This window comes from Rothia sp. HMSC072B04 (genome assembly GCF_001813725.1).
Lineage (GTDB): Bacteria > Actinomycetota > Actinomycetes > Actinomycetales > Micrococcaceae > Rothia > Rothia mucilaginosa.
This window is the reverse complement of record NZ_KV813802.1, coordinates 148,233-205,903: the sequence shown is the minus strand read 5'-3', so window position 1 is coordinate 205,903 and position 57,671 is coordinate 148,233. Positions and strand designations below refer to the sequence as shown.

Annotated in this window: 40 protein-coding genes (1 of these 40 only partly in view); 22 read left to right on the top strand and 18 right to left on the bottom strand. The window is 58.1% G+C overall.

Annotation, left to right across the window (positions count from 1 at the left end):
• Positions 1-1,692: the 3' portion of a restriction endonuclease gene (locus tag HMPREF2928_RS04440; protein ID WP_070687469.1), read on the top strand. It extends 720 nt beyond the left edge of the window; the window shows 1,692 of its 2,412 coding nt (coding positions 721-2,412); its start codon lies off the left edge, out of view; the stop codon is at positions 1,690-1,692.
• A 1-nt stretch (position 1,693) separates the two neighbouring features.
• Here HMPREF2928_RS04440 and HMPREF2928_RS09070 read toward each other — a convergent pair whose 3' ends face one another.
• Entirely contained in the window at positions 1,694-1,903 is a 210-nt protein-coding gene (locus tag HMPREF2928_RS09070; RefSeq protein ID WP_141752087.1) for a hypothetical protein, read from the bottom strand.
• Between the two features lie 22 nt (positions 1,904-1,925).
• On the opposite strand from HMPREF2928_RS09070, the gene HMPREF2928_RS04435 reads away from it, so the two are divergent.
• On the top strand, positions 1,926-3,683 hold the full coding sequence (locus HMPREF2928_RS04435) for a DUF885 domain-containing protein (RefSeq protein ID WP_070687468.1): 1,758 nt from the start codon (positions 1,926-1,928) through the stop codon (positions 3,681-3,683).
• Positions 3,684-3,838: 155 nt separating this feature from the next.
• On the opposite strand, the gene HMPREF2928_RS04430 is transcribed toward HMPREF2928_RS04435, so the two are convergent.
• Together HMPREF2928_RS04430 and HMPREF2928_RS04425 are read right to left on the bottom strand one after the other, a co-directional pair.
• On the bottom strand, positions 3,839-5,131 hold the full coding sequence (locus HMPREF2928_RS04430; protein WP_070616781.1) for a glutathionylspermidine synthase family protein: 1,293 nt from the start codon (positions 5,129-5,131) through the stop codon (positions 3,839-3,841).
• 134 nt (positions 5,132-5,265) lie between these two features.
• A complete protein-coding gene (locus HMPREF2928_RS04425; protein WP_070616779.1) occupies positions 5,266-6,210 on the bottom strand; it encodes a hypothetical protein in 945 nt (314 codons plus the stop codon).
• A 434-nt stretch (positions 6,211-6,644) separates the two neighbouring features.
• Between HMPREF2928_RS04425 and HMPREF2928_RS04420 the strand changes: the two genes are divergently transcribed.
• The 4 genes from HMPREF2928_RS04420 to HMPREF2928_RS04405 all read left to right on the top strand — a co-directional run bounded on the left by HMPREF2928_RS04420 (position 6,645) and on the right by HMPREF2928_RS04405 (position 12,837).
• Positions 6,645-8,063 carry a dicarboxylate/amino acid:cation symporter gene (locus HMPREF2928_RS04420; protein ID WP_070687467.1) on the top strand — a complete coding sequence of 473 codons (1,419 nt, stop codon included), beginning with the start codon at positions 6,645-6,647 and terminating at the stop codon, positions 8,061-8,063.
• A 309-nt stretch (positions 8,064-8,372) separates the two neighbouring features.
• On the top strand, positions 8,373-9,080 hold the full coding sequence (locus HMPREF2928_RS04415) for a Maf family protein (protein WP_070687466.1): 708 nt from the start codon (positions 8,373-8,375) through the stop codon (positions 9,078-9,080).
• Between the two features lie 151 nt (positions 9,081-9,231).
• Positions 9,232-11,055, top strand: coding sequence for an acetyl/propionyl/methylcrotonyl-CoA carboxylase subunit alpha (locus HMPREF2928_RS04410; RefSeq protein WP_070687465.1), 1,824 nt, complete (start codon positions 9,232-9,234; stop codon positions 11,053-11,055).
• A 381-nt stretch (positions 11,056-11,436) separates the two neighbouring features.
• Complete coding sequence (locus HMPREF2928_RS04405) at positions 11,437-12,837, top strand: MFS transporter (RefSeq protein ID WP_005508870.1); 1,401 nt, start codon at positions 11,437-11,439, stop codon at positions 12,835-12,837.
• Positions 12,838-12,980: 143 nt separating this feature from the next.
• Here HMPREF2928_RS04405 and HMPREF2928_RS04400 read toward each other — a convergent pair whose 3' ends face one another.
• Together HMPREF2928_RS04400 and mfd are read right to left on the bottom strand one after the other, a co-directional pair.
• A complete protein-coding gene (locus HMPREF2928_RS04400) occupies positions 12,981-14,399 on the bottom strand; it encodes an NAD(P)H-quinone dehydrogenase (RefSeq protein ID WP_044142785.1) in 1,419 nt (472 codons plus the stop codon).
• Between the two features lie 141 nt (positions 14,400-14,540).
• On the bottom strand, positions 14,541-18,290 hold the full coding sequence (mfd, locus tag HMPREF2928_RS04395; protein ID WP_070687464.1) for a transcription-repair coupling factor: 3,750 nt from the start codon (positions 18,288-18,290) through the stop codon (positions 14,541-14,543).
• Between the two features lie 557 nt (positions 18,291-18,847).
• Here mfd and HMPREF2928_RS04390 point away from each other — a divergent pair.
• The 12 genes from HMPREF2928_RS04390 (at position 18,848) to HMPREF2928_RS04335 (ending at position 38,300) form a co-directional block, all read left to right on the top strand.
• The gene (locus HMPREF2928_RS04390) at positions 18,848-21,214 is read left to right on the top strand and encodes a fibrinogen-like YCDxxxxGGGW domain-containing protein (protein WP_070687463.1); all 2,367 of its coding nucleotides are present in this window, start codon (positions 18,848-18,850) and stop codon (positions 21,212-21,214) included.
• A gap of 528 nt (positions 21,215-21,742) precedes the next feature.
• On the top strand, positions 21,743-24,211 hold the full coding sequence (locus HMPREF2928_RS04385) for a fibrinogen-like YCDxxxxGGGW domain-containing protein (RefSeq protein WP_070687462.1): 2,469 nt from the start codon (positions 21,743-21,745) through the stop codon (positions 24,209-24,211).
• A gap of 344 nt (positions 24,212-24,555) precedes the next feature.
• Positions 24,556-25,416 (top strand): hypothetical protein, encoded by an 861-nt coding sequence (locus HMPREF2928_RS04380; protein ID WP_070687461.1) that lies wholly within the window; start codon positions 24,556-24,558, stop codon positions 25,414-25,416.
• A 189-nt stretch (positions 25,417-25,605) separates the two neighbouring features.
• Positions 25,606-29,013 carry a fibrinogen-like YCDxxxxGGGW domain-containing protein gene (locus HMPREF2928_RS04375; protein WP_246823556.1) on the top strand — a complete coding sequence of 1,136 codons (3,408 nt, stop codon included), beginning with the start codon at positions 25,606-25,608 and terminating at the stop codon, positions 29,011-29,013.
• A 476-nt stretch (positions 29,014-29,489) separates the two neighbouring features.
• Positions 29,490-30,278 (top strand): CDP-alcohol phosphatidyltransferase family protein, encoded by a 789-nt coding sequence (locus HMPREF2928_RS04370; protein ID WP_070616762.1) that lies wholly within the window; start codon positions 29,490-29,492, stop codon positions 30,276-30,278.
• Positions 30,279-30,289: 11 nt separating this feature from the next.
• Positions 30,290-31,240, top strand: coding sequence for a glycosyltransferase family 2 protein (locus HMPREF2928_RS04365; protein ID WP_005506972.1), 951 nt, complete (start codon positions 30,290-30,292; stop codon positions 31,238-31,240).
• A 17-nt stretch (positions 31,241-31,257) separates the two neighbouring features.
• Positions 31,258-32,613 carry an O-antigen ligase family protein gene (locus tag HMPREF2928_RS04360; protein WP_070687459.1) on the top strand — a complete coding sequence of 452 codons (1,356 nt, stop codon included), beginning with the start codon at positions 31,258-31,260 and terminating at the stop codon, positions 32,611-32,613.
• The gene (locus HMPREF2928_RS09250) at positions 32,610-34,577 is read left to right on the top strand and encodes a lipopolysaccharide biosynthesis protein (RefSeq protein WP_070687458.1); all 1,968 of its coding nucleotides are present in this window, start codon (positions 32,610-32,612) and stop codon (positions 34,575-34,577) included. The genes HMPREF2928_RS04360 and HMPREF2928_RS09250 overlap by 4 nt, the downstream gene beginning before the upstream one ends.
• Before the next feature lie 66 nt (positions 34,578-34,643).
• Positions 34,644-35,876, top strand: a complete 1,233-nt coding sequence (locus HMPREF2928_RS09245; RefSeq protein WP_070687457.1) for a Wzz/FepE/Etk N-terminal domain-containing protein — start codon at positions 34,644-34,646, stop codon at positions 35,874-35,876.
• Positions 35,877-36,082: 206 nt separating this feature from the next.
• Positions 36,083-36,565: a UDP-N-acetylglucosamine--LPS N-acetylglucosamine transferase gene (locus HMPREF2928_RS04345; RefSeq protein ID WP_005508881.1), complete on the top strand. Its 483-nt coding sequence runs from the start codon at positions 36,083-36,085 to the stop codon at positions 36,563-36,565.
• 278 nt (positions 36,566-36,843) lie between these two features.
• Positions 36,844-37,554 carry a glycosyltransferase gene (locus HMPREF2928_RS04340; protein WP_070616757.1) on the top strand — a complete coding sequence of 237 codons (711 nt, stop codon included), beginning with the start codon at positions 36,844-36,846 and terminating at the stop codon, positions 37,552-37,554.
• 248 nt (positions 37,555-37,802) lie between these two features.
• A complete protein-coding gene (locus tag HMPREF2928_RS04335; RefSeq protein WP_005508885.1) occupies positions 37,803-38,300 on the top strand; it encodes a DUF2505 domain-containing protein in 498 nt (165 codons plus the stop codon).
• 169 nt (positions 38,301-38,469) lie between these two features.
• Here HMPREF2928_RS04335 and HMPREF2928_RS04330 read toward each other — a convergent pair whose 3' ends face one another.
• From HMPREF2928_RS04330 to rfbB, 7 genes are all read right to left on the bottom strand, one after another.
• A complete protein-coding gene (locus HMPREF2928_RS04330; protein ID WP_005508886.1) occupies positions 38,470-38,967 on the bottom strand; it encodes an FAD synthase family protein in 498 nt (165 codons plus the stop codon).
• A 530-nt stretch (positions 38,968-39,497) separates the two neighbouring features.
• Positions 39,498-39,968 carry a Fe-S cluster assembly sulfur transfer protein SufU gene (sufU, locus tag HMPREF2928_RS04325; RefSeq protein WP_070616754.1) on the bottom strand — a complete coding sequence of 157 codons (471 nt, stop codon included), beginning with the start codon at positions 39,966-39,968 and terminating at the stop codon, positions 39,498-39,500.
• Positions 39,969-40,033: 65 nt separating this feature from the next.
• Positions 40,034-41,332, bottom strand: a complete 1,299-nt coding sequence (locus tag HMPREF2928_RS04320) for a cysteine desulfurase (protein WP_070616752.1) — start codon at positions 41,330-41,332, stop codon at positions 40,034-40,036.
• A gap of 186 nt (positions 41,333-41,518) precedes the next feature.
• Positions 41,519-42,106, bottom strand: a complete 588-nt coding sequence (gene pth, locus HMPREF2928_RS04315) for an aminoacyl-tRNA hydrolase (protein ID WP_070687456.1) — start codon at positions 42,104-42,106, stop codon at positions 41,519-41,521.
• 147 nt (positions 42,107-42,253) lie between these two features.
• Positions 42,254-42,913 (bottom strand): 50S ribosomal protein L25/general stress protein Ctc, encoded by a 660-nt coding sequence (locus tag HMPREF2928_RS04310; RefSeq protein WP_012904012.1) that lies wholly within the window; start codon positions 42,911-42,913, stop codon positions 42,254-42,256.
• Between the two features lie 244 nt (positions 42,914-43,157).
• Positions 43,158-44,582 (bottom strand): dTDP-4-dehydrorhamnose reductase, encoded by a 1,425-nt coding sequence (rfbD, locus tag HMPREF2928_RS04305; RefSeq protein ID WP_070687455.1) that lies wholly within the window; start codon positions 44,580-44,582, stop codon positions 43,158-43,160.
• Positions 44,582-45,580 (bottom strand): dTDP-glucose 4,6-dehydratase, encoded by a 999-nt coding sequence (gene rfbB / locus HMPREF2928_RS04300; protein ID WP_044142793.1) that lies wholly within the window; start codon positions 45,578-45,580, stop codon positions 44,582-44,584. The genes rfbD and rfbB overlap by 1 nt, the downstream gene beginning before the upstream one ends.
• Positions 45,581-45,654: 74 nt before the next feature.
• Between rfbB and rfbA the strand changes: the two genes are divergently transcribed.
• From rfbA to HMPREF2928_RS04280, 4 genes are all read left to right on the top strand, one after another.
• The gene (rfbA, locus tag HMPREF2928_RS04295) at positions 45,655-46,515 is read left to right on the top strand and encodes a glucose-1-phosphate thymidylyltransferase RfbA (RefSeq protein WP_070687454.1); all 861 of its coding nucleotides are present in this window, start codon (positions 45,655-45,657) and stop codon (positions 46,513-46,515) included.
• Between the two features lie 96 nt (positions 46,516-46,611).
• A complete protein-coding gene (locus tag HMPREF2928_RS04290; protein ID WP_070687453.1) occupies positions 46,612-48,084 on the top strand; it encodes a tyrosine-protein kinase domain-containing protein in 1,473 nt (490 codons plus the stop codon).
• 112 nt (positions 48,085-48,196) lie between these two features.
• Positions 48,197-49,054 carry a nucleotidyltransferase family protein gene (locus tag HMPREF2928_RS04285; protein ID WP_049352238.1) on the top strand — a complete coding sequence of 286 codons (858 nt, stop codon included), beginning with the start codon at positions 48,197-48,199 and terminating at the stop codon, positions 49,052-49,054.
• Entirely contained in the window at positions 49,051-49,359 is a 309-nt protein-coding gene (locus HMPREF2928_RS04280) for a PqqD family protein (protein WP_012904017.1), read from the top strand. The genes HMPREF2928_RS04285 and HMPREF2928_RS04280 overlap by 4 nt, the downstream gene beginning before the upstream one ends.
• An 87-nt stretch (positions 49,360-49,446) precedes the next feature.
• Here the strand turns inward: HMPREF2928_RS04280 and HMPREF2928_RS04275 are convergent, their stop codons facing one another.
• The 6 genes from HMPREF2928_RS04275 to HMPREF2928_RS04250 form a co-directional block, all read right to left on the bottom strand.
• On the bottom strand, positions 49,447-50,694 hold the full coding sequence (locus HMPREF2928_RS04275; RefSeq protein WP_049352037.1) for a glycosyltransferase: 1,248 nt from the start codon (positions 50,692-50,694) through the stop codon (positions 49,447-49,449).
• A gap of 12 nt (positions 50,695-50,706) precedes the next feature.
• A complete protein-coding gene (locus HMPREF2928_RS04270) occupies positions 50,707-51,654 on the bottom strand; it encodes a glycosyltransferase family 2 protein (RefSeq protein ID WP_049352040.1) in 948 nt (315 codons plus the stop codon).
• A gap of 65 nt (positions 51,655-51,719) precedes the next feature.
• The gene (locus HMPREF2928_RS04265; protein ID WP_070616737.1) at positions 51,720-52,769 is read right to left on the bottom strand and encodes a glycosyltransferase family 4 protein; all 1,050 of its coding nucleotides are present in this window, start codon (positions 52,767-52,769) and stop codon (positions 51,720-51,722) included.
• Positions 52,770-52,937: 168 nt separating this feature from the next.
• Positions 52,938-54,266, bottom strand: a complete 1,329-nt coding sequence (locus HMPREF2928_RS04260; protein ID WP_246822786.1) for a hypothetical protein — start codon at positions 54,264-54,266, stop codon at positions 52,938-52,940.
• Positions 54,266-55,390: a glycosyltransferase gene (locus HMPREF2928_RS04255; protein ID WP_070687452.1), complete on the bottom strand. Its 1,125-nt coding sequence runs from the start codon at positions 55,388-55,390 to the stop codon at positions 54,266-54,268. Before HMPREF2928_RS04255 ends, HMPREF2928_RS04260 begins: the two co-directional genes overlap by 1 nt.
• 17 nt (positions 55,391-55,407) lie before the next feature.
• Positions 55,408-57,651, bottom strand: a complete 2,244-nt coding sequence (locus HMPREF2928_RS04250) for an N-acetylneuraminate synthase family protein (RefSeq protein WP_005508905.1) — start codon at positions 57,649-57,651, stop codon at positions 55,408-55,410.
• Positions 57,652-57,671 lie beyond the last annotated feature (20 nt).

Below are 57,671 nucleotides of genomic sequence, written 5' to 3'. Positions count from 1 at the left end.
GATTCTCCGCTGACACTGTACTCGCTGTCGCCTTCGGCGAAGGAACTGGTGACCCGCCACGAGGAGACCGGCGTGCCGGCGAGCGAGCTGAGCTCCGTGCTGACGTTGGTGAAGGATGAGGGCACCTCGATTACCGCCGAGGATATTTCCGCAACCGATGCTTTGCTGACCCACATGGGTGTTCTTCTGCTCAATACTCTCAACGACCATGGCGCCGATGTGGAGCTGAGCCTTCCGAGCCTGGAGCAGGTCTTTGACCGCGACGAGCGCATTCAGCAGGCGTCCTCAAACCCCTATTTTGCGCAGATTGACGCGCAGGATTACATCTACGATGTGCTGATTGCCCACCATTACCTGTCCGAGCGTGAGACCGTCTACTCGTTGGGTTCCGCGCTTGCGCCTGCCCTGGCGCAGATGGCTGAGCCGAGCATTCAGAAGCTGGTGGCTTCGGCGCTGCTGGATCCTGCCGCTGTGGACGCTCTGCCGTACCCGCATCAGCTGCTTCACCCGATTCTGAAGCTTGTGGAGGAGAGCCCGCGCATCTCCTACTACGACATTTACGATGAGCTGAAGCTCGCCCTGGACATCCCCTATCTGCAGGGTGAGGTCGCTCCGCACCGTTACAAGCTGACCCCGCGTCTGCGCAACCGCTACTCGGTGGCGATGCACGTGCTGAAGGGCGAGCGCTACCTGAACGCTCTGCGTGAGGGTACCGGTCGTACTTCCCGTAAGAACCCGGAGCGTTATGAGCTGAGCGAGGCAGGTAAGGAACTGCTGAAGCGCTTCCCGGAGGGTGCTCCGGAGGCTGTGACTGCCCGCATGGCGCCGCTGCCGCCGCAGTCGCTCAAGCACAAGCTGCCTCAGGATATTGCGGCTGAGCTGCAGGCTCGTGAGGAGGCTCTTCAGGCAGCAAAGGAGGCGCGTGCGGCGGAGCGTCAGGCTCGCCTGGCGGCTCGTGAGGGTGCTTCGCGTGAGCCGTTGGCTCCGGTGCCGGGTGCTTCTCCGGCGTTGCTGGCGCGTCCGGCTGGTTCGCCGGTGGCGGCCTCCGCGCAGGTGCCGGTTGAGGTTCCGGTTGCACCGGTCGCTGCTGCACCGATCGCTACTGCCCCCGCCCAGCCGGTTGTTTCCGCTCCGGCTGTTTCGACTGCTGAGCCGTCGGCCGCTCTGCAGGTGGCTGCCGCTCAGGTGCGTGAGGCGCTGAAGCGTTACCGTCAGATCTTCCGCCGCGAGGCGCTGGCTCCGGCACTGGCTCAGGTGTCCGAGGAGCGTTTCCGTAGCATTGGTTTCGATCTGTTCCTGATGCGCGGCTACACGGTAGAGGCTCTGGAAGCTCAGGGCGTGGACGGCGTGGCAATCCCCGCTACCGGCGAAAAAGAGCGAGCATTCCATGTTCGTACTCTGCGCCCGGTAGCTGGCGGTGTTCTGTCCGCAAGCGTTCAGCCGCAGGATATTACCGCGTTCTTCCTGGCGATTCACGCCCGCGGCGGTCAGCTCGGCACCTTCATCACGAACGCACCGTTCAGCGATGAGGCGTACGACGAGTTCATCCGCTGCTCGACCAAGTACCCGAACATTCTGGTGGATTTGGTGTCCGGCGATGAGCTGCAGGACCGCCTCATTGCGCACCGCCTCGGCGTGGTCGAGGGCGCGAACGGTCTGCTGGAACTCAACGGCGAATACTTCGCCGGCTAGCCTACCCCGCTAGTAGCTTGTAGCCCATCTTGGGCACGCCCCGGTCTTCCCTCTCCTGCACGTTCAGGAAGGGGAAAGCCGGGGCGTTTTCGCGCATCCGCCCCAGTGAGTTGTCCACAGGTGAGCTGTTTTCCTCGCGTTCGATACCGCTCAGCCCGTAATATTGCCGGTTTAAGCGACCCATATCACCGAAAATCGTGGTTGAAGGCATACCCCTGAGTTAGGATATGAACATGAGCACTTACCAGGAACTTCCCAGCATCTACCGATTGAAGCGCTCGCTGACCGACGTCGATCAGATTGCTAACGAATATTTTGAAAAGGTCCTCGACCTGAACCCCGTCCATGCAACCGAGCTTGGTCGCAAAGGCGTAGAGACCCTGTACCCCGACTACTCGCCCGCCGGCGAGAAGGCTTTTGCGCGCCTTGCGAAGAAGACCTTGAAGAAGGTCGATAACGTCCTGCCTATTGATGACGTTGACCTGGTCACCCTGGATGCTCTGCAGGAGCGCCTGAGCCTGTACCGCAAGCAGTACAAGGCTGGCTTTGGTGGCTGGCAGATGAATAATATTGCCTCCGTCCCGCAGGAGGTGCGCTCGGTTTTCGACCTGATGAAGCGCAACACCCAGCAGGACTGGGAGCACATCATCGGTCGTATGCACCGCGTGACCGAGGCGCTGGAGGGCTACATCCAGACCCTTGAAGCGGCTCGTGAAGAGGGCAAGGTCGCCCCGCGCCGCCAGGTGGATATTGTCATTGAGCAGACCGCCGCGTACTACGCTCCCGGTGGTTTCTTTGACGAGCTTGCCGCTGAGGTCGCCGAGGCTGTCCCCTCACTGAAGGAAGAGGCTGCCGCAGGTGCCGAGGCTGCAAAGGAAGGCTACCGCCGCCTCAACAGCTACCTGGTGGAGAAGCTGCAGCCGGTCGCTCCCTCCCGCGACGCTGTGGGTCGTAAGGCGTACAGCCTGCACTCCCGTTCGTTCCTGGGTACCACCATTGACCTGGACGAAACCTACGCCTGGGGCGTGAAGGAGCTGGAGAGCATTATCGCTCGTCAGCGTGAGGTTGCCGAGGAGATTGAGCCGGGCGCAAGCATTGAGCGTGCGAAGCAGCTGCTCGATGAAGATCCGGCACGTCAGCTGCACGGCACCGATGAGCTGAAGGCGTGGATGCAGAAGCTCGCCGACGCCGCGGTGGAGAACCTGGCGGGTAGCCACTTTGAAATTGGCGGCCCCATGCGCCGCATTGAGTGCTGCATTGCGCCCACGAACGAGGGCGGTATTTACTACACCGGTCCCTCCCCCGATTTCTCGCGTCCTGGCCGCATGTGGTGGTCGGTTCCCGAGGGTGAGGATACGTTCACTACCTGGCGTGAGACCTCCACCGTGTACCACGAGGGCGTTCCGGGCCACCACCTGCAGATTGCTATCGCTACGGCCCTGAAGGGCACCATGAACTCCTGGCGCACGAACATGCTGTGGGTTTCCGGTCACGGTGTGGGCTGGGCGCTGTACGCCGAGCGCCTCATGGAGGAACTGGGCTACCTGAAGGATCCGGGTGACCGCATGGGCATGCTGAATGCTCAGCGTATGCGCGCCGCCCGCGTGGTCTTCGATATTGGTGTTCACTGCGAGATGCCGATTCCCGCGGAGTGGGCTGAGCAGCTGGGCGTTGAGCCGGGCACCATCTGGACCTCTGAGCTGGGTTATGAGTTCTTGAAGCTGAACCTGGACGAGTCCGAGGGCCACCTGCGCTTCGAGTTCCTGCGTTACCTGGGTTGGCCGGGTCAGGCGCCGAGCTACAAGATTGGCGAGCGCCTCTGGCTGGAACTGCGCGATCAGGCTGTGCGCCGCGGCGATGACATTCGCGCGTTCCACACGCGTGCGCTTCTGCTCGGTTCGGTGGGTCTGGATACTCTGCGCCGCGCCCTGACCGATGAGATGATGCTCCCTCTGGACACTGAGGATGACGACGATGAGGACGACGAGTAGCCTCTAGTCTGCTCGCGCCTCGTTGAGTGGTTTTCTAGAGTCTTCTGAACTGGAGTCTCTGGATAGGAGCCTCTGAACAGGATCTCTATTGACGAAGCCCCCGCTTCAGCTTTGGCTGAGGCGGGGGCTTCGTTGTCGAGTTTTAGCTCTCGGGGCTATCCGAAGTTTGCGGCGCCGGGGTCGGTGGTGCCGAATCCCATGCCGGTGGAATCGTTCAGGTCCACCAGGTGCGGGGCGAAGCGGCACCAGTAGTCGGTGAGCGCGCCGTTCGATTCACGGATGCCCACGCCTACGGTGCGTCCGTCGACCACCCACACGCCAAGGATGGGGTGGCTGACCGGGTTAATAATGCCCTCATAGCGCGGTGCCGGGATGTACTCCTGGTAGATGAATTCGCTTTCGGGGGCGTTAGCGAAGAAATCGTCGTCTTCGGGCTTGATGAAGACGTCGTAGTCGGGGGCGTAGATTTCTACGCCGTCGCCTTCGCGTCCGAAGAGGGGCTTGCGAACCCAGTTGCGCATACCGCCGCGGTGACCCGCGTAGGTGGGTACGAGGTTCGGGTGGCCGGGGTACTTATCCCAGAGCGCGGCGAGCAGCAGCTTATTGGAGAGGAACATCTTCCACGCAGGCTCGATCCAGCGGTCCATGGCGCCGTGGTAGGCGAAGAGGAGCTTGTCGTAGCCTGCTTCGCTGTCGGTGACGAGGTCTTCCCAGGGGTAGAGCTTGAAGAGGTTGGTGATGCGCCGTCCCTGTGCGTCTTCCCAGCTCTTGGTGTCTTCGTTGAAGATGACTTCGTCGATGGGAATCATGTGGGTTTTGATGCCCGCCTGCTGTGCCGAGTAGGCGATGAGCCAGAGGTTGTTGTAGTCCTCGTTGGTCTCGTCAATCTCGGGGGACACGTGCGCCAGGTGCAGTACGGGCTGCACGCCCGCGGTGATTTCGGGGGCGAAGATGTGGCGCCAACGGTTGGTGAATGCTTCACCGATTTCACCCCAGTGGGCGTAGCCGCGGGTGTCGAGGCGCTGGTCTTTCGCCCAAGTTTTCTGGCTGACTGCCGCCTCCACGATGCCGGTGGGGGTGTCTGCGTTGTATTCGAGCAGCTTCATCGGGTCGCCGGGCACACCGGAGTAGCTAAAGTCGAAGCGTCCGTAGAAGTCGGCGTCGCGGCGGTTCCAGGATTCTACGGCAAGGTTGAACGCCGCCTGGGGCAGGCCGAGGGTGCCGAACGCGCCGGAGGCAATGTACTCGACGGTTTCCAAGCACATGCGGTGCATTTCTTCCGCCTGGGCGCGCACAGAGTCCATTTCTTGCGGGCTGAAAATGTAGGCGGCGTATTCGTTCCAATAGTGGTCGGTGTCGTGGGGGCCGTCCACGCTGTAGGTGAGGCCTTCCTCAATGATGACGTTCTCCCAGTCGGGTCGGCCGACGGGAAATTCTTCGCGGCGCATGAGGGGCTAGGCTCCTTCGAAGTAGTGAATGGAAAGCGGTGTTGTTACGTCACCGCGGGTGTGGTTGTTCTGGTGAGGAAAATGCGGGCGGGACCGTTCAGTCCCTGCCCGCATTCAGTGTCATGGCTTATGGCTTAGCCGCCGGAGCGGCCGCCACCGGACTTGGAGCCGCCACCGAAACCGCCCTTGCTGCCGGACTTCGAGGAAGAGCCAGACTTGGACGAAGAGCCAGACTTGGACGAAGAACCGGACTTCGAGGAGGACTTGGAGGTGTTCGACTTGCTGTAGGAGCCGGTGCTACCGCTATTGCTGGTGCCCTGCTTACCGCTGGAGACCGAGCCGGTGGTCTTATTACGCACCGAGGAGGTCTTACCGGAGTTGTTGGTGCTGGTCACTTTGCCGGAGGAAACGGTGGAGGACTTCTTCGCGGTGCGGTAGGAGTCCTCGAAGCCGCCGCCCTTGGAGGACACGCCGCTGTAGACGGTGCCGTTGCTGGGGCGGGTGGTGCTGCCTCCGGAAAGCTTAGAGCCCACGGGAGGAATGTAGTGGGATCCGGAAGAATTGGATGCGCTCTGGCGACCCAGGTAGTACCAGAGGAACGCATTCGAATTATTGTGGGTGGTGGTCGAACCAGAAGTGCCCGAAGACCCAGAAGAGCCCGAGGAGCTGGAGGAACCGGAAGAACCAGAAGAGCTTGAGGACTCCGTGGAAGAGGCCGAGGGCGAGTCGGTCGGCTCCTGAACGCCTGCCTTCTCACATTCGCTATCTTCCACGCGCAGGCCAGTCTTCGCGTCCTGGCAGACGCGGGCGTACTCTTCGCCCTGCGACAGGAACGCGTTCTCTTCCTGGTGCATGGAGTTGTAGGCGAAGATGCCACCGCCAACCAGTAGCACGCCAGCACCCGCTACGGCAATCATCTTGGCGATGCCGGGGCGGGTCGCACCCAGGTTCAGGGTCTGCTGGGCTGAGGTCTGTGCGGCGCGGGTAGCAAAATCTGCAACCGCTTCCATGCGATTGCGGGGCTTCTTCGGGCCGTTAGGGGTGGTGGTTCCGCCGGGGTATTGGGGAGCAGAACTCATGCATCTCTCCTTGAAAGGTGGTGCGTGGCGTAACGCTCAACGCGTACATGAAGCTGAGTGGGTACAGCATCATCCGGCGACTTTCGCCGGACTATCGGTGTGATTCCAGCATATCAAGCCCTAGCTTTCGGATTATTAGCTGACGGCAAAATCTCAGCAAGCTTCCCCGCATGTTGCGCAGTTGTTTCCTTTCTGTTTGCTTTTGCGGCAATTCCTAATTAACTATCAGCCGATTTAACCGCCTATTAGGAGCAGCGGCGGCGTTGGTTGGGCAGCTGGGTTGGGCTGCGTTGCTGGTTAGACTGCGGGATGTACAGCCGAAAGGTGCCACCGGAAGGTCACGGTTCGTCACACATCCCTCACACTGCACCGGATTGAAACACTTCTTCACACAAACTCGCGCCGGAGCGCGTAAAAGTTTTAGAGTATGCCACATGTCTACACCGCATGCATCATCTCGTTCACGTCTGCCCAAGTGGGCTACTTCTTTCGGCAACCAAATCATTGCCTCACTCATTCTGGGTATTGTTCTCGGCGCGCTCGCCCTCGCACTGGGTGGGGACGCGAAGAGCAGCCCCAACTGGCTCATGGTGACCTTAGATACCATCGGCTCCTCCTACGTCACCCTGCTGAAGGCGGCCGTTGTTCCGCTGATTTTCACCGCCGTGGTCGCCTCCATCTCTAACCTGTCGCAGGTGACGAACGCGGCACGCCTGGCGGTTAACACGCTCATCTGGTTTGCGGTTACCGCGTTCTTCGCGGTGCTCATCGGTATTGCGATGGGCCTGGTCGTTCAGCCGGGCGTGGGTGCACAGGTGCAGGGCAAGGCGTACACCGGCTCGACCGGTTCGTGGACTGCTTTCCTGACCGGTCTGATTCCGGTGAACTTCCTGGGTCTGGGTGTCAGCGCTAAGTCTGGTGATTCCGGCATCACCGCGTCGGCGTCCTTTAACGTACTGCAGATTCTGGTTATTTCCGGTGCGGTCGGCATTGCCGCGCTGAAGGTCGGTGAGGCAGCCAAGCCGTTCATTGATGTGGTCAAGAGCGCTCTGGCGATTATTCAGAAGATTCTGTGGTGGATTATTCGCCTGGCACCGCTGGGTACCGTGGGTCTGATTGCTAAGGCAGTGTTCGCGTACGGTTGGGCGTCGATGGGTTCGCTGGTCGCGTTCGTCATCGCCCTCTACATTGGCCTGCTGCTGGTCTTCCTCGTGGTCTACCCGATTATTGTTCGCGCGAATGGTCTGTCGGTCCGCCAGTACTTCTCTGGCGTGTGGCCGGCGCTCCAGCTGGGCTTCGTGTCCCGCTCTTCGATGGGTTCGATGCCGATGACCCAGACTGTTGCCGAACGCAACCTGGGTGTTCCCCGCGCCTACGCCTCCTTCGCGGTTCCGCTGGGTGCAACCACCAAGATGGACGGCTGCGCTTCGGTTTACCCGGCTCTTGCCGCAATCTTCGTGGCTCAGTTCTACGGTATTCAGCTGGACTTCACCCAGTACCTGCTGATTGTGATGGTGTCCGTGCTCGGTTCGGCTGCGACCGCCGGTACGACCGGCGCTATCGTGATGCTGACCCTGACCCTGTCCACTCTGGGTCTGCCGCTGGACGGCGTGGGTCTGCTCCTGGCGATTGACCCGATCGTTGACATGGGTCGTACCGCCCTGAACGTTGCCGGTCAAGCTCTGGTTCCCGCGATTGTGGCTCGCCGCGAGGGCATCCTGGATGAGGAGCTCTACAACGCTCCCCGCTCGGAGGGCGGCTTCGTGGCTCAGGAATTCTACGATGAGCGTATCGCCGGTGAGGCGCAGCGTCTGCACGAGGTGGAGGACAACACCGTCGCGGCACGCCGCTAACCTGGCGACTCTTGAAGCTACACGGCGCTAGGCTGTACTGCCTAGCGCCGTGTAGCTTTCTTAATCTCGTGCCTCAGCATGGGCGAAATACATTTGTCAAGCGTCATAAAAGTGTCACTATTGATTCTTCTTTTCTTTAACGTTTGAGAAGAGTTATGATTTTGAACGGCGTGTTCCATCTCCTACGTGGTTGAGGGGGATGGGACACGCTCTTTTCATATCCCCTCACCTCCCCTTCCCCAGCTTCTCAGTGCCCTTCAATCTGCACCCGAGGGTAAACCTCACCCGCGAGGCACTAAAATAGAACCTATGAGTACCACACCGATTCGCCTGATTCTCGCCTCCGCGTCCCCCGCGCGGCGCAAGCTCCTGGAGGATTCCCGCATTGCTTTTACGGTGCGCGTCTCCTCCGTCGATGAGGACGCTGCGCTCGCCGCCGCCAACGAGCAGGCGCGAGGGCAGGGACGTGCGGGACTCACCCCGGCTGAAACCGCCTCCCTGCTGGCGCAGTTGAAGGCGCAAGCGGTTGCCGCGGAACTTGCCGCCGAGGGTGTGCACGATGCGCTGGTTCTGGGTTGCGATTCGGTCTTCGAGTTTGAGGGTGTTGCCTACGGCAAGCCTCACACCGCTCAGGCGGCACGCGAGCGCATCAGCGCAATGAGCGGCAACTACGGTGTGCTGCACACCGGTCACGCGCTCGTGGATCTGCGCGGTCTTGAGCCAGGTGCCGAGCTGTCCGCTACTTCTGAGTTGCCCACCGTTTCTGAACTACGTAGCGCCACCGTCCACTTTGATACGCTCAGCCCCGAAGAAATTGAGGCGTACATTGCTACCGGTGAGCCGCTCTGGGTAGCCGGTTCCTTCACCCTGGACGGTTACGGTTCGGCGTTTATTCGCGGTATTGAGGGTGAGTTCCACACGGTGGTGGGCCTGTCCATTCACGCGCTACGCGATATGTTGCGCCGCCGCGAGGTCGCGGTGACCGAGTTGTGGTTAGCGCCCCAGGATGAGGATTAGATCCAGCGCAATCGTATAAATCTGTCTCAAAGCGCGCCCTGAAATACACATTATTGAACACCAATCGATAAGATAGAACAGTATGATGCGCGTTATATTCGCCAATCCTGCCGATGTATCCTTGGAGCAGGAGATTAAAGGAGAGCTTTAAGTGACTCAGCACCAGGCAGAAGCCGCCAAGAAATTTACTGCAGTCCCCGGCCGTCACACCGGCCCGGTCAGCAAGATTCTGATCGCTAACCGCGGCGAAATTGCTGTCCGCGTGATTCGTGCAGCCCGCGATGAGGGCCTGCAGACCGTCGCCGTCTACGCTGACCCCGACCGCGACGCCCAGCACGTAAAGCTCGCCGATGAAGCCTACGCTCTCGGCGGTGCCACCGCGGCACAGTCCTACCTGGTGATGGACAAGCTCATTGAGATTGCCATCCGCTCCGGTGCTGACGCCGTGCACCCCGGCTACGGTTTCCTGTCTGAGAACGCGCAGTTCGCGCAGAAGTGCATTGACGCTGGCCTGACCTGGATTGGCCCCTCCCCCGAGTCCATTACCCAGCTGGGCGATAAGGTGGCGGCACGCCACATCGCACAGAAGGTGGGCGCTCCCCTGGTGCCCGGCACCAAGGACCCGGTCAAGTCCGCCGATGAGGTTATTGCTTTCGCTGATGAGCACGGTCTGCCCATTGCGGTGAAGGCCGCATTTGGTGGCGGTGGCCGCGGCATTAAGGTGGCGCGCGACCGCGAGAGCATTGTTGAGATGTACGAGTCCGCCGTGCGCGAGGCAACCGCGGCGTTCGGTCGCGGTGAGTGCTTCATCGAGCGTTTCCTGGATTCGCCCCGCCACGTTGAGACCCAGTGCCTGGCGGATGCACACGGCAACGTTGTGGTGGTTTCCACCCGTGACTGCTCCCTGCAGCGTCGTAACCAGAAGCTCGTTGAGGAGGCGCCCGCACCCTACCTGAGCGATGAGCAGAACGAGCGCCTGTATGAGGCGTCCCGCGCGATTCTGCGTGAGGCTGGCTACCAGGGTGCCGGCACCTGTGAGTTCCTGGTCGGCACCGACGGCACCATCTCCTTCCTTGAGGTGAACACCCGTCTGCAGGTGGAGCACCCTGTCTCCGAGGAGATTTCCGGTCTGGATCTGGTTCGTGAGCAGTTCCGTATTGCCCGCGGCGAGAAGATTGAGGAGAAGGACCCGGTTCTGCGCGGTCACTCCTTCGAGTTCCGTATTAACGGTGAGGATGCGGGCCGTTCCTTTATGCCCGCCCCCGGTACGATCGAGAAGATGACCGTGCCCACCGGCCCCGGTGTTCGCTGGGATTCTGGCTTCGTGGCTGGCGACGTTATCGGCGGTAACTTCGACTCTATGCTGGCTAAGCTCATTGTCACCGGCGCGGACCGTGAGCAGGCTCTGCAGCGTGCTCGCCGCGCCCTGGCTGAGCTGACCATTGAGGGTATGCCCACCGTCATTCCGTTCCACCGCGTCGTGCTGGATGATCCCGCCTTCGCGCCGGCTGAGGGCGGCGAGTTCAAGGTGCACACCCGTTGGATTGAGACCGAATTCAATAACACCATCCCCATGTACTCCGGTGCACCCGGTAACGTGAACTCTGACGAGGACGAGCGCACCACCATGGTGGTCGAGGTCAACGGTAAGCGTTTGGAGGTGTCCCTGCCCGATTTGAGCGGTGGCGCCAAGCACACCGCAAAGCCTGCAGCGTCCAAGACCCGTAAGTCCCGTTCGGCACGCGGCGCGGCAAAGGGTGGCGGCGATGAGCTGACCAGCCCCATGCAGGGCACCATCGTGAAGGTTGCCGCATCCGACGGCGACACCGTCGCTGAGGGCGACCTGATTCTGGTGCTGGAGGCGATGAAGATGGAGCAGCCCATTACCGCGCACAAGGCGGGTAAGGTTTCGGGTCTGTCGGCCAAGGCCGGAGATACCGTCACCTCCGGTGCGGTGCTGGCGACCATCAAGTAACGCTTCGCTCGGTACTGAGGTCTCGCGACTGCGAGCGCCATAGGCTATACGAATCCCCCGGAAGGGTATGAGGTAATACCTCGTATCTTTCCGGGGGATTTTCTATGTCCGCTCTTGCCTGTTTAGGTGGGATTTACGCCGCTAACCCCTGTGTTCGCGTCCAGATAGTGGCTGTATTTGTTTGGGTTTTTCTGAACAGAGTTATAATGTTGCACTTTAGAGGAGTCTTTCAGAATCCGACGCCTGCCGCACCCCACCCGGTGCGGTCACGGCACCCAGTACGCGCCTACGGCATACCCGCCTCCCGCGCTGACCGGCAACGGAACACCTACCTCAGGCTCCTTGCGTACACACAAATTCACCATCTCGGGAGTTTTCCTCATGAGCGCTTCTGCATCCGACACGAAAGCGTCTGCTGCACCGGTGAAGAATACGACTCCTCGCAGTCGAGTTATTCTCGCCTCGCTCGTTGGTACCACCATCGAGTTCTACGATTTCTACATTTACGCCACTGCAGCAGTGGCTGTGTTCCCCGTACTGTTCTTCCCCTCGAAGGACGCAACCACCGAGCTTCTGGCTTCCTTCGCTACCTTCGGCGTCGCATTCATCGCGCGCCCCCTCGGTTCCGTGATCTTCGGCCACTTCGGCGACAAGATCGGTCGTAAGGCTACCCTCGTCGGTGCACTGCTCACCATGGGTCTGGCAACCTTCATCATCGGTCTGCTGCCCACCTATCACCAGATTGGTCTGTGGGCACCGACCATGCTGACCATTATGCGTTTCTGCCAGGGCTTGGGCCTGGGCGGCGAATGGTCCGGTGCGGCGCTGCTCGCGAGCGAATACGCTGAGGATGGCAAGCGCGCCCGCGCCGCGATGTGGCCTCAGCTGGGTGCACCCATCGGCTTCGTGCTTGCGAACGGCTTCATGCTGTTGCTGACCAGCTGGATTACCTTCAACTCCGCAACCGACGCGAAGAACCTCGAGCACCCCTTCCTCATTTGGGGTTGGCGTATTCCGTTCCTGCTGTCCATCGTGATGGTCGCCGTTGGTCTGTACGTGCGTTTCAAGCTGGAGGAGACCCCCGTCTTCGCCAAGGCTGCCGCTAACAACGAGAAGGTGAAGACCCCGCTCGTTGAGGCGTTCAAGGTCGCTTGGTGGCCCATGATTCAGGGCACCTTCATCATGGTGGCATGCTATGTGCTGTTCTACCTGATGACCGCTTGGGTCCTCTCCTACGGTATCGGCAAGGCGGATAAGGGCGGCCTGGCTATCCCCTACCGCGAGTTCCTGATCATTCAGCTGATCTCCATCATCGGCTTCGCAATCTTCATCCCGATCTCGGGTTGGCTGGCTGACAAGTACGGCCGCCGCACCCAGCAGCTGTGGACCACCATCGCGATGGCGGTCTTCGGTCTGTCCTTCGGTCTGTTCATCTCTCCCTCCGTTGTTGGTACCGGCGCGAACGCAAACGCCGCTGTGGTTACCCTCTTCATCTTTATCGGTATGTGCCTGATGGGTCTGTCCTTCGGTTCCATGTCCGCATACCTGCCGGAGCTGTACCCCACTAACGTGCGTTACACCGCCAGCGGTATCGCCTACAACGTGGCGTCCATCCTCGGTGCGGCACTGACCCCGTTCGTGGCTGTTTGGCTGAACACTTCCTACGGTGTGGCTGCAGTGGGCGGCTACCTGGCATTCGCCTCGATCCTGAGTGTTGTCTTCATCCTGCTCACTCACGAAACCCGTGACGTGGACATGAACGCCGTCAGCACCACGAAGTAAAACTTCGCAGGGGCTAAAGCGTCTCTACAGCAAAGCGGTGGGGGTCGCCTCCTGAATTCCTTAGATTCAGGAGGCGACCCCCACCGCTTTTGTGCGCTTCAGAGATACCGGCTCTCTACAAGCCCAGGGTATCTATGTGCGGGCTACAGGCCGCGAGTGTGCAGCTTACGTGCCGCCTCAGCAATAGAGCCAGAGAGCGAGGGGTAGACCGTGAAAGTATCCGCCAGATCATCCACCGCAAGCTTCTTCTCCACCGCCAGGGCAATGGGGTAAATCAGCTCAGAAGCACGCTGACCAACCACCACGCCACCAATGACGGTGCCGGAGTGGCGGCGAGCAAAAATCTTCACGAAGCCATCGCGCATCGCCATCATCTTCGCGCGCGGGTTCGTGCCCAGCTGCAGGGTCACCGCGTCACCGCGGTAGGCGCCTTCGGCAAGGTCCTTCTCACTCACGCCTACAGTCGCAATCTCCGGGGAGGTGAAGATGTTCGCGGCAACCTTATCGGTACGCAACGGGCGCACCGCATCACCGAGGATATGTGCCATAGCGATACGGCCCTGCATCGCAGCCACGGAAGCCAGCGGGTACACGCCCGTGCAGTCGCCGGCAGCGTAAATGCTGTTCACGCTCGTACGGGACACACCATCCACCTTAATATGGCCGCTCGGGGTCTGCTCAACACCGACGTCTTCCAGGCCCAAATCTTCAGTGTTCGGAATCGAACCAATAGCGACCAGGCAGTGAGTGCCAGAAACCTTACGACCATCCGACAGAGTCACAATAACGCCGGAGCCGTCCTCAGTACGCTCAACAGCAGCCGCACGGGAACGCGGCATCACTCGCACGCCGCGACGTTCAAAGACGTCCTCCAGCACGCGGGCTGCATCCTCGTCCTCACCCGGAAGCACACGGTCACGCGAAGACACCAGGGTCACCTTAGAACCCAGACCGTTATACGCCGAAGCGAACTCCGCACCGGTCACACCCGAACCAATCACAATCAGCTCCTCGGGAACCTCGGAGAGGTTGTACAGCTGAGTCCAGGTCAGGATGCGTTCGCCGTCAGGCATACCGGTCGCCATTTCACGCGGATGCGTACCCACCGACAACAGCACAAAGTCCGCGTGCAGGGGGTAGACCAGACCCGCCTCATCAGTCACCTGCACGGTGTGGCGGTCAAGGAGCTTACCGGTACCGTGAATAATCTTCACTCCTGCAGAGGCCAGGGCACGCTTAATGTCGGCAGACTGCTGCTGGGCCAGGTCGCGGACTCGGCGGTTCACGCGGTCCATATCAACACGAAGCTGCGGCGCCTTACCCTTCGTGTTTTCAATGCCCAGGCTACCCGCCTCGGAGAAGCGGGTCATCATATCCGCCGTAGCGATCAGGGTTTTAGAGGGCACAACGTCGGTCAGAACGGCGGAGCCACCAATGGCGTTGCGTTCGATCAGGGTCACGTCCGCGTTGGATGCGGCAGCCACCATCGCTGCCTCATAGCCGCCGGGGCCGCCACCAATAATTACAATTCGCTGAGATGCATAGTTCACCGTTGAAGTCATGCCTTAATTGTGAGCTATGCCGCCCCTACGGGGCAAACGCACTCGCCGTGCAGATGTGCCATATTGTGGCAATCTGCACGGCGAGCATCTTCATGGTTCGGCAGCCCGATATGACTGGGCGGCGCCTACCCCTGTAGGTCTCTACTCCTCGAGAGCCTGCGGCTTCTCGGCATAAATCGAGTTGATGAACTTCTCAGCCCACTGCAGCATCGCGCCGTCCACCAGGTCCTTACCGCCCACCGGCATGGTCTTCGGGCGCGGAACCAGCGTCAGCCAGGTGTCCATACCCTTCGGCTGGGCGTGCGTGGAGCCAGGGTACACGCGCTTCAGACGCATCTGGCGGGACTCCGGCAGCGGCGTAGCGGTCACCACGCGAACCTTCGGCCCCAACACCACCAGCTCGTGAATACCGGCGGCACGGGCGTGCATGCGCACCGTCGCCACGGCAAGCAGGTTCTCTACCGCCTCCGGCAGCTCGCCGTAACGGTCGACAAGCTCCTCGCGAGCCTCCGCAATCTTCTCTTCGGTATCGGCGGCAGCAATCTGACGGTATGCCTGCAAGCGCAGACGCTCAGAATCAATGTAGGTGTGCGGAATATGCGCGTTGACGGGCAGGTCAATCTTCGTCTCGACCTCGCGCTCTTCCTTCTCGCCGCGGTAGTTTGCGACCGCCTCGCCGACCAGGCGCAGGTACAGGTCAAAACCGACCCCGGCAATATGACCGGACTGTTCGCCGCCGAGCAGGTTGCCGGCACCGCGAATCTCCAGGTCCTTCATCGCAAGCTGCAGGCCAGCGCCCAGCTCATTATGGGTCGCCACAGCCTTCAGACGCTCGTGCGCAATCTCACCGAGGGTCTTATCCACCGGGTACAGGAAGTAGGCGTAGGCGCGCTCGCGGCCACGACCCACACGGCCACGCAGCTGGTGTAGCTGGCTCAGACCGTAGTTCTGGGCGTGGTCGACAATGAGGGTGTTCGCGTTCGAAATATCCAGGCCGGTCTCCACGATGGTGGTGCACACCAGCACGTCAAAGCGGCGCTCCCAGAAGTCCACAATAATCTGTTCCAGGCGCGATTCACTCATGCGGCCGTGGGCGGTGGCGATGCGCGCCTCCGGCACAAGCTTGCCGATTTCGGCGGCAACATCGTCGATGTCAGCCACGCGGTTGTGCACGAAAAACACCTGTCCTTCACGCATGAGCTCGCGACGGATTGCGGCGGTAATCTGGCTGTCGGTGCGCGGACCAACGAAGGTCAGCACGGGGTGGCGTTCCTCCGGCGCGGTGGCAAGGGTGGAGGTCTCGCGAATACCGGTTAGCGACATTTCCAAGGTGCGCGGAATCGGGGTTGCACTCATGGCGAGCACGTCCACGTTGGTGCGCATCTGCTTGAGCTTTTCCTTGTGCTCCACGCCAAAGCGCTGTTCCTCGTCAATGATGACCAGGCCCAGGTCCTTGAATACCACGCTATCCGAGAGGATGCGGTGGGTACCGATCACCACGTCCACCGCGCCGGATGCGATTTCTTCGGTAATCTGGCGGGTTTCCTTCGCCTTCTGGAAGCGGGATAGCACACGAATCTTCACGGGGAATCCCGAGAAGCGCTCGCTGAACGTCTCGTAGTGCTGCTGCGCGAGCAGGGTCGTGGGTACGAGCACGGCAACCTGTTTGCCGTCCTGCACCGCCTTGAATGCGGCACGTACGGCGACCTCGGTTTTGCCGAAGCCCACATCGCCGGAAATGAGGCGGTCCATGGGGATTTCTTTCTCCATGTCCTCCTTTACCTCGTGGATGGCGGTGAGCTGGTCGGGAGTCTCGTTGTAGGGGAAGGACTCCTCCAGCTCTCGCTGCCAGGGGGTGTCTGCGGCGAAGGCGTGACCGCGCGAGGCCTGGCGTGCCGAGTAGAGTTTCACCAGGTCGGCGGCGATTTCCTTGACTGCCTTGCGGGCGCGGGACTTGGTCTTCGCCCAGTCGCTGCCGCCCATCTTGGACAGGCTCGGGTTCTCGCCACCCACGTAGTTGGAGATCAGGTCCAGCTGATCCGAGGGCACAAAGAGACGGTCGGGAGCGCCACCGCGCTTGGCGGGGGCGTACTCGATGACCAGGTATTCCTTCATGGGCTGCACGCCGTTGACCGGGGAGGCGCCCGCCACCGGGCGAGAAGTCATCTCGACGAAGCGACCGATGCCGTGGCGTTCGTGTACCACGTAGTCGCCGGGGTTCAGCGCGAGAGGATCAACCGCGTTGCGGCGGCGGCGCGTCTTGAATTTCTGTCCGGCGGCGCCTCGGGGTGCGTAGGTGCCGCGGCGTCCGAGCAGTTCGGCTTCGGTGAAGACGGCGAGCTTCGCCTCCTCGATGAGGAAGCCTGCGGAGGCGGGCGCCTCGCAGACCTCAACGATGCCGTGTTCGAGGTCCCCGGCGGGGTCGGCTTCGAGGCTGGTTCGGCGGGCTGCGGGTACGGCGGGTGCCCCTTCGCCGGAGTGGAAGAGGTCGATGAGGCGGTCGGTGGAGCCGCGGCCGTTGGTGAGGGCGAGGACAGTCCACTGTTGCTGGATGAGGTCGCCGACCTGGCTGAGCATGCGTTCGACGGATCCGTTGAATGCGGTTGCGGGGGTGGCGTTGACAGTGTAGGTGTCGATGCCATCTTCGATGGCGTCAGCGATGTTCTGGTTTTCGAGTGCGCCTGCGGCGGCGTCTTCGAGCAGGTCTGCGTCGGTGACGAGTTCGGTGATTTCCCACCAGCTGAGTTTGGCTTCGAGTGCCTGTGTGGTGGTTTGGTCGATGGTGCGGAATCCGCTGTCGCTCATACGCAACTGGCCCAGGTCGATGGGCGAGACGGCGTCTGCTTCCGCGGCAGTGTCCCAGGCGGCGGCGAGGAATTCTTCGTTGGTGGCGACGAGGTCTTCGGCGCGGGCACGCACGCGTTCGGGTTCGACGTTGATAATCATGGACCCAGCCGGCAGTAGCTCGGTGAGGGTGTTCATGGATTCGATGAGTAGCGGGGTGAGTGATTCCATGCCTTCGACGTAGATTCCGCCGGCAATCTTCTCAAGCATGGTTGCGGCTGCCGGGTAGTCGGCTTTCAGGCGTGCGGCGCGGCTCATGACCTCGGGGGTAATGAGCAGTTCGCGGCAGGGCAGCAGGGTGAGTTCGGTGAGCTCCTCTCCCCCGCTGAGGGTGCGCTGGTCAGCGACAGAGAAGTGGCGCATTTCGTCGAGTTCGTCACCAAAGAATTCGAGGCGCACGGGGGTAGTTGCGGTGGGCGGGAAGACGTCGATAATGCCGCCTCGTACGGCGTATTCGCCGCGCTTGGCGACCAGGTCTACGCGGGAGTATGCGGCGTCGTTGAGGCCGCGCACCACATCTTTGAAGGGGTATTCTTTGCCGCGGACCAGGTGCACGGGTTCGAGCTTTTCGATGCCGGTGACGATGGGCTGGATGACGGCGCGTACGGGTGCGATAACGACCTGGGGGCGTTTATCTGCGTCCCCGGTCATGGCGCGCAGTACCTGCAGGCGGCGGCCTACGGTGTCGGAGCGCGGTGAGAGGCGTTCGTGGGGCAGGGTTTCCCAGGCGGGGAAGAGCGCGATGTCTGCGGCGGGCAGGTAGGAGCGCAGGGCTGCGGCGAGGTCTTCTGCTTGGCGGTCGGTGGGGGCGATAATGAGGCTGAGCGCTTCAGCGGTGGTATCGCGTACTGCGGTGGAGATGTCTGCAATGAGCGCAGCGTGGGTTCCGGCGACGGCGCCGATGAGGGAGCGTGCGCTGCGTTCAGTGGGCTTCGCGGAGGCGGCGGTACGGATCGCGGCCCAGCTGCTGAGTTGGTTGAGGGTGTTCAGGAGGGGGTGCAGGGGTGCCTCGAGGGGCTGTGCGGTAGCTTTTCGGGTGGTGCTCACGGGTTCTCCTGAATCTGGGGTCTTCGCCTGCAGCGGTTGAGCTGGTGGAGGGCTGCTATGGATGGTCGGTATTGGGCGGTGCCGGTTGGGGGTGTCCGAGTGAATTTGCCTTTATTTCACGGTGCTTTATATGTGTTTTGGGTGTGTTTTATGCAGCTTTTCCATTGTAGGGCTAGTCTGCTTTTTCTGGCATTTTTCTCTGGTGTTCTTCTGCGATGGAATATATTCCTTTTTGCACTTGATTGTCGCTTTCGTGGGTGATACTTGAGTATGGTTTTCTTCCGTGTCTGTTCCTGTGCCACAACGTTCATCGCATGGGGCGTAAATCACACACTCACGGGCATCTTTGCACTTTGTGCACCATTATTTTCACAGCTTCATCCTGTACCCTAATCATTAACGCTTACAGAAAAACCAGACAGTATATCCCCTTCCGGATTCTGTTTACCTCTTCCAACCAACCTCAGGTTTTCAGTATTTACTGCGGTTTTTCTAGTGCGCTAAATTCACCGTATCTTTCGATGTTTCTTCCGGAACGTCGCATCAGAAAGACGCATATGACAACCACATACACGAACAAACCCGCTGAAAAGCGCCATGCCCGTTCATGGTCTGCTAAAAAGTGGGCCGCTTTCGCACTCGCTTTTGGTACCGCTTTCACTGCGGCACCTCTTACTCCTACTACTCCCGCCTCGGCTGCGACCGGAACCCATGACGGTTCCAGCAGCGATAAAGCAGCTGCTTCCTGTTACGAGGTCAAGCAGGTTAATCCTTCTGCCTCCTCTGGCACTTACTGGCTGTACACCCCGCAGATGAGCGGCCCGGCGCAGTTCTACTGCGATCAGGAAACTGATGGCGGCGGCTGGGTCATGATTGGTCGCGGTCGTGAGGGTTGGACCGAGTCTTACAACGGCACCGGCGACCCGAATCAACTGCACCAGAACCCCACCGGTCCTGCCGCTTTTACTCCGGTCCAGCTTCCCGCAAACACTGTCGATGCGCTGCTGAACGGCGTTAAGCCTCAGGACCTTCCCGACGGCATGCGCCTGCGCCGTGCTCACAATGCGAGGGGAACCCAGTGGCAGAACGTTTATGTTCAGCGTCCTCAGACTGAGCAGTGGACCTGGGCGATGAGCTACGGTCAGCGTTGGGGCACCGTGAAGTTCACCGGCGCCGGCATTAACCGCACCGCTCATATGGGCGGTTCCGCTTCGGAGATGGCTCCGGGCATTACCACCAGCTCTGTTCGTTTCTTCGCGAACCCGAACCAGGGCTACCAGATTGGTTTTGCGTACGGTGCACTGGTGAACTTCGGTAATGAGAATTCTGATTCGTATATTTACCACAAGCGCGGTTCCTTCGGTTACTCTATCCCCTTCACTCAGGTGTTCCTGCGCCCGAAGCTGACTCAGCGTGACTTGAACTTCTCGCAAATTGGTTCTGGCTCTGCCGCTAGCAACCGTCGTGCTCTGCCGAATAGCTACACGATGCCCGTTCGTTGGCGCACCAGTGAGCAGACTGGCACCGGCAAGAAGAACGAGATGAACACCTACGTTCAGGCTATTACTCAGGTGGGCGACACCGTCTTCACCGGTGGCGACTTCAAGTATGTGGAGTCGGCTGGCGGCGAGCGCGTTGATCAGTCGTACCTGGCTGGTTACAACGTGGATTCGGGTGAGCTGGTTCGTTCCTTCCGCCCGACTTTCAACGGCCAGATTAAGGCTCTTGAGGCTCTGCCGAATAACCGCCTGGCAGTTGGCGGCGAATTTACCGAGGTGAATGGCGAGAAGGTTAACCACTTCGTCATTCTGGACGCGACCACCGGTCAGATTGACCGCACCTGGGACCTTCAGATTCAGCGTCGCAATGGCGATGCCGCACAGGTGAAGACTCTGCTGGTTCAGGACGGTTACCTGTATATTGGCGGTAACTTCACCCACGTGAAGGGCAATACTTCTAAGGCGTACGCTTACTCGCGTGGTGCCGCTCGTATTAAGCTCTCGAACGGTGCGGTGGATTGGAACTGGCGCCCGAACTTTAACGGTACGGTCAACGGTATTACCGCTGCGTCCGATAACTCGACTGTTCACGCTGCGGGTTACTTCACTGAGCTGAATAACCAGCGTGCGTTCCGCCTGGCTGCTCTGAATGGCTCGGATGCTTCGAACATTAAGTGGGAGTGGGAGCCGTCGCTGAAGCTGAACATTACTGACCGCATTGTGTACGCGTTCCAGTTCGATGTTCAGGATGCTGGCTCGACCGTGTGGACTGGCGGCGCTGACCACCTGATTGCTAACTACTCGAAGAACGGTTACGGCCGTATTTCTTCGTCTATCTCTAAGTACGGTGGTGACTGGCAGGATCTGCATCTGAGCGGTAATACCATTTACGGTGCGTGCCACTGCGGTGACGTACTCTTTGAGGGCTCTACCGGTTACCACACCTACTGGAAGGAGTCGAAGGCAGTTCACCGTATGCGCCTGGTCGCAGCGTTCGATAAGGACAGCGGCGAGGTTATCGGTGAGTTCAGCCCGGTTCTGAAGGGCGCTAGCGGCTACGGTGTCTGGGAGTCCTTCGTGGATTCTCGCGGCAATCTGTGGGTTGGTGGCGACATTAACCGTTCGCTGGGTGCTAATGGTGAGCAGCGCACTGTCGGTTTCGCTCGCTTTGCTTCTCGCGATGTGACCGCCCCCTCGACTCCGTCGAACCTGTCGGTTCAGCGTGATGGTTCGACCGATAAGCTGTCCTGGTCTGGCGTTCGTGAGAGCGGTACTCGCTACCAGGTGCTACGTGATGACCGTGTGATTGCTACGGTCTCGGGTACCAGCTACGAAGTTGAGCACACCGATGGCGCTCGCTACTACGTGCGTTCCATCGATGCATCTGAGAATTTCTCAGCTTCTACAGGAGCTGCTCAGGCTTAGGTCAGGTTGTTGATCTAGTTTCTTTGAGCCGCCGCCTGATTTGGGCTCTGCTGGGTTTGCGGGGTTCGAATCAGGCGGTGGCGCACCCGGGGTGTATACCCCCTATAGTTTTGGTTTAGCCCAAGTTGCCCAGTTTGCTATCGCTTCGCCTCTGCGGCGGCTATGATGGGTTGGGATTCATTGCGTCGGATGGGTTGCTTCCATCCTTCCGATGATGGGCTGAATCTTGGTCTGTGGTGTTTTTTCACTGTTGGTACGACAGGGGAAGCTTCACAGATTTTTTAGCGTTCTGTTTCTTACGGGTGCGTTGCCGTTGTTGGCTTCGTGCGTGAGGGGCGGGGCGTATTCATTCAATTTCCGATAACTACACTCACTGATTCCGGCAGCAGACTCTCTGTTAGTGCAGTTCATAACGCTTCTTCCCTCCCCGATGCATGGTTACTATGCTGTGCCCTGTGTTGGGTGGGTGTTGCTGTGTGAATTGCATTTTTCTGTTGTGTACCGGTTGAGGTCTCTAGGAGAGACATAATGAATTTTCTTCCGTTCGCGCGTGGAGGGCGTTCGCAGGGCGCTGCTTCGTCCGCTTCTGAGGGCTCTCGAGTAGCTTCTCGTGCTGGTTCCCGCGCTTTGGGTGCTGCGGCTGCTTCTTTTGCGATGGTTGCGGCTTCTTTGGGCCCGATTGCTTCGGGGGCTCAGGCTGCTGATGCTCGCTACTATGACGGTTCGTCGAGTGAGCGCGCAGCAGCAAGCTGTTGGGAAGTTAAGCAGAATAATCCGCGGGGTAAGAGCGGCGCGTACTGGCTGTACACCCCGCAGATGAGCACTCCTGAGCAGTTCTATTGTGATCAGGAAACTGACGGCGGCGGCTGGGTCATGATTGGCCGCGGTCGTGAGAGCTGGACCGAGAACTACAACGGTCGTGGCGATGCTAAGCAGCTTCACCAGAATCCCACTGGTTTTGATGCGGTGCAGTTGCCGGGCCAGACGGTGAACGCGCTGCTGAACGGCACCCATCCGCAGGATTTGCCTGACGGCGTGCGTTTCCATCGCGCCATGAACGTGAATGGTACCGCATGGCAGGATTTTAAGGCTACGCGTGCCGCGAGCACCGAGTGGTCTTGGACCCTTCGCTCAACGATGTACTGGTCGAACATTTCGATTACTCATCCGCGACAGTACCGTGGTTACAACTACTACCGTCAGGAGAAGACGGCGGGCAATATCTTCCGTTACGACTATTCGGACGATTTCCGTTCCCTGCACTTCGTGGAGAAGCCTTCGCAGGGTTATAAGCTGGGCTTTACCTATGGCTCGCGCGCTAAGATTACGGGTTGGTTCCAGGATTACCTGTTGAATAGGACTTCTTCCTATATCTACCGCCCGGCAAATGATTCGACCACCCCCCTGGTGTTCACTCAGATGTTCTTGCGCCCGAAGGTGACTCAGAACGATTTGGCGGCTAAGGGTCTGCACGCTTACGGCCAGCAGGGTGCTCCGGCAAGTAGCCGCCGTGCACTGCCCAATAGCTACTCTGAGAAGTGGAAGTGGCGTACGAGTACTGACACCGGTACCGGCAAGAAGGGTGAAATGAACACCCAGGTTGAGGCGATTACCGAGGTTGGTGGCGCTGTCTTTACCGGTGGCGATTTCGCGTACGTTGAGTCCGCAAGCGGCGAGAAGGTCGAGCAGGCCTTCCTCGCGGGTTACGAGGTAGGTACCGGCGAGCTACGCCGGTCTTTCCGCCCGAAGATTAACGGTCAGGTGAAGTCGGTTGAGGCTCTACCGAATGGCCTGCTTGCCGTGGGTGGTTCTTTCGACCAGGTGAACGGCGAGTACTATAACGGTTTCGTGCTTCTGGATCCGAAGACCGGTCAGGTGGCTAAGGACTGGGATATCCGTGTGGTCAGCCGTATTGCTTCTGTTCCGGTTCAGATTAAGACCCTGCACGTGCGTGACGGCTACCTGTACATTGGTGGTTCATTCACTCATTTGAAGGGCCAGACCTCCCCGACCTACGCGTACTCGAGGAACCTGGCTCGCATTAAGTTGAGCAATGGTGAGGTGGATTGGAACTGGCGTCCGGTCTTTAACGGCACTGTTAACGGTGTGAGCGCTTCCGAGGGTAACAGCCACGTGTACGTGGCCGGCTACTTCACGCAGCTTAACGGTGGTGAGGCATTCCGTATCGCCAACATTACCAATCCCCGCCAGAGCGGCGGCGACTGGACTCATGAGCCCTCGTACGTTCCTTCTAGTGCCCAGACCTGGGATTTGAAGAACGAGCGTAAGATGTGGGGTTTCCAGTTCGATGTTCAGGACGCTGGTTCCTCCGTCTGGCTGGGTGGCACCGAACATATGATTAGCCGTTACGAAAAGTCGAGCATGCGCCGCACCTACAGCGCGATTACTCGCGAGGGTGGCGATTTCCAGGATCTGCACCTGAATGGCAATACCATTTACGGCGCGTGCCACTGCGGTGACTTCATCTACCAGGGTGCAACCAAGGTTGATTCGGAGTGGGTGAACGCTACGGACGCCCAGACGATTCGTTTGGTCGCAGCGTTCGATAAGGATACCGGCCAGGTGCTACCGGAGTGGGCTCCGATTATGAACGGCGCCTACGGCTATGGTGTGTGGGAGTCCTTCGTGGATTCGACCGGCACGCTGTGGGTTGGTGGCGATATCCGTAAGTCGCTGGGTGCTAACGGTGTCCAGCCGACCATTGGCTTCGCGCGTTATGCACCTCGCGATGTGGCGCCTCCGGCTACCCCGAGCAATCTGAAGGTCACGAAGAACGGTTCGAAGGATCAGCTGACTTGGTCGGGTATTTCCGAACGTAATGTGAAGTACCAGGTTCTGCGCGATGATCGTCCTATTGCAACGGTAACGGGTACGAGCTATTCGGTGGATCACCGCGATGGCGCCCGCTATTATGTGCGCGCGGTAGATACTGCGGATAACTATTCGGCAAGCACCGAGGCTGTCCAGGCAGCATAACACCTCATCAGGGCGATATGCACTTTTGTGACAAAGAATTTTAGTGATGTTCGCCCTATTATCCCGGGCTGGTTCATAACCAGCCCGGGACTTTTTTGCACATTGTGAATCTATTTCATTCATTTACATGAAGGTTTTTTCATTCAGAGATACATATTTACCTTCTATTCGACCCGAAATAGAGCATTATTTAGGGCTTATTCTCATCATTTATAAAAACGTTATTTTTGCGAATCCAAGTATTCTCCCAGCTTTGCGTGTTAGCCTTTAGGTGCTTTGTCATCGTGCAAGGTATTATCTTCCGGAAATAGTCAATCTCACTCCAACCACTAAAGAGGCTTCCTATGTCAGCATTCTTCAAGCAGCCCTCCCGGTCTCGCCTTCTGGGAACCCTGGGCACCCTTGCAGTATCTGCTCTGGTTCTGAGCGCTTGCGCTACTGAAAACCCGAGCTCCGACAGCTCTTCTTCGGCTTCTGCATCCGCCAGCGTTTCCGCTTCTGCGCACGCTTCTTCCGCTCAGTCCTCGAGTACCTCTCCCCAGGTTTCCGAGCATGGCACCGCTGAAGCCTCCTCTGAAGCTTCGGGCGACGCATCCCCCAAGGCGGATGCTGAGGCTACTTCTTCTGATGGCCAGAAGCTTGAAGAGATTTACACTGGTTCGGAGGAAATGAAGAAGGCTTCTTCCGTGCCCGTGGACACTGAAGAAGTTAAGAAAACCACCGAGCTGGTCAATTCCTACGAAAACATTCTGACCAAGATTAAGGCGGCTCCTTCTGCTGCGCCTTCCCCGGAACGCACCGCTGATCCAAGTAGCGACGAAGAGGCTGAGCAGCAGAACGTTGAGCAGGCCCGCGCTGTTCTCGATGATGAGACGATTCATTCCATCGAGGCCGTAGCGGTAGACTCCGCTGCCGCTGAGTTTGCTGTGCAGGCTTCCGAATATGCACTGGCAGGCTGGCACTATGAAGGTTCTTCCACTGTAGTGGGTAGCCCCCGTATGGCTGAAACTCAGTACAAGGGTCAGCCCGCACGCATGCTGGAAGTATGCATGGATTCTTCCTCCGTGAAGATCTATGACGAGAATAATCAGCCTGTAAAGGATGACAATTCTCCCAAGCGTTCACTCAATATCTACACCCTCGTTCAGGTCGATGGTCAGTGGAAGATTGCAACCCACGACTTCCCGAACAATCCTGATTGTTAGGGTTTTAATTAAGATGCCGGTTTCCAGCTATGATTCGCTGGAAACCGCGCATTGTCGTCCATCGCGCATTAATGTTGATGCACATTCGATAACATTTCTTGGCATTCATTTGGAGATATTATGAAAGCCCACCTTGGTATGACGGGCTCAGGCTTTTCTCGTTCTGCTATAACCCGCTCGACTCTTTGCTTGAGCATTGCTACGGCTTTGGCTTTGCCCGTAGCTATCCCCGCTATTACGCCGAGTACCGCTGTCGAACAGACTGCGGAAAAAAGGGACTCTGCTTTCTACAATGGCACGACCTCCGAGCGTGCTGCCGCCAGCTGTTGGGAAGCCAAGCAGGCTAACCCCGAGGCAAAGAGCGGCGCATACTGGCTGTACACCCCCGCAATGAGCCAGCCGGCACAGTTCTACTGCGATCAGGAAACTGATGGCGGCGGCTGGCTCAAGATTGGTGAGGGTCGCGATGGCTGGACCGAAAACTACGAGGGTCAGGGCGATACGTCTCAGCTCTACAGCGATGCGGCACCCGCATCGTCCGGTTTGACGCTTGAGCAGGGTAAGGCTCTGAGCTCCCTGCCCGCAGCGAAGACCCCGATTCAGCTTTCGGGTACCACTATTTCTCAGCTACTTAATGGTGTTCGTCCCGATCAGCTGCCCGATGGTTACCGTTTCCGCCGTGCCCTGAACACTTCGGGCACCAAGTGGCAGGAGGCGACGGTTGATCGCCGCCAGACCTCCGAGTGGACTTGGGCTCTGCGTTCGAGCGCTGTATGGTCGAACGCGACAGTCACCAACCCTGAGGAGTTCTCTTCTTACAATGAAAATGGCCGCAGGGACTGGCCTAACGGCACGTGGCAGGACCACATTCTGGGCGGTCAGAATAACGGCTTCAAGACGTTGAAGTTTGATGAGATGGCTTCCCAGGATTACCGTATGGGTTTCCGTTACGGTGCGAACGCCCCCATTTCACATGGCGGTTCTGAGCCGGAGATGACCGACGCGCAGAACTCTTACATTTACGGTAAGGACGGTAAGGGTGAAACCTCATTCGGTTATACCCAGATGTTCCTGCGCCCGAAGCTGACCCAGAACGATTTGCATCTGGGCGCTATCCCGGATTCCGGTACTCAGGCGAGCGCTCGTCGTGCCCTGCCCAGTAGCCGTTCGGCGGATTGGCGCTGGCGCACCAGTGCTAAGACCGCCTCCCGTAAAACCACCGAGATGAACACCTATGTTGAGGCCATCACCGAGGTCAATCACGGCAACGGCACCTCCAGCGTGTTTATTGGCGGCGACTTCGAGTACCTTGAGTCCTCTACCGGTGAGCATGTTGCGCAATCTAATATTGCTGCTTTTGACCCGGAAACCGGCGAGTTGCGCCGCGACTTCAAGCTGACTGTTAATGGTCAGGTGAAGGCTGTTGAGGCTCTGCCGAATAACCGTCTAGCGGTTGGTGGCGCCTTTACCCTGGTTAACGGTAAGAAGCATGAGAGCTTCGTCGTTGTTGATGCCACGACCGGTGAAATTGCCCCTGAATGGGCCCAGGTTAGAGTCGAAGATCGTATTCTCACCGAGCCCATGATGGTGAAGACCATCCATCGTCAGGGTGACTACGTATACATTGGTGGCACCTTTACCCACGTTTATGAAAGTGAAAAGGCGGGTGCTGCGTATTCACGCAATATTGCCCGTTTTAAGTTGGGCGAACCTTCTAACGGCGTGCCCGGTATTGTGAGTATAGACCGTAACTGGCGCCAGGTGTTCAACGGTACTGTCAACGGTATTAGCGCCTCCGCTGATAACTCTCACGTTTACGTCGCCGGTTACTTCACCTGGCTCAACGGCGGTCTTGCCTACCGCGTGGCTGATATTACTCAGAACATGCAGAAGGGTAGTCCGTGGGTGTACCAGCACTCTGAGATTCCTACCGGCGCTAATGTCTCTGATCTGCGTAGCGAAACCAAGATTTGGGGTTTCCAGTTCGACGTTCAGGATGCCGGTACCGGCGTCTGGGTGGGTGGTACTGAGCACCTTATTTCTCGTTACGACAAGGCATCCCTGAGCCCCACCTACACTGCAATTACCCGTGATGGTGGAGATTTCCAGGATTTGCATCTGAACGGCAACACCATTTATGGTGCCTGCCACTGCGGTGACTTCCTCTACCAGGATTCGCGTAATAAGCCGTTCCCGGTGAGCGGTTCAAGCGTGATTCATTCGATCAAGCTGGTTGCTGCGTTCGATAAGGACAGCGGTAAGATGCTGCCGGAGTTCTCCCCCGCTATTAAGGGTGACCACGGCTTCGGTATCTGGGAGTCTTTCGTTGATTCTAAGGGCACTCTGTGGGTTGGCGGCGATATTCACCGTTCGCTAGGTGTTCACGGCACCCAGGATACCGTCGGTTTTGCGCGCTTTGAGGCTCGCGATGTGACCCCTCCGGCTACCCCGCAGAACCTGAAGGTAGAGCTGAAGGACGATAAGGACGTTCTGACCTGGGACGCTGTGCAGGATACCGATAGTGTCCGCTACCAGATTCTGCGTGATGACCGAGTCATCGCTAGTACTTCGGGTACGAAGTTCGAGATTGACCACACCGATAACGCACGTTACTTTGTACGCGCTGCGGACAGCTCGGATAACTACTCTGCCTCCACTCCGGTTCAGGTAGCTCCGGTTCGCCCGACTCCTACCCCCACGGAGACCGCGACCGAGACTCCTACCGCTGATCCGACGGCAAGTGCTGATCCGACCGCTACTGCTGACCCCAGTGCTTCGGCAAGCGCTACCCCGAGTGCAGAAGCAACTACTGAGGCGCCGAAGGCCCAGGATCCGGACCCGAAGACTGAGGAGCCCAAGCCCGAGGACCCGAAGCCTGAGGAGCCCAAGCCCGAGGACCCGAAGGAAGAGAATCCTAAGGACGAGGCCGCTAAGGACCAGATTGTTCTGCCCTACGCGTCCGAGTGGAAGTACATGGTCTCCAGTCAGGCTCCTAACCGTAAGTACGGTTGGAAGTACAACTTCCACTTCACCTTGGAAGATATCGCGCAGGAAGCATGGCAGACCGGCAAGACCCCGATTGGTGTCGGCACCGGTAACCTCAACACCTCCGTTCATGTTCCGCTCATGCGTAACCGCCAAAATATCTACGCCTACACCACCATCCAGCTCACTCGTGAGCAGGCGAGCCGCGACCTGGTGCTGACCACCTACGCAGATGACGCTATTGCGGTGGGTGTCAACGGTGAAGAGGTTGGCCGTTCCAACTTCAACATCAGGGGCAAACTGTGGAATAGCGCGGTTGCATCGAGCTCGATTGATACCGCTAAGGCTCAGAAGACTCCGGTGACCTTCACCGTTCCGGCGTCCAAGCTGAAGGTTGGCGAGAACCTCATCGCAGTTGAGGTTCACCCGGGCATTAGTCGACGTAACGTTCGCCCGAATGTAAGCTTCGACCTGCAGGCAACTGCTAAGGCGCCGGTTGCTGAGCAGCCCATGGTCGATAACGCGAACAACGCGGCAGCCGACCGGGGCGAGCGACGCATCGTCAATAACGGAGTCGGAACCCGCGTTCCGATGCAGGCTCGAAGGAACTAATACCTTCTAGACAATCTCAGCCAAATGGGGTTTGATTTTCTGAATGATTCAGGAAATCAAACCCCATTTGCGTGTGCTACCCGTTTTTCTGTGTTTTTTGCATCATTTATTCCTGTTATTTGTGTTTCTGTTATGTGTATCTCAGCACAATGTTCAGATATGAATTCTAAAACCATAATTCACAGGATGAAGGCGTCGATACCCCCGGTTTGTTAGGCTCCTACCCTGCACGCAGAAACCCGCCAATCTGCACTATAGAGCATTGTCAGCGGCTTTTTGCGACACAATTGTTGACCCTGACCACACGCCCCCTGTCGCACTTTATCTCGTTGTAAAATATCTATATAGTGGTGTATGTGAAAAAGGGACCAACCACCTCTTTTTTCGCGTGCGGGACTTCCGGACTTTCTCGCAGCCGCCCCGAAAGGGAGTAATTCACTCTCCTTCACTCCTCTCACCGATTAAAAGGAATGTGCATGTCCACCTCTGAGGCACCTCACACCCCAAACTCCGCGCCCGCATCGGGATTTTCTGCGAAGTTTTCTCACACCCTGCGCTCTCTTGAAGCAGCGCAGAAGCCTGGCATTGGCGTTCCCGCCTACACCCGCTGGGTCAACCGCCGAGTAGCACGCTACTTCGCTGCGGCAGCTGTCGCACTGGGCATCACCCCCAACGGCGTCACCGCTATTTCCGCCGCATGTTCCGCAGCAGGCCTCGTCGTTCTGATTACGTGCCCGCCCAGCGTTGGTGTAGGTATCTGCGTTGCACTACTCTTCGCCCTCGGTTACGGCCTGGACTCTGCTGACGGTCAGGTTGCTCGCGTGACCGGTGCGTCCTCCCCCGCCGGTGAGTGGCTCGACCATGTGGTCGATTCCATCCGTGTGCCCTCGGTGCACATGGCAACTCTGCTCTCTTTCCTGCTGTACCCGGCACACTATTCCTTCACCGGCTCTAGCGCTTTCAACGGCTGGATCATTGCGATGCCCATGATTTTCACCGCTCTGACCGCCGGTCACTTCATGAGCCAGATTCTGGCTGAACAGCTGCGCAACAACCGCAAGACCGCAGCACCGCCCACCGGTGGCCCCCTGCGCTCCTTCATCAACCTGCACATGGACGCTGGCACCCTCTGCTGGATCTACATTTTTGTTGGCTTCGGCCCCGTATTCGTCATCGTCTACGCGCTGCTTCTGCTGGCTAATGCCGCAACCGTCCTGCTGTCCATGCGTCGCAAGTACGTTAGCCTCGCGACCCCCGCTGAGTAAGGAGAATCCCAATGATGCACTTCACCTCTCGCAACCCTGCTGTTTCCGCCGTTATCGCGACCAACGGCAAGCGCCCCGAGCTGCTGCGCGTGGCTGTCCGCTCTATCCTTGAGCAGAGCTACCGCGGTTTCGTTGAAGTTGTTGTCGTCTTTGACCGTGTTGAGCCCGACCGCCTCGAGGATATTGAGGTCGGCGAAAACCGTGCCCTGAAGATTGTCTCCAATACCCGTTCCGGCGGTCTGGCTGGCGGCCGCAATAGCGGCATCATCGCCTCCAGTGGTGAGATGATTGGCTTCTGTGATGATGACGACTACTGGATGCCTTCCAAGCTCACCCAGCAGGTTGCTCTCTGGCGCGAAAACCCCGAAGCAGCCGCTATCTCTTCGGGTATTACCGTGCGTTCCGGCGGTCAGGACATCGTGCGCCTGGCGCCCGAGCGCGCGACCTTCGCTGACTTCCTGCGTTCGCGCATTACCGAAATTCACCCCTCCGCAATGCTGTACTCCCGCGAGGATCTGCTCGGCGTTGACGGTCAGCCCGCCCGCATCGGTCTGGTCGATGAGGAGTTGCCCGCCGCCTACGGTGAAGACTACGACCTGCTGCTACGCGCAACCCGCCACGGCGATGTGCTGAGCGTGCCCGAGCCGCTGATTCTGGTGCTCTGGGACCGTCCTTCCTTCTTCTCTGGCAAGTGGCAGTCCATGGTTGACGGTCTGAGCTACATTCTGCGTAAGTTCCCCGAATTTGAGCAGGACCCCAAGGGCCTGGCACGTATTGCCGGTCAGATTGCGTACGCTCAGGCGTCTTTGGGCAACAACAAGGAGGCGCGCGCGTACGCTCGCTCCGCTCTGCGCCGTGACCCCAAGCAGCTTCGTGCTTGGGCAGCATACGTTGTATCCACCGGCATTATTAAGCCCGCTACGCTTCTTGATCTCGTCCAGAAGACCGGTCGAGGTCTCTAACCAGGTATCGCACAGACATGGTTTCCTCTTCCGTTCTTTCTCATCCGGGTGCTTCGCCTGTTGCGCTGAAGGATTCCGCAGGGTCGGCTAGTACGCCGCCCAGCGGTATTCTGCGTGCCCGCGCGCGCATCCGTCCGATGTCGACAGCGCAGAAGAAGCTCCCCGCATGGCCTCTGCTGGCGTTGCTGTACGGCTTCCCGGCGCTGTGGGCTCTGGGGCTGCTTCAGGTTGCGCCGCTGGTACTGGCAGCGATCATGCTTTTTTACCTCATCATTCGAGGTAATGTGCGTGTGCCCGGTTCCTTGTGGGTGTGGGGCGCATTCTGCGTATGGGTTGTTGTTGCGGCACTTGCTCTGACCCGTTCCACCGACATGATTGGTTGGGGTCTGCGCTTTGTGAACATTCTCAGCGCCGGCATTTACGCCCTGTACTACTACAATGCGCGCTCCTCTATTAGCCTCAACAGGTTGTTGGGTGGTCTGGCGACTCTGTGGGTGACCCTCATTGTGCTGGGTTATGGCGGCGTTCTCTTCCCCGAGTTCCGTCTGCGTACCCCGATGAGCTTCATCATGCCTTCTGGTTTCATGCAGAACCCGCTGGTGCGTGACTATATGCTTCCTCCTCTGGCGGAGGTTCAGCGCCCGTGGGGTGCACCTGAGGCGTATATTCGCCCCTCCGCACCGTTCCCCTACGCGAATAGTTGGGGTCTGGCGTACACCCTGCTCACCCCGGTGATGCTGGCGTGCCTGTTGCGTCTGCGTTCCATCTGGCTGCGCGTTGCGTTGCTCATCGGTATGGCTCTTTCTACTGTTCCGGCAATTGCGACCAGTAACCGCGGCATGTTTATTGGTCTGGGTATTAGCGCAGCATATGTTTTGCTGCGTCAGTTCCTGGCAGCTAATTGGCGTGCTGTAGGCATGGGTGTTGCAGCGATTGCGGCTGTCATCGTGGCACTTTTCGCTTCGGGCACTGTGGACAATATTCTGGGCCGTCAGGATTACTCTGACTCGACCGGCGGTCGTGCGGCGCTCTACCGTGCTACCTGGAATGCGACCTTGGAGTCCCCGATTATCGGTTATGGCACTCCGCGCATGGAACCGAGCATTGGTGTGTCGATGGGTACCCAGGGTTACCTGTGGACTTTGATGTTCTGCTTCGGTTTCGTAGGTCTGGCACTATTCGCACTCTTCATGGTGTGCACTGTGGCAAGCGGCGCACGAGTGAAGACCGCCTCCGGGTACTGGTTGCATAGTGTGCCGGTGGCGTGCTGCGTTGTCTTTATTTTCTACAGCTTCGATATTGCTCAGCTGACGATTCTGATGCTCGCTTCGATGGCGTGCATGCGTTCCATTCGGGATGGTGAGGGGCTATGACGAAGGATCAGTCCCCTCGTGGTTTAGATACCGCTTCGGTTTCGTCTTTTGATGATGCGTATTCGATGGGTGGTCATCCTAGCCGTCGTGCGCGTCTGCGTGAGAGCGGCGAGTATGTGGATCCGGTAGTGGAACAGTCTGATTCTCAGGCAGAGTCTTCTGCTGATGAGTTTGCTCCCACGGTGGATGACATCCGTTCCGGTCGTTTTCCTGCGACCACGGCGCTGTCGATTGTGCCTCCCGCTCAGGGCTTTGCTCCTGAGAAGTCGCTCTCCGATTCTTTGGAAGCGAGTTCTTCGGGTACTTCGACTGCTGGTTCTTCGGAGGCAAGCTCTGCCACTGTGGTGGGCGCTCATCTGCCCGGTTCTCGCAGGACGGCATCAGCTACTGTTGAGTCTGCCGATTCGAAGGCACAGACCGATAGCGCCTCAGCGAAGGATGCTCCAGCGAAGGATGCTCCAGCGAAGAAGGCTCCTACGAAGGGTAAGCAGCCCAGCCTCGCGAAGAGCGGTTCTCTCGCTTCTCTGTGCGTGATGTACGGTGCCGGTATCGCGTTCGTGACCACGATGGTGGTGTCGAATGGTATTGGTGCTGAGGGTTCGGGCGAGTTTTTCCGTCTGATGGCGTTGTTCGCGATTGCGATTTCGCTGGTGACCTTCGGCGCGGATACGGGTCTAGTTCGTACGATGAGCGCTCAGCGTGCGCTGGGTCGTTACGGCGTGTTGCCGCAGCTGATTCAGTACGGTCTGATTCCTTCGCTGGTGACTTCGGTGCTTCTGGTGGCGGGTGTGTACATCTACACCGAGGTTGTGCCGATGGCTCCTGAATATCAGTCGGCTATGCGCGTCAGTTCGGCTTTCGTTCTGGTTGCGGCGCTGATGACGGTGTTCTTCGGTGCTCTGCGTGGCCTGCACCGTGTGGTGACTTTTACGGTTCTGCAGAATGTTCTGCTTCCTACTCTGCGTTTTGCGGCTGTGGGTTTGGTGGTTCTGTTCTCGGGCCAGCTCATGGAGCTGGTGTACGCCTGGACTATTCCGGTGGCAATTACTGCGGTGGTTGCTCTGTGGCTTTTGGAGCGGGCGTTCCCCAACGAGGAGCATGTGGAGGTTCTTCCTTCTGAGGATTCTCCGACTGAGACGTTCCGTTCGTTCTGGGGTTTCAGCTCTGCACGCGGTGTCGCTACCGTTGTGGAGACGATCCTGGAGTGGATTGACGTGCTGGTCGTGACGGCGTTCTTGGGCGCCGCTGCCGGTGGTATCTATGGTGCTGTGAACCGTTGTGTTCGTGTGGGCACCATGATTGAGCACACTGGTCGTGTGGTGACTGGCCCGTCGATTAGTGCGGCGTTGGCGACCCGTCAGCTGGACCGTGCTCGAGAGATTTTCTTATCGACCACTCGTGTATTGACTGCTCTGTCGTGGCCGTTCTACCTCTCCCTGGCGTTCTTTGGTCCCGTGCTGTTGCATTTCTTCGGTAAGGGCTTTGAGGCTGGCGCCGGTATCCTCTGGGTGATTTGCCCGGCGGCGATGCTGTCGATGAGTGCCGGTGGCGTGCAGTCTGTTCTGCTGATGAGCGGTAAGAGCCGCTGGCAGCTGTTGAACAAGCTCTCCTCGCTGGTGGTGGCTGTGACTTTGAACTTCACGCTGGTTCCGGTTTGGGGCCTGTACGGTGCAGTGACGGCGTGGGCATCGGCTCTGCTGATTGATACCTTCCTGGCGAGCTACCAGGTATTCCGTTTGGTGGGTATTCGCGCTTCGGTCCGTGAGATGGCTCCTTCGCTCTTCTTGGGCGCAGCTGTTCCGACGGCGTGTGCTCTAGCGTCTTTGGCCGTTTTGGGTCAGAGCGTGCTGGGTGTCATCGTGTACGTGGTGCTGCTGGTGCCGGTGTACGGTGCGGTGCTGTTCCGCTTCCGCAAGGCACTCGGCATTGAGCGTTTCCTTTCCGCCCGCCGAGCGAAGTCTTAGCCTTCCGCTTCTTCTACGTTTTTCTCCGATATTTAGTGTCCGTTTCTCTTCCTCAAGGATGTCCACATGGATAACACCTCTCATACCTCCTCGGTTACCCTTGGCAGCCAGGTACGTCGCATTTTCCGACACCGTCTGCTGATTCTGCTGTCGGTCGTGATTTTTGCTGTGGCGGGTGCCGCCTACGGCTACATGACCAATAGCAAGTACACTTCTAAGGCTTCGCTGGTTGTTTACCCGCTGGTGGTTGATCCCGCCGGTACCGGTAGCGCTAACTCCGCGAAGGTGGATATTGCGACCGAGTCTCGCGTTGCTTCCTCTCGCGAGGTTGCGCAGAACGCGGCTAAGGCTCTGATTGCTAATGGCGATACCCTCTCTGAGGCTCAGCTGACCAGCCGCCTGATGAACTCCGTCAAGGTGACTGGCACCTCCCAGACTGCTGTGCTGGATATTGAGGTAACCCGCCCCAACGGCACGGAGGCTGCACGTTACGCTAACGCTATGGCAAACGCGTACCTGCAGGTTCGTTCCGAGTCTCTGAAGAGCAGCGTTGATTCCGCTCTGCACCAGATTGATGAGCAGATTTCTGGCCTCGAGGGTGATAACAACCGTGCGGCTCTGCTCTCTCAGTTGCAGGATCGTCGTGCTCAGATTCAGCTGACTTCTACTACCGGTGGCCGCGTGATGAGCGAGGCTCAGGTTCCTTCTTCTTCCTCGGCTCTTGGCCCGGTGAAGATGGGTATTGTTGGTGCTGTTGCAGGTCTGCTGATTGGTGCCGTACTGGCTTACGGTCGTGACCGTACCATGCGTCACGTTGGTTACGCTGATCGTCTGGAAGATGCTGGCATCCCCGTTCACGAGCTGGGTTCCACCTCTGAGGCGAATGACGCGTTCATGCTGCTGCGCACCATTGGTGCTCCTGACGGCGATGTGAAGAGCGCTGGTGCTTCCGGCGTTGTCATTCTGCCCGGTACTGACCGCGGTGTTGAGCACCTGTACCAGATGCTGCAGCGTGTTCTGCCTACCGAGTACGCACGTTTCACCGATTACGCTTCGGTTCGTGACGCTCTGACCCGCCACACCCCCGAGTCGCTGGTTGAGAAGAGCGAGACTCCTCTGGTGATTAGCCTGAGCACCGCTACTCCCCTGTCGACCCAGCTGCGTTTTGTTCAGGCTGGCGGCGTGGCTCTGGTTCCGGTGACTGCGGCTACTTCTCTGCAGCAGGTTCGTGAGCTTTTCGCTCAGCTGGATCAGCTTGAGGGCGTGAACGCTCTGGCTGTGTTCCTGGATCGCGAGTAATCAGACCGCGAGTACTCGGGGTTCTGTTGATGGATGCCTCGCCTCTGTGCGGGTTCGTCCTTCGTCCTTGAGCTTAGGGTGCGGTGGTACCTGCTGAGGTGGATCTATTGTGATAGGTCTGTTGATGCCGGTTCCGCCGGGCCCGTCAGCTCACCCTTATCTTCTCTTCTTATTTTTCTCTTGTATTGGGGCTTTAGGAGAACACTATGACTGAGTCAACTTCCTCTCAGGCACCGAAGAAGAAGCTTCTGCTGGTTTCTAGCAGTGGCGGACACTTGAAGCATCTGACAGCTACTTCTGCTGCGTGGCAGGATTATGACCGCGTGTGGGTTAGCTTTAAGCAGCCCGATGTTGAATCTTCTCTCGCTGATGAGAAGACCTATTGGGCGTATTACCCGACCACCCGAAATATTAAGAACGCTATTCGTAATCTGTTCTTGGCATTTCGTATTTTCCCGAAGGAATGTCCGGATGCGGTTGTTTCTGCGGGTGCAGGTGTTGCTGTTCCTTTCTTTGTTGCAGCTAAACTTTTTGGCGTAAAGACTCTTTATATTGAGTGTTTTGACCGCCCGACTCTGCCGACGATGACCGGCAAGATGTTGTACACCTTTGCTGATCGAATTATTGTTCAGAGCGAGGAACAGCAGAAGAATTTCCCTGATTCTCGTGTGATTCATCCCATTTTCTAAGAGTGATGAATTTATCCTGAAAATAGCGTCCTCGCGTGTGCTGAGGGCGTTATTTTCAGGGTATAGTATTTATTAATACATACAGATACGCATAAGTCGTGCGCTCCACTGTGGACTCACCATCCAAGCGAACTAACCACTCGCCAGAGAAGCGTATGCGGAGATTACTCACCATTTTCTCCGGCACGACGCCGCCGCGTATACCAATGATGCCCTCCGGATTTTTTGCGTCAGGTATACGGGGTTACTACCGATAAATACATAGAGAGGAATAGGCGATGTCTATTCAGAACTTCCCCCACGTCAGCGTTGATACTTCCAAGTTCGACCTGCCCGTATTTACCCCTGCCGTCGCGCCCGTTCGTATTCCTACCAAGACTTACGATTTGGTGGTGTCCCTCGGCACCGACGTTCACACTTTTGATCGTCTTCTGCGTTGGGTTGAGGCTTATCTTGAAGCTCACCCCGAGGTCACCTGCCTCGTGCAGCATGGTCACACTGCGCCCATTAAGCACGCAGACAACCTCAAGCTTCTTCCCGCCTCCGAACTGCTGGACTACTACGCAACCGCGCGCGTAGTGCTGGTTCAGGGCGGCCCCGGCTCCATCCAGGATGCACGTCGCACCGGCGCTCTGCCCCTGGCTGTTCCGCGCCGCGCAGAGTTCGACGAGGTCGTTGACAACCACCAGGTCCCCTTCACCACTCTGATGGAGAAGCGCGGCCACGCTGTTGTTGTTGAGAGCCGCGAAGACCTTTTCGCTAAGCTGGATCTTGCTCTGACGAACCCCTCCCTGTTCCGCACCGCTGAGCCGTACGTATCCACCCCGGAGATTTCTGCCGCACAGCTGAGCGAGGAACTGCAGGATCTGCTTGCTGGCAAGACCCACCGTAAGGATTCCTTCTGGGGTCGCCTGAAGCAGGCTGCTCGCGCACACCGTGCGGGTAAGGCTGAGATGGCTCGCATCGACGCGATGGCTCCCAGCGCCTAAAAAGCTTTAGCTTTCTAAATCCCGCATCCTTAGTGATGCGATGTGGGAGCCGCCCGAAGGTGTTTCCCTCATTTTTAGACCGGCATGCGAATCCTCCAACCACCCTGTGAGAGGCTGTGGATGTTTTCCCTTGTTCACGGCATATTCTCAGGTGGATTCGCGTCTTTACATTGGTTGCGAAACCCCGCGCACCGTATCCTTAGAAGGGATAATGCGCGGGGTTTTCGCGCACTACGAAAGGAACAATTATGGCAGTTCAGGAATCGACCGTTATCAACGCAAACGTTGAGCAGGTTATCGAGGCATTCTCCAGCGAGGACTTCGCACGCTTCGTCTGCTCCGAGGTTGGCGTTGAATTCGGCAGCTTCTCCGTTTCCGGTGACACCTCCGCAGAGTTCACCGCAACCACCGAACGTACCGTGCCCGCTGAGCGCGTGCCGGACATCGCTCGTAAGTTCGTCGGCAACGGCGTAGCTATGACCCAGGTGGACACCGTAAGTGCACCGGCTGCTGACGGCTCCCGCACCGTCTCTACCGAGGTGAAGGTTAACGGCGTGCCCGTGTCCGCTCAGGCTACCCAGCACCTGATTCCCGAGGGTGACAAGACCCGTCTGGACGTCAACGGCGAGGTTTCCTGCTCCATCCCGCTGGTGGGCAAGAAGATTGCAGCCGCTGCTGAGCCGCAGGTTGGCCGCGTGCTGAAGGTTCTGGGCACCTCCGCTGAGAAGTGGCTGGCACAGCGCTAAAGCCTATTTAGACGCTCACCTTTGAGGTGTAGCTGATATACGGCTAGATACGCCAAGATACAGAGGATCCCCGTCGTAAGTAATTACGGCGGGGATCCTCTGTTCTTTATGGGTCTCTACGAGCTCTAGAGCCCTGATAAGGACGTATGAGCATTAGGAGGCGACAGCGTTAGGAAGCGACAATCGCCTCGGAGTATTCGCGCTCACCGAGCAGTTCGGCGAAGCGGCGCATCTCTACGCGCAGGTCGTGCTCTGCTTCGAGCAGGTCAACGACCTTGCGCAGCTTGGTGCTGGAGGTGTGCTCGGTGTAGGGGAAGTAGTGTACTTCCACGCCAACCTCTGCGAAGCGTGCTTCCAGGGCGTTACCCTTGTCAGTGCCCTTCCAGTCGTCGCCTTTGAAGAAGACATTGAAGGGCTTCTGCTTCCAGGTTTCGAGCTTGTCGGGGGTGGTTTCGACGTGCACTTCGTCCACGTAGTCGATGTGGCTGACGATGGCGGCACGCTCTTCGATGGGGATGACGGGGCGGCGGCCCTTGGTCACTTCCAGAACGTCATCGTGCACGACGCCTGCAATGAGGTAGTCGCAGTTTTCCTTGGCCTTGCGGAGAATCTCGAGGTGGCCGTAGTGGAAAAGGTCGTAGGCGCCTGCGGCGTAGCCAATAATCATGGGGCTTCCTTGTGGTTGGTAGCGGCGATGGGTATTCCGGTGTGGTTGAGGTACCAGAGGGGTGAGAAACATATCCGCGGTCTGGGGTGAGAGCCTAAGAATAAGTGAAGAATGTGCAATATTGAGAAAATATTTTCTTATTATTGCCCTATTTCTTCTCGCTGTCATCTCAGAGTGTGCGGGTCCGAAAAGAGTTTCTCGAGGGTGCTGGTTGGGCGCCCTTCGTCCTTTTATTTTACCAGTCACCTTTTTGGAGGAAAAAGAGAAAGATATAAAAATGAGGCGGACACAGTGTAGTATCCGCCTCATATTTTCTATACGTCGCTTGAAATCAAAGAAAGCTTATATAGATAAACAATTAACCGCTAGATTTTAGCGAAGAGTTTTAGCCAGTATTTTCTGCACGCTTTGACCGCATATGCTTACGTTCTTGTGCAATATTTTAGGTTCAGTAGCCATTCGGTATTTTCGATTGGCGTTCAAATACTAGCTACTCCCCCACCGGTTCAGCCTACCTTCTCAGCAAAGGTTTAGTTCTTCGCAGTTGCTTCCTTAGTGGCTTCCTCAACGGCAACCCAGGAGAGCATCGCGCACTTCACGCGCGCCATGAACTTCGAAACACCGGAGAATGCAGCCATATCGCCGTACTCTTCTTCGTCCAGGGTCACCTTGCCGCGCGAGCGCAGCATCTCGCGGAACGCATCCACGTGGCGCTGAAGCTCGGAGGTCGTCATGCCAGGAGCCATTTCAGAGAGCACAGAAGCGGCAGCCATGGAGATAGAGCAACCGTCGCCTTCCCAAGAGATCGACTCGATGGTCTTCTCGCCATCCTTCAGTTCATCAGAGAGCACCACACGCAGGTTGATTTCGTCACCGCAGGTGGGGTTGTACTGGTGGTTATCGGCACTTGCGTGACCGGCGGGTACCTCTACGAGGTGCTCGCCGCTACGCTGCTTAGAATGCTCCAGAATAATTTCCTGGTACAGGGATTCAAGAGACACAGTGTTCTTCTTCCGTCAGTTGGTATGTCTGAAAATTCGGGGCGTTAGCGTCTAACACGCCTGTTTTAGAAGCCGAAGTAGGGGCGTACCTCGGCGAGTGCCTTCAGGAAAGCGTCCACATCTTCGGTGGTGTTGTAGATGTAGGTGGAGGCGCGGGTCGAGGCAGTCACGCCGGCGCAGCGGTGTAGCGGCTGGGCGCAGTGGTGACCCACGCGCACGGCGATGCCCTGAGTGTCGAGTAGCTGACCCACATCGTGCGGGTGTACACCCTCGATGGCGAGAGCGACCAGGCCGGCACGCTTGGTGGGATCGGTGGGGCCAAGCAGTCGCACGCCTTCAATCTTCTGAACGCCCTCAACGAGGCGAGCGCCCAGTTCGTGTTCCCACGCCTCAACGTTCTCCATGCCCAAGTGCTGCAGGTAGCACACAGCAGCAGCGAAAGCGACCGCCTGCGAGACACGCTGGGTGCCGGCCTCAAACTTGATGGGGGCGGGCATGTACTCGGCGTCCTGCAGACCCACACGGGTAATCATGGAGCCGCCGGTCAGGAAGGGCGGCAGGGCGTTCAGCAGCTCTGCGCGGCCGTAGAGGGCGCCAATACCGGTGGGTGCCAGCATCTTGTGGCCGGAGAACGCCGCAAAGTCGACGTCCAGGGCGTGGAAGTCTACGGGCATGTGCGGCACGGACTGGCAGGCGTCCAGTACAACGATTGCGCCGTACTTACGAGCCATAGCAACCATGCGGGGCACATCAGTAATTGCGCCAGTCACGTTCGAGACGTGGGTGAACGCCACGATGCGGGTCTTCTCGTTGATGATGCCCTCGGCTGCCTCGTAGTCGAGCTGACCGTCCTCGGTGGAGGGGATGTGGCGCAGGGTTGCGCCGGTTCGCTGAGCAAGAATCTGCCAGGGAATGAGGTTCGCGTGGTGCTCAATCTCGGTGGTGACAATTTCGTCGCCAGGGCCCAGTGCGAAACGCTCAGCAGCCGGACCGCCGATACCCTGAGAGGCGTTGCCAATGGAGTAGGCGACCAGGTTCAGCGCCTCGGTTGCATTAGAGGTCCACACGAGCTCTTCATCAGTGGCGCCAACGAAGTTCGCAACGGTGATGCGCGCGTCCTCGAACAGGTCGGTTGCCTCAACCGCGAGGGTGTGTGCGCCACGGTGTACAGCAGAGTTAGCGTGCAGGTAGAAGTTACGTTCAGCGTCGAGCACCTGAAGCGGTTTCTGACTGGTCGCCCCCGAATCCAGGTAGACCAAGGGGTGCCCGTTGACCTCAGTGTTGAGGATCGGGAAATCCTGGCGAAGCTGGCGTACGAGGTCGTCGCTCAGCGGGGTGTTGGCGGGGGTGGAGTATTCAGCCACGGGTACCTTCTTCTCTCGCTCATACGCTCCACGGGTCGGGTATTTTCCCGTCGTGGAGCGTATAACGTCATTCTTTTCTAGCTTATTCCCTCACCGGGCTCTTGCATAGTTAGGTAGAGCCTAGTTCACGCATCAACCCACACCATGCATTGCCCAGTTCAGCGCATGCCCAGTGCGGTCTTATGCTTAGGAGCCTGCGCCGTGGTAGCGCTGCTGGGTCGCCAGCAGGCCTTCCTTCACAAGCATCATGGTTGCGTCTGCAGCGTTCGAGATGAGGAAGGGCAGGTCCTTCGCTTCGGTGCTGCTGAAGGGCTTGAGCACGAAGTCTGCGGTGTCCATGCGTCCGGGAGGTCGACCGATGCCGGTGCGCACACGGTAGTAGTCCTTGGTGCCCAGTGCCTTGGTGATATCGCGCAGACCGTTATGACCGCCCTCTCCCCCACCAATCTTGAGCTTAATGGTGTCGAAGGGGATATCGAGTTCATCGTGCACAACAATGATATGGTCGGGGTCGATACCGTAGAACTTGGCGACGGCGCTGACCGGGCCGCCGGAGGTGTTCATGTAGCCGAGAGACTTCATGAGGATGACCTTGGGGCCACCAAAACCGAGGCGCCCCTCCACCACAACCGCGGAGGCCTTGGAATGCTTCTTGAAGCTGCCGCCAACTTCCTTGGCGAGCTCGTCCAGAACCATCTGACCAATATTGTGGCGGGTTTTCTCGTACTCCGGGCCCGGGGTCCCCAGACCAACAATGAGCCACGCATCAGACATATCTTCGCCCTTTCCACGGCGCTGTAAAAGGTTTTTTAGAAAATTCATGGACTACACCATTCTATGAGTATGGCCCGCTACCACCTCAGAAGAGAGGTAGCGGCGGGCCATCCACAAATCATTGTTGCGCTAGGCGCAGGGCGCGGTCTAGTGCTTTGAGTTATCTGAGTCGTGAGCTTCGCCAGCCTGATCTGATTCCTCGGAAGCTTCAACGATGTCACCCTCGGGTGCGTTTTCGCCTTCTTCACCGGGCTCGGGAACGTCGAGTTCCTCGGGCTCAGAAACGTTAACGATCAGCAGTTCAGCGTCTGCAACCAGGGTTACGCCTGAGGGCAGTTCAACGTCTGATGCCAGAACGTGAGCGCCAGCTTCGCGGCCTTCGATGCTCACGGTCAAAGCTTCGGGTGCCTTCAGTGCGTCAGCTTCAACCAGAAGAACGGTTTCTTCCTGGTTAGCAACGGCGCCAACAGCAGGCTCGCCTTCAACGTGTACAGGAACCTCAATCTCAACGCGCTCGCCGCGCTTAACGGTCAGCAGGTCGATGTGCTGCAGTTCAGGGCGGATTGCGTGACGCTGGATGTCCTTGATCATTGCGAGGTGTGATTCACCTTCGATGTCGAGGTCGAGGATAGCGTTGGGGACGCGGGCAGCCAGGGTGGTTGCGTGGCCGGGGAGTACTACGTGCTTGGGCTCTTCGCCGTGGCCGTAGATGACGGCGGGGATGTCGCCTGCCATGCGGATGCGGCGCGCGTAGCCCTTGCCGAAGTCGCTACGTACGGTAGCTGAAATTTTGATGGTATCTGACATGAGTTGTCCACCCTTTCTTGGTTAGAAGTTATGCGCCAAGTGGAATAGGGACTGGCGCCAGAAATCTCTTTCCAACCAGCCACCGTCAGTTACGGACCTACACGTTTCGTGTATTCCACCGCCTTGGCCAAGACAATATTGTACAGGTTCCCGGCTCTTCTTCAAGGGCCGGGAACCTGTGATATGGCGCTTTTCACGCCTTTTATGCTGTTATCAGCAGATATTAGGACCAAATCCTAGAGGATTAGGAACCCATTTCTGCAAGGTAGGCGGCGAGCGCCTCGCGGTGATCGCGCGGGGTGAAGCCTGCAGCAATCAGCTTGGACAGGTCCATTGCCGAGTTCGTCGGACGGTGAGCGAAGAGCTCAGCGTTGGCGAAGTATTCCTCGGTGGTGGTGTCGCTGACGCGTGCCGGGTCATGGCCGGTGCCCTCGTACACTGCACGAGCGAACTGTGCCCAGTTGATGACCTCACCGGTGTTCGACACGTTGTAGGTGCCGTATTCAGCGCCGGAGAAGAGCAGGTGCAGGGCAGCTGCTGCCAGGTCCTGGGTGAAGGTCGGGCGACCCCACTGGTCGGCGACCACGGACGGGTCGATACCGCGCTCAGCCAGGGACGCCATGGTGCCCACAAAGTTCTTGCCGGCGCCAACAACCCAGCTGGTGCGCAGGGTGTAGTGCTTACGCCATGCGGCGGCGGCAACCTCACCGGCAGCCTTGGATGCGCCGTAGACGCTCAGCGGTGCCAGGGGGTAGTCCTCCGGGTATTCCTCGCCCAGGGGCAGGGAGCCGTCAAAGACGTAGTCGGTGGATACGTGAACCAGCGGCAGGTTAGCTTCTTCACAGATGGAGGCAAGAGCGCTCACACCCAGGGCGTTAGCTGCCCAGGCGTCACGGCGCCCCTCGGGGGTTTCTGCCTGATCCACTGCGGTGTACGCTGCAGCGTTGATGACCGCGCGGAAGGAGCGCCAGCGGAATGCGTCACACCACTGCTCGGGCTTGCCCAGGTCGAGGCGGTCGCGATCCACAGCCAGGAAGGGTACGTTCTGCTCGGTGAGCTGGCGAACCAGCTCGGTGCCGAGCTGACCGCCCGCACCAATAATCAGGATCGGGTCGGCTTCCAGGGGCTTGATCTCGTTCAGACGCGGGTGGTTACGGTCCTTCTCGGAGAGCTCTGCCTTCGCCAGGTCGATGGGCCAGTCGATTGCGACGGTCTCATCAGCAAGGTTCAGGAAGCTGTAGCCGGATACTGCATCCGCCGACCAGTGGTCGTTCACCAGGTAGGTGTAGGCGGTGTTCTCTTCCAGGGTCTGGAAGGAGTTACCCACGCCGCGAGGCACGAAGATTGCGGTGTCCGGGCCCAGCTCCACAGTGACGACCTTACCGAAGGACTCGCCAGCACGCAGGTCAACCCACGCACCGAAGATACGGCCGGTCGCAACAGAAACGTACTTATCCCACGGCTCGGCGTGGATACCGCGGGTGGTACCTACCGAAGCATTGAACGAGATGTTGTTCTGCACGGGGTTGAAGTCGGGCAGACCGGCTGCGACCATCTTCTCGCGCTGCCAATTTTCCTTGAACCAGCCGCGGTTATCGCCGTGAACCGGCAGGTCAATGATGAGCAGGCCGGGAATCTCGGTTTCAGTAACCTTCAATTCCTTGGTCATTACTGGCCAGCCTTTGCGTACTTTGCCTCAACCTCAGCCTTCAGGGGCTCCCACCAGCCGCGGTTGTCGGTGTACCACTTAATGGTGTCGGCAAGACCGGATTCGAAGTCGGTGAACTTCGGCTCCCAGCCGAGCTCTGCACGCAGGCGGCTACCGTCGATTGCGTAGCGCAGGTCGTGACCGGGGCGGTCAACCACGTGCTCGAAGTCGTTCTCGTCCTTGCCCATAAGACGCAGGATGGTGCGCAGAACGGTGATGTTGTTCTCTTCGCCGTCTGCACCGATGAGGTAGGTTTCACCAATCTTGCCCTGCTCCAGGATGCGCAACACAGCAGAAGAGTGGTCGGATGCGTGAATCCAGTCACGAACGTTCAGGCCCTCGCCGTACAGCTTCGGGGTCAGACCCGAGAGGATGTTAGTGATTTGGCGGGGAATGAACTTCTCGATGTGCTGGTAGGGGCCGTAGTTGTTGGAGCAGTTAGAGATGGTTGCTTCAATACCGAAGGAGCGGACCCATGCGCGCACGAGCAGGTCGGAGCCTGCCTTGGTGGAGGAGTAAGGGGAAGAGGGGTTGTAGGGGGTGGTTTCGGTGAACTTTGCCGGATCGTCCAGCTCGAGGTCGCCGAAGACCTCGTCGGTGGAGATGTGGTGGTAGCGAGTGCCGTGCTTACGGACTGCTTCCAGAAGACTGAAAGTACCGATGAGGTTAGTGTGGATGAACGGTTCGGGGTTGGACAGGGAGTTGTCGTTGTGCGATTCCGCAGCGTAGTGGACAACAGCGTCTGCCTTGCCGACCAGTTCGTCGGCCAGCTCGCGGTCAGCGATGTCGCCTACGACGAGCTTGAAGCGGGATTCGGGAAGACCCTCCAAAGACGCAGCATTTGCGGCATAGGTCATCTTATCCAGCACAGTAATAGTGTGATCAGTGTTATCGATGAGGTGGTGAACAAAGTTCGAACCAATAAAACCGGCACCGCCGGTAACAAGAATGTGAGCCATACGGTAGATTTTACCTGGCTAAACAGTGATTTTTATGCCTCAACAACGAGATAAACATGACACAATAAGAAGTTATGAAGGGAATTATTCTTGCCGGCGGTACCGGAAGCCGTTTGCACCCTATCACTCAGGGTATTAGCAAGCAGCTCACTCCGGTCTATGACAAGCCGATGATTTACTACCCGCTGTCCACTCTCATGCTGGCGGGTATCCGCGATATTTTGATTATTACCACTCCTGCCGATCAGGAGCAGTTCCAGCGACTGCTCGGTGACGGTTCCCGTTTCGGTATTAATCTCGAATACAAGGTGCAACCTTCCCCGGATGGTCTTGCACAGGCATTTATTCTGGGTGCCGATTTTATTGGTAACGACCCTGTAGCACTTGTGCTCGGTGACAATATCTTCTACGGCCCCGGTCTGGGCACTCAGCTTGCCACCTACGAGCAGAAGGACGGCGCAACCGTCTTCGCTTACCGGGTTGCTGATCCTCGCGCTTACGGTGTGGTGGAATTCGACGAGAACTTCAACGCACTGTCCATCGAAGAGAAGCCTGAGAACCCCAAGAGCGACTACGCTATTCCAGGTCTGTACTTCTACGACTCGAAGGTTGTAGAGTATGCACGTCAGATTAAGCCTTCTCCGCGCGGTGAGTTGGAAATCACTGACCTTAACCGCGTCTACCTGGAACAGGGTAAACTGAAGGTTGAGGTTCTACCTCGCGGCACTGCGTGGCTCGATACCGGAACCTTTGATTCACTCGCTGATGCCACTAACTTCATCCGCACTGTCCAGAGCCGTCAGGGTCTGTCGGTTGGTTGCCCGGAGGAAATTGCGTGGCGCCACGGTTGGCTCTCCGATGAGCAGTTGCGCGACATTGCTACCTCCCTCGTCAAGAGCGGTTACGGTAGCTACCTGCTCGGATTGCTCCGCTAATAAACACCAGGGGATTTCCGTATCCCTTCACCGCCTGCAACAACACTCCACTTTGCAGGTACACTAACTCAAACTTTCTGGAGTATTCTCACTACCATGACCATTTTGGAATTTTTCCGCACCACGAGGGCTAACCTCTGGCTGCTGATCATTGGCATCGTTGTCGGTGCCGCAGCGGGCTTCGGCTATGCCTCTCTCCAGCCGAAGGTCTACGCTGCATCATCCTCGGGCTACGTGACCGTGGGCGAGTCCGGCACTGTGGATGTCCTCTCGGGTTCTTCCGCCGCTAAGGAACGCGCTCGCTCCTACGCAGCTATCGTCTCCTCCGAGGCCGTGGCACAGAAGATTAAGCAGAACACCCCCGAGCTCTCCCTGACCACCGGTCAGATTCGTGCGAGCCTCACCGCAACCGCAGGTGACAACGCTGCACTGATTACCGTGAGCGCGCAGGCTTCTTCCCCGAAGAACGCACAGCTGCTCGCTAACGGTGCACTGCAGGCTACCGCCGACTACATTAAGGAAATTGAGCAGAACCCCGGTAACGCTCAGGCACTGGTGAACGGAGAAAACACTGGCGCATCCCCCACCACCAGCAACACCGTCCGTGTGATTCCGCTGAACAACGCAAGCGTGAACCCGCCGCTGGTGGCTCCGAACTACCAGCAGAACGTACTCGTTGGTGCCGCTGCTGGCCTGGCGCTGGTGTACCTGGCTATCTTCCTGCGCCGCGCACTGGATCAGCGCATCCGCACCCGTGACGACGCTACCAAGGCAACCGGCGCAAGCATCCTGGGTGTTCTACCCGTCAGTGATGACCTGAGCGAAGAGAACATCGTTAACGGTGACACCGACGACCACATCGCTCAGGAGTCCATCCGTCAGCTGCGTACCAACCTGCGCTTCGTGAACGTTGACACTCCCCCTCGTTCGTTCATCGTCACCTCCGCGGTGCCCGGTGAAGGTAAGTCGACCGTGTCGCTGTCGCTGGCTCGTGCAATGGCTGACGCAGGTTCGCCCGTCATCCTCATTGACGCCGACCTCCGCCGCCCGACCGTGGCTAAGAAGCTGAAGCTCGACGCTAAGGTTGGTCTGACCCAGGTTCTGGCTGGCCAGGTTGAGATTGCTAACGCTGTACACCAGCTAGGCGATTCGAACCTCTTCGTCCTGCCCGCAGGCCGCATCCCCCCGAACCCCTCCGAGCTTCTGGGCTCGGATAAGATGCGCCAGCTGATCAACGAGCTCTCCGAAGAGTTCATCGTGGTCGTCGACGTTCCGCCGCTGCTGCCCGTGACCGATGCTTCGCTGCTCTCCCACTCGGTGGATGGCGTAATCCTCGTTGGTTCTATCGGTCGAAGCCACCGTGAGCAGATGACTGAGGCTGCAAGCACCCTGAAGAAGGTCAACGCTAACCTCTTCGGTATGGTTCTGAACCGTGCACCCCGTAAGGGCCTGGGTAACTCCTACTACGGCTTCGGTTACGCAAGCTCGTACGTCGGTTACTCCACCTACTACGGTTACAGCAAGGACGGCGACAAAAAGTCGTCGAAGAAGTCCTCGGCTAAGAAGTAATAACGTAATAAGCGCCCTAAATTATAGGGAGCGACTTAGGGCGGGATGGGCAGTATTTTCTGTCTGTCCCGCCTTATACTTATCTGGTATACATGTGCACCGAAAGGCTATTGTGACCACTCACTCATCCAATACCCCGGAGCCGCAGACTACTCCGCTCGCGGCACGGATTCGGCTTGCGCACGCCTACTTCCAGCGAATTGCCGACATGCACTCCATCGATATTCTGCATGTCAAAGGCTACGCTTTCTCCCAGGAAATTTACCGCAAGGGCAGGTACAGCTCCGACGCTGACCTGCTCGTCCGTCCCTCTCACGTGGACCGCTTTGTAGAGATCCTTCTGGCAGATGGATGGCGTATCCAAGCCCACTTCGAAACAGGTTCCGTGTTCGAGCACGCGATGACGCTCTACCACGCTTCATGGGGCCTGACTGATATTCATCGTTTCTTCCCCGGTCTAGGACGCCACGGCGATTATGAGAAGGCGTTTGACCGCGTCTGGGCGGCACGCAAGACCCGTATGATTGCTCACCGTCCCTGCACTGTCCCCAGCGATCTGGACGCGCGTCTTCTCGTGGTGCTTCACCGCGCCCGCGCAGCATCACGCTACAGTGCAGATATTAACTACCTGGTCTCTCTGCTCTCCTACAGCGATTGGCAGCGCCTACAAGCCCGCGCCGAGGAGCTTGACTCGTCCCTGGCATATAGCGCGGCTATGGGCGGTCTGGAGCAGTACCGTGACGACCGCGACTACCTACTGTGGCTGTCGGTCTCCCAGGATGTGCCCCACTACATCCAGTGGATCGGACGTCTGCAGTCGGCGACGACCCTGCACGATAAGCTACGCACCCTCAAAAATATTTTCTTTGTGAATAAGGACCATTTGGCGATGCAGCTGGGACGCACCCCCACTAAGGCAGAGATACGTGCAAAGTTCTTTGATCGTTTCGGAATCAAGGTGAAAAAATGAGCAATCCGGTAGATTCCCGTCAGACCGTATACGGCATCCCCGAGAACATCGCGTATGTTCATTCTGAAGAGTTCGCTAAGTACTCCCCCACGGCAACTTATCTCGCGAATCTTGCCAACGGTGAGCTGTCTGTTCTTCAGGATTCTGCCTCCATTATTTGGAGTATTTTTGAGGACCCGATGTCTCTGCAGGATGCTATCGACGAGCTCTGCGAAATGTATGAACAGCCCATAGAGACCATGGGACCGCAGATTGAGGGTTTCATTCCCGAGCTACTCTCCAAGGGGCTCCTAGAGGCCCGCTAAGGCTCTCAGAAAGCATAAAGAAGGCGGGGCGGTAGAAAAACCTTAGTTTCTACCGCCCCACCTTCTTCTATGAGCCGCCTAGCTCTTTTAGTCTTCGGGCAAAGCCTGCACGTAGGTCTTCAAACGGCTAATGAAACGAGCCTCCGAGAAACCGTCAACGTGCTCGCGGATATAGTCAGCGTCCCAGTCAGCCGGGTTGAAAGCCTTGAGAGCTTCCACCAGCTGCTCCACGGTCGGCTGGTTGATGAACATGCCGGTCTTGCCTTCCTGAATGGTATCCAGGAAGCCGCCCGCACGGTAGGCAATCACGGCCTTGCCGCTAGCACCCGCTTCTAGCGGGGTAATACCGAAGTCCTCATACGAGATAGCCAGCAGCGCCAGGCAGTGACGGTACGCGTAACGAAGCTGCGCATCCGAAACGCCCGAAGCAATACGAATAGTCGGGCCCGCAAGCGCTTCCAGATGTTCCTTCTCCGGACCGCGGCCAATCACCAGTAGCTTCTTACCCAACTCATTGCAGGCTTCAACAGCCTTATCAACATTCTTGTAGGGCAGCAGGCGAGAAACAATCAGGAAATAATCGTCCGATTCGGTGAACTCTTCCAGACCCGGAATAGGCTCAACCGGTGCGGTGGCATCTACCGAGTGCGGCGGGAAGAAAATCGGAACGTCCTTCTTGCCGTACACGTTCTCGATGCGCTTCTTAATCACGCTCGCGTTCGCCACATACACCGCCGAGCGGTGAGCCGCCCAGTGATCCCACAACATCAGTGCAGGACGCAGGGTTTTCAGCAGCAGAGGTACGGGGCCGGTACTCTTCTCGCCCAGGTACTGATCGCTCAGGTACAGCCAACGCGCCGGCGAATGGCAGTAAATGAACTTGCGACCGGCGAAGTTGAAGCCGTGCGCCCAACCGGTCGTCGACACCACAGCGCGCTCAGCCGGTACCTTCAGGAAAGAAGAAGCAATCGGCAGAATTGGCAGAGCCATGCGGTGGTTACGACGTAGGTAACCAATCTTATTCAGCGGGCTGGTGATGATTTTCGCATCTTTGAACTCCGGGAAGGTGCCCTCCGGGTCGTACAAAGTCGTGTAAATCGGTGCGTCAGGGAATGCACGATGCATTGCCAGCACAACACGCTCCGCACCGCCACGCTGAGTCAGGTAGTCGTGGGCAATTGCTATCTCTTCAGTAGCCTCAGGCTTGACCAGCGGCACGTAACGGCGCGCCAGATGGGCAAGCTTCTTGAGGCTCTTCGGGATATCCGCGAGCACCGCGTCAGGGTTCTTCGGCCCGGTAAACGGAGCGGAGGTCAAGAGCTGAGTGAGTGACATTTTCTTTTCCTCCTAAAAGACTTTCTGAGCACGCTCAGGGTAGTGAATACCGGCGTAAGATGCAGCCTCAACCTGCAGTGCCACAAGCTTCTCAGCGGCCTTAGCGGGCAGCTTCAGCAGAATCTTATCGCTCGCATCGCCCAGAGCCTTAATGGTCTTCTCGGTGGTGAAACGAGCGAGGGTCTTGACCAGCAAACCCCACGGACCCGTCGGGTTCGGGGCAGGGTGTGCTTCCTCGCCGTGCTTACGCACGAAGATGGTGCGGGCAGAGCCCGAGTGCAGGGCACGCAGGGCACGCACTGCAGTGGTGGTAGCCTCGGCATAGTGCTTGACCTCAACTTCATCAGAGATGATGATGCGGCCACCAGCGTCATGAACCATTTTGCCCATGTCTACGTCTTCCCAGCCGTAGAGACGGTACGCGGGGTCGTAGCCGCCAGTACGCTCAAAGTACTCCGCAGAGATAGAAGAGTTACCGTTCCAGTACAGCCAACGGCCTTCTTCAGCTACGCTGAGGGCGCCCTCTTTGAATCGAGCATCGCGGAAGTTACCGTACACACGAGAATAGGGAGTGTCCGGGTACACGTTCTTCAAGGTACCAATCACACCGTCGTAATCACGGTGCAGGCGGATCTGCGCCTCGACGTAGTCGGATGCCGGCTCAAGATCATCATCGCAACGGATGAGGACATCCGCATCAGCCGCACGGTGACCAGCGTTCAGCGCTGCCACACGACCGCGGTTCTCCTCGAAAACAATCTTGGTCAGGTTCAGCTTGCCTTCCGCAATGTAGCGGTCAAGCACAGCTTCGCTGTTGTCAATATCGCCGTCGAGGACCACGATAACCTGGAAGTCCTTCTCGGTCTGGGCGGCAAGCGCATCCAGCGGGTAGTGCAGAATATCTGCACCACCGCGAGAGGGAATGATAACCGCAGCCTTGTAGCGGTGGGTAGTCGTCATAATTTTCCTTCGGGGTTTGAGTGAGAGGATATCCGTTGGGAATGATCTATAGGTTTAGAAGCACCTTAGCGGATAAAACGTTCCAGAATCTCACCAACACGGACCTTACCTGCTTCAGGCGAGTAATTCTCCTGCCAACGCCAGAACAGCTCGGAGGTACGTTCTGCCAGCTCTTCAGTCTCTTCACGGATTTCCTGACCCAGCTTCTCAATGGCCTGAGCAAGTACCTGCGGCTGGTTCACCGGGACGATGTAGGGGTAGGAGCCGTTGCCGCCCACGACCTCCATCAAGGGTGCAGCGTCGCTGATAACGACAGGAATGCGTGCGCTCATCGCTTCAGCAACCACAAGGCCGAAAGACTCTTCAGCACCCGCCGAGGGGACAACCAGCATGTCAATGTTAGAGAACAGGCGGTCCGGAGTGGTCCAGCCCAAGCGAGTGCTGAACGGTGCGACACGGGCCAGAGCAGTCTCAACCTCAGCACGGCCCTCTTCAGAAGCGAATACAGGCTCGCCACCGATGATGAAGTCGTAGATAATCTCGTCCTTGTTGAGGATACTCAACGCCTCGCACAAAGTAGGAATACCCTTAGCAGGAGTCAGACGACCCAAGAAACCAACACGCAGACGACGATCGCCAACGTGATGGTCCAGCTCAGTTGAGACACCGTTGACCCAGTTAGCGAAAACCTCGCTACCAGGGCATGCACGTGCGACGTAACGGCTAGGCACCAAAGTAACCGATGCATTACGACGAGCGAACGGTACCAGCTTGGCATTGATACCAGTAGCGTACTGATGCAGGTGTACGATGCGGTTCTTACGGCCACCCGTTGCTACTGCGGGAACCAGACCATTGCACCAGAGCAGTACGTCCTTGTTCTGGGCATGCCATGCACGCAGAGCAAGCATGTACTGTGCGCGGTTCTTAGCAGGCAACATAATGCGAGGGAAACCCTCATCCGCGGCAGCTTCCATGAGTTGCTTCGGTTCCGAGGGGCCCACAATGGTGACCTTGTACCCAAGGTTACGGGCTGCGCGGGCAATGTTCAGAAGCATGACCTCGCCGCCACCAATATCACCGTTATTGGTAGCAATATACAGTTCTTTCTTCATTGTTCTACTCCTAGAGCAATTCACAAGGGGAAGGGGATATTGTTCTTCTACAGAACCGTCTAGGTTCCCCGGATACGTCAGAACAAGGCGCTCCAATAAGCGTTGCGCGCTATGCTCAAGACATAGAGAAACTACCTGTCGAGGCAGAGGATACAAAGTGAATATCCTCTACGCCTTATGGGCGTTCTGGGCAGCTAGTACGTGGTTATCGGCTTCTTCAGCATCACGAACCTCAATCCGCTCGTCAAAGCCTTCGATACTTGCCTCATCGTGGCCGGTACCCAAACGCTGTTCACGCTCAAGCAACAACACGCGCAGAGCAAGACCGCATGCAATAGCCCACGGCCAGGTGTAGAACACCTCGCCCAGACGGGATGCACAAATCATGATGGCAACGCCAGCGCCCTGCACAACATAGAACTTCGGCGGCAGAGTCTTTTTGCCGCTAAACACGTTCACGATAAAGAGCAGGGTGATGGTAACAACCAGAATCATCCATGGCCAGCCGCCCTCAATCAGAGCAGACCAGTACGAGTTATGGAGGAACCAGGTCTTCGAACCGGTATGTGCCAGGTATACGTATGCCTCACCCAAGCCCTGGCCGAAGAAGCCAGAAGCCTGAACCTTAATCTCAGATGCCTGGTCAATCAGTGAACGAAGCGCATCCGTACCGGTACGGTCCGCAAAGACGCCGGACTGCGCGTAATCACTAGTCAAGATATCAATTAACCAGTACAGCGCTACACCCAACGTAATACGACCAAAGGTCTTCATACGGTGAGCAACAACGATCCAAATCAGACCCGCTGCATACGCCGCGATAGAGGTACGAGAACCCGTAGCCCATAGCAGCCCGGAGAAAACAGCAATAGTGCCGATAACTTCAATTTTGTTACGGGCAAAGCTCAGAATCAACAGACCAAACAGACAGTACACCAGACCCGAGAAGTTCTTGTCATTCAACCAACCGGTCAAAAAACCGTAATAACCAGTCACCGGCGCAAACCCAGCAAAATAAGCTACTGCGTTAAACATAATCGCTAGTGAGTAGCCCAGAATAATCGAGCGGATATGCAGACGCCCAGCGGCAATAGTCCAAATCAATACCGTTGCCGCTACAAGACGAAGCAAACGACGCGTCCAATCCGATGCGTCCTCGGAATGTACACCGTAGAACGAGACAATTGCGAGGTAACCCATTGCAATAAACATAATTGCGCGCAGACCCGAAAAATGACTCACGTCAAAAGTTGGCTTACGGGTCAGACCGTACAGCGCCAGCAAAAGAATGATTACCTGGTTAAAGGGCAAACCAACACCCGGTACCGCCTCGCCAAAAAGCAAGAGGAATGCCATTATGAACTCAGGCATACGAATCTGGCTGGTCTGATGGCGGACGTAATTACTACCGCGAGACACAGTTTCAGAGAAACGCGAAACCTCTGGCTTCTCGGTGGGTTCGTTCAGATGCGCGTAAACCTGCGAAGTCTGGCTCATCATCGGCCTCCTCGAAGTACACGAGTGTAAATATCAACCGTCTGAGCAGCCATCTGCTCATTCGAAATCCAGGCGAAAGGCTCAGACTCATCCTTCTGCAGCTGCGCACGCATAGCCTGCAGAACATCCTGAGTCAGGGTTGCACTCTGGCGGTCCACCAGCTCGTCGGCACCCAAAATCTCCGGGTTACCACCCACAGCGGTAGCGACCGTCTTCAGGCCAGCAGCCTTAGCGTCCAGCAGAGTGTAGGAGCAGTTCTCCCACACCGACAGCTGAACAATCATGTCACTACGACCCATCGCCTCAATCGGGTTAACGAAGCCGCTGAAGGTCACCGAATCACCCAGGTTCAGACGCTGAGCCTGAGCCTGCAACTCGGACGCCAAATCGCCAGAGCCCGCAATCTCAAGATGAGCCTGCGGGTAATCAGCACGAAGCTGTGCAAAAGCATCCAGCAGCACGTCGATGCCCTTCTCAGGAGACAGGCGGGACAGCGAGAGAATACGCGGACCTCCCTCTGCGGGAACACGTTGCTGCTCAACAGCTGCATGCACCTCGGGGATATCCACGCCGTTGTACACCAGCTCCACGCCACGAGCGCCCCACTTGGCACGCATCTGATCAGCGGTAGAACGAGAAACAGCAATCGCCTGATCGGTACCCCACAGGCGCACACGGTGCACGGTCTCCATGAGCTTAGAACGCCAGGAGCTACCGTGGTACACCGAGTCATTACCGGCAATACCGTGCTCAGTGGTCAGAAGCTTCGGCACGCAGGTGCCGCGCTTGATGACGCTACGGATGCGTAGTGCGTTGACCACAGCGGTTGCGACAACGTCTGCATACGCCAGGTGGCTGTGGACAATATCCGGGCGGAGCTGCTCAACAGCCTTCTGCAAAGAAGCAAAAGAAGTCTTAAAACCGTAGTCAGGACCGAACTCAGCCTTGATGACGGTGACGCCCAGTTCCTCAAGACGGCTCGTGAGCTTACCCTCGGGTGCGAGAACCACCAGGTTAAAGCCGGGGAGCCCGGCACGTGCCATATCGACAACGTGCCGAGCTACTCCACCAAACTCGGGAACCGGAACGACCCACAGGGCAGTGGGAAATCCGTTTGAATTCATGAGTGAGTGTCTACTTTCTACAGCCACTTCTCGAGGCGGTCCAGTGCGGTGAAGAAGCCTTCACCGTTGTTGATGTGGCCCTGCCAGATTTCGGGAATGAAGGATGCCTTCGGTGCCAGCTCACGCAGCTGCTTGCCCAGGGATGCCCAGTCGACATCGCCTTCGCCGACCTGAACGCCCTCACCGTCAACGCCGGTGCCGTCCACCAGGTGCAGGTGGATGGACAGCGGTGCCAGCTGCTCAACAGCCTCCGACAGCGGAATGTTCAGGAAGTTGCAAGCAAGCATGGTGTGGGAGATGTCCAGACAGAGCGCGGTGTCGAACGCACGCGAGAACTCTGCAGTGTCCTTCGGATCCAGGAACAGGTTGTGGTACTGCTGACCACCCATCAGCCAGGGGTACGGGGGCAGAGTCTGAGCCGCCAGGCGAACGCCGGATGCGTCCAGACGCTTCAGCGCCTCACCGATACGCTCGTACTTCTCAGCACGTGCGGATGCGGGGATGTGCTTGTCCTTGGTGAAGCCACCCATGGTCACGACCATGACCGGATCCTCGTCTACGGTGAAGTAGCGGGTCAGGTCACGGGTGATGTCGATGGTGCGCTGAACCTCGGCGATGGAGCGCTCCCACACCTCGGGGTCCTTGGACGCGAGATCCACCAGGAAGTCGCCTGCGAACAGGTCGGGCAGGTGGGTGGTGAAGCCCATGTCCAGCTTGGAGTCAAAGACGTCGTCGATGTTAATCTCGAGGTCCTTGTAGGAGAAGTGGAACTCCAGGAAGTCCGGCTTTGCCTCTTCAATCAGCGGCTTGTAGTCGTGGTAACGAACCGGCAGACCCCAGGGACGGTCAAACTTGAAGTCTCGGCGGGTCACCAGATCGTCCTTCAGGTCGCCCTCGAAGAAGAACGAACCTTCTTCAACGTCGCGCTGCATGGTGCGGCCCAGCAGCTGCGGCAGGTAGTTCGGCTGCAGACCGCGGCCGGGGGACTTCACAGCAACATCAGCCTCGGTCACGACCTCGCCCTTAGCAATGTGGCGGGTAGCAACCAGGGACTTAGCCAGGTTCACGCGGTTCATCAGCTCACCGGTGGACACCTCGCGAGGAGCAGCAGAACCAATAGCGGCCTCAACCTCACGGATCTGCTGAACCATTGCCTTGAATTCCTCAGGCAGCAGGGAGACGGTGTGGTCGTTACCCTCGAGGGTCTTGTCGGTGGTGAAGTGCTTCTCAATAATCTTCGCGCCGCGAGCAACAGCAGCAATCGGCACGTGGTAGCCACGCTCGTGACCGGAGTAACCGACCAGGCACTGACCGATCTCAGCCAAGCGGTCCATGTACGCCAGGTTGACGTCCTTGAAGGGGGCCGGGTATGCGGACTGGCACTGCAGCAGAGCGTAGGATGCGCCAGCGTTACGCAGCAGAGCCACGGACTCGCGGATCTCTTCCTCACGGCTCATACCGGTGGAAACCAGCATGGGCAGGCCGCGGGAAGCCACGTCGCGCAGCAGCTCGTGGTTGGTCAGGTCAGCAGAAGCAATCTTCATGCCCTGGATACCGTAGTCAACCAGCGCCTGAACGGAGGGTGCGTCCCAGGGGGTGCACATGATGTCCATGTCGTGCTGCTTGACGTGGTCGAAGACCTCGTACATCTGGTCAACGGTCAGGGAGAAGCGGGACAGCAGGTCCAGGGTGTACTGAACGCCCAGGTCCTCACCTGCGGTTGCTGCGCCGCGCTGGCGGTACAGGGCGTCCATGTCGCGCAGCTGGAACTTCACAGCATCCGCGCCGGACTCAACAGCCAGGTCCACCAGTTCCTTAGCGAAGTCAACGCTACCCTGGTGGTTGTTACCAATCTCAGCAATGATGAAGGAGGGGGAATCCTCGCTGATGGTGTGCTTACCGATGCGCAGGACGTCCTGCTCATCCATTGCCAGTGCCACGAGGTGACCGCGCTCGTCGGTCAGCGGCACGTGGTTGATGCCCTTCGCGAAGTATGCGCGCAGGGTTTCGGGATCAGCATCAGCCGGTGCGGTCTGAGGGTTAGTGTTTGCAGCGTCCAGGGCGCTGGTCTCCAGGGATGCGGTCGGGTTAGCAATCAGCCAACGACGGAAGTCACCGTCAGAGAGCGAACCGCGCAGAATACCGGATTCATTCACCAGGAAGATGATGCGCTGGCCGTTAGCAGAAATCTTCTGCAGGGCGTTGAGAATCGGGTCTTCAGCGAAGACCACGTAGGGGGCAATATTGCGTTCAATAATCACGATTTTGACCTTTTCGTTTG

What these genes read in the sequence shown, in the direction of transcription:
- HMPREF2928_RS04265 (WP_070616737.1), bottom strand. Translation starts at nt 52,769, where the DNA reads ATGAAGAAAGAACTGTATATTGCTACCAATAACGGTGATATTGGTGGC.
- HMPREF2928_RS04385 (WP_070687462.1), top strand. Translation starts at nt 21,743, where the DNA reads ATGAATTTTCTTCCGTTCGCGCGTGGAGGGCGTTCGCAGGGCGCTGCT.
- HMPREF2928_RS04330 (WP_005508886.1), bottom strand. Translation starts at nt 38,967, where the DNA reads ATGATTATTGGCTACGCCGCAGGCGCCTACGACCTTTTCCACTACGGC.
- HMPREF2928_RS04280 (WP_012904017.1), top strand. Translation starts at nt 49,051, where the DNA reads ATGAGCAATCCGGTAGATTCCCGTCAGACCGTATACGGCATCCCCGAG.
- HMPREF2928_RS04390 (WP_070687463.1), top strand. Translation starts at nt 18,848, where the DNA reads ATGACAACCACATACACGAACAAACCCGCTGAAAAGCGCCATGCCCGT.
- HMPREF2928_RS04310 (WP_012904012.1), bottom strand. Translation starts at nt 42,913, where the DNA reads ATGTCAGATACCATCAAAATTTCAGCTACCGTACGTAGCGACTTCGGC.
- rfbD (WP_070687455.1), bottom strand. Translation starts at nt 44,582, where the DNA reads ATGACCAAGGAATTGAAGGTTACTGAAACCGAGATTCCCGGCCTGCTC.
- HMPREF2928_RS04405 (WP_005508870.1), top strand. Translation starts at nt 11,437, where the DNA reads ATGAGCGCTTCTGCATCCGACACGAAAGCGTCTGCTGCACCGGTGAAG.
- HMPREF2928_RS04360 (WP_070687459.1), top strand. Translation starts at nt 31,258, where the DNA reads ATGGTTTCCTCTTCCGTTCTTTCTCATCCGGGTGCTTCGCCTGTTGCG.
- HMPREF2928_RS04370 (WP_070616762.1), top strand. Translation starts at nt 29,490, where the DNA reads ATGTCCACCTCTGAGGCACCTCACACCCCAAACTCCGCGCCCGCATCG.
- HMPREF2928_RS04435 (WP_070687468.1), top strand. Translation starts at nt 1,926, where the DNA reads ATGAGCACTTACCAGGAACTTCCCAGCATCTACCGATTGAAGCGCTCG.
- HMPREF2928_RS09070 (WP_141752087.1), bottom strand. Translation starts at nt 1,903, where the DNA reads ATGCCTTCAACCACGATTTTCGGTGATATGGGTCGCTTAAACCGGCAA.
- HMPREF2928_RS04270 (WP_049352040.1), bottom strand. Translation starts at nt 51,654, where the DNA reads ATGACGACTACCCACCGCTACAAGGCTGCGGTTATCATTCCCTCTCGC.
- HMPREF2928_RS04365 (WP_005506972.1), top strand. Translation starts at nt 30,290, where the DNA reads ATGATGCACTTCACCTCTCGCAACCCTGCTGTTTCCGCCGTTATCGCG.
- HMPREF2928_RS04380 (WP_070687461.1), top strand. Translation starts at nt 24,556, where the DNA reads ATGTCAGCATTCTTCAAGCAGCCCTCCCGGTCTCGCCTTCTGGGAACC.
- HMPREF2928_RS04335 (WP_005508885.1), top strand. Translation starts at nt 37,803, where the DNA reads ATGGCAGTTCAGGAATCGACCGTTATCAACGCAAACGTTGAGCAGGTT.
- rfbB (WP_044142793.1), bottom strand. Translation starts at nt 45,580, where the DNA reads ATGGCTCACATTCTTGTTACCGGCGGTGCCGGTTTTATTGGTTCGAAC.
- HMPREF2928_RS09245 (WP_070687457.1), top strand. Translation starts at nt 34,644, where the DNA reads ATGGATAACACCTCTCATACCTCCTCGGTTACCCTTGGCAGCCAGGTA.
- rfbA (WP_070687454.1), top strand. Translation starts at nt 45,655, where the DNA reads ATGAAGGGAATTATTCTTGCCGGCGGTACCGGAAGCCGTTTGCACCCT.
- HMPREF2928_RS04415 (WP_070687466.1), top strand. Translation starts at nt 8,373, where the DNA reads ATGAGTACCACACCGATTCGCCTGATTCTCGCCTCCGCGTCCCCCGCG.
- HMPREF2928_RS04425 (WP_070616779.1), bottom strand. Translation starts at nt 6,210, where the DNA reads ATGAGTTCTGCTCCCCAATACCCCGGCGGAACCACCACCCCTAACGGC.
- HMPREF2928_RS04430 (WP_070616781.1), bottom strand. Translation starts at nt 5,131, where the DNA reads ATGCGCCGCGAAGAATTTCCCGTCGGCCGACCCGACTGGGAGAACGTC.
- HMPREF2928_RS09250 (WP_070687458.1), top strand. Translation starts at nt 32,610, where the DNA reads ATGACGAAGGATCAGTCCCCTCGTGGTTTAGATACCGCTTCGGTTTCG.
- HMPREF2928_RS04400 (WP_044142785.1), bottom strand. Translation starts at nt 14,399, where the DNA reads ATGACTTCAACGGTGAACTATGCATCTCAGCGAATTGTAATTATTGGT.
- HMPREF2928_RS04255 (WP_070687452.1), bottom strand. Translation starts at nt 55,390, where the DNA reads ATGAATTCAAACGGATTTCCCACTGCCCTGTGGGTCGTTCCGGTTCCC.
- HMPREF2928_RS04275 (WP_049352037.1), bottom strand. Translation starts at nt 50,694, where the DNA reads ATGTCACTCACTCAGCTCTTGACCTCCGCTCCGTTTACCGGGCCGAAG.
- HMPREF2928_RS04260 (WP_246822786.1), bottom strand. Translation starts at nt 54,266, where the DNA reads ATGAGCCAGACTTCGCAGGTTTACGCGCATCTGAACGAACCCACCGAG.
- pth (WP_070687456.1), bottom strand. Translation starts at nt 42,106, where the DNA reads ATGTCTGATGCGTGGCTCATTGTTGGTCTGGGGACCCCGGGCCCGGAG.
- HMPREF2928_RS04345 (WP_005508881.1), top strand. Translation starts at nt 36,083, where the DNA reads ATGACTGAGTCAACTTCCTCTCAGGCACCGAAGAAGAAGCTTCTGCTG.
- HMPREF2928_RS04420 (WP_070687467.1), top strand. Translation starts at nt 6,645, where the DNA reads ATGTCTACACCGCATGCATCATCTCGTTCACGTCTGCCCAAGTGGGCT.
- HMPREF2928_RS04290 (WP_070687453.1), top strand. Translation starts at nt 46,612, where the DNA reads ATGACCATTTTGGAATTTTTCCGCACCACGAGGGCTAACCTCTGGCTG.
- HMPREF2928_RS04340 (WP_070616757.1), top strand. Translation starts at nt 36,844, where the DNA reads ATGTCTATTCAGAACTTCCCCCACGTCAGCGTTGATACTTCCAAGTTC.